The 57149-nt window shown below is 68.4% G+C and carries 54 protein-coding genes and 3 tRNA genes (2 of these 57 running past the window's edge); 48 read left to right on the top strand and 9 right to left on the bottom strand.

The features are described 5' to 3' along the window. From ACTMVF_RS33340 to ACTMVF_RS33385, 10 genes are all read left to right on the top strand, one after another. On the top strand, positions 1–279 hold the end of the coding sequence (locus ACTMVF_RS33340) for a complex I subunit 1/NuoH family protein (protein ID WP_441274813.1). Its footprint begins 690 nt before the window's first position; only the last 279 of its 969 coding nucleotides appear in the window; the start codon falls outside the window, past its left edge; its stop codon occupies positions 277–279. A gap of 2 nt (positions 280–281) precedes the next feature. After that, the gene (locus ACTMVF_RS33345; RefSeq protein WP_441274814.1) at positions 282–869 is read left to right on the top strand and encodes a NuoI/complex I 23 kDa subunit family protein; all 588 of its coding nucleotides are present in this window, start codon (positions 282–284) and stop codon (positions 867–869) included. Then, a complete protein-coding gene (locus ACTMVF_RS33350) occupies positions 866–1555 on the top strand; it encodes an NADH-quinone oxidoreductase subunit J family protein (RefSeq protein WP_441274815.1) in 690 nt (229 codons plus the stop codon). The genes ACTMVF_RS33345 and ACTMVF_RS33350 overlap by 4 nt, the downstream gene beginning before the upstream one ends. Then, positions 1555–1944 carry an NADH-quinone oxidoreductase subunit NuoK gene (gene nuoK, locus ACTMVF_RS33355; RefSeq protein WP_441274816.1) on the top strand — a complete coding sequence of 130 codons (390 nt, stop codon included), beginning with the start codon at positions 1555–1557 and terminating at the stop codon, positions 1942–1944. Before ACTMVF_RS33350 ends, nuoK begins: the two co-directional genes overlap by 1 nt. Further along, the gene (locus tag ACTMVF_RS33360; protein ID WP_441274817.1) at positions 1941–3935 is read left to right on the top strand and encodes an NADH-quinone oxidoreductase subunit 5 family protein; all 1995 of its coding nucleotides are present in this window, start codon (positions 1941–1943) and stop codon (positions 3933–3935) included. The genes nuoK and ACTMVF_RS33360 overlap by 4 nt, the downstream gene beginning before the upstream one ends. Positions 3936–3941: 6 nt before the next feature. Next, positions 3942–5516, top strand: a complete 1575-nt coding sequence (locus tag ACTMVF_RS33365; protein WP_441274818.1) for a complex I subunit 4 family protein — start codon at positions 3942–3944, stop codon at positions 5514–5516. Beyond that, positions 5513–7036, top strand: a complete 1524-nt coding sequence (locus ACTMVF_RS33370; RefSeq protein ID WP_441274819.1) for an NADH-quinone oxidoreductase subunit N — start codon at positions 5513–5515, stop codon at positions 7034–7036. The genes ACTMVF_RS33365 and ACTMVF_RS33370 overlap by 4 nt, the downstream gene beginning before the upstream one ends. Positions 7037–7273: 237 nt before the next feature. After that, positions 7274–8137 (top strand): zinc metalloprotease HtpX, encoded by an 864-nt coding sequence (gene htpX, locus ACTMVF_RS33375; RefSeq protein WP_441274820.1) that lies wholly within the window; start codon positions 7274–7276, stop codon positions 8135–8137. After that, the gene (locus ACTMVF_RS33380; RefSeq protein WP_441274821.1) at positions 8134–8529 is read left to right on the top strand and encodes a YccF domain-containing protein; all 396 of its coding nucleotides are present in this window, start codon (positions 8134–8136) and stop codon (positions 8527–8529) included. The genes htpX and ACTMVF_RS33380 overlap by 4 nt, the downstream gene beginning before the upstream one ends. A gap of 96 nt (positions 8530–8625) precedes the next feature. After that, positions 8626–9192, top strand: coding sequence for an SMI1/KNR4 family protein (locus tag ACTMVF_RS33385; RefSeq protein ID WP_441274822.1), 567 nt, complete (start codon positions 8626–8628; stop codon positions 9190–9192). A gap of 322 nt (positions 9193–9514) precedes the next feature. Here the strand turns inward: ACTMVF_RS33385 and ACTMVF_RS33390 are convergent, their stop codons facing one another. Beyond that, entirely contained in the window at positions 9515–10792 is a 1278-nt protein-coding gene (locus ACTMVF_RS33390; protein ID WP_441274823.1) for an APC family permease, read from the bottom strand. A gap of 136 nt (positions 10793–10928) precedes the next feature. On the opposite strand from ACTMVF_RS33390, the gene ACTMVF_RS33395 reads away from it, so the two are divergent. Further along, positions 10929–11195: a GlsB/YeaQ/YmgE family stress response membrane protein gene (locus ACTMVF_RS33395; protein ID WP_441274824.1), complete on the top strand. Its 267-nt coding sequence runs from the start codon at positions 10929–10931 to the stop codon at positions 11193–11195. 117 nt (positions 11196–11312) lie between these two features. Here ACTMVF_RS33395 and ACTMVF_RS33400 read toward each other — a convergent pair whose 3' ends face one another. Further along, positions 11313–11801, bottom strand: a complete 489-nt coding sequence (locus ACTMVF_RS33400) for a YajQ family cyclic di-GMP-binding protein (protein ID WP_030174428.1) — start codon at positions 11799–11801, stop codon at positions 11313–11315. 324 nt (positions 11802–12125) lie between these two features. Between ACTMVF_RS33400 and ACTMVF_RS33405 the strand changes: the two genes are divergently transcribed. Then, positions 12126–12338: a hypothetical protein gene (locus ACTMVF_RS33405; protein WP_079052337.1), complete on the top strand. Its 213-nt coding sequence runs from the start codon at positions 12126–12128 to the stop codon at positions 12336–12338. Positions 12339–12444: 106 nt separating this feature from the next. Here ACTMVF_RS33405 and ACTMVF_RS33410 read toward each other — a convergent pair whose 3' ends face one another. The 3 genes from ACTMVF_RS33410 to ACTMVF_RS33420 form a co-directional block, all read right to left on the bottom strand. Next, positions 12445–12777, bottom strand: a complete 333-nt coding sequence (locus ACTMVF_RS33410; protein WP_441274825.1) for a nuclear transport factor 2 family protein — start codon at positions 12775–12777, stop codon at positions 12445–12447. Positions 12778–12826: 49 nt separating this feature from the next. Beyond that, positions 12827–13483, bottom strand: coding sequence for an SDR family oxidoreductase (locus ACTMVF_RS33415; protein WP_441274826.1), 657 nt, complete (start codon positions 13481–13483; stop codon positions 12827–12829). 217 nt (positions 13484–13700) lie between these two features. After that, positions 13701–14966 (bottom strand): amidohydrolase family protein, encoded by a 1266-nt coding sequence (locus ACTMVF_RS33420; RefSeq protein ID WP_441274827.1) that lies wholly within the window; start codon positions 14964–14966, stop codon positions 13701–13703. A 274-nt stretch (positions 14967–15240) separates the two neighbouring features. Here ACTMVF_RS33420 and ACTMVF_RS33425 point away from each other — a divergent pair. From ACTMVF_RS33425 to ACTMVF_RS33470, 10 genes are all read left to right on the top strand, one after another. Beyond that, positions 15241–15313 (top strand) — tRNA-Thr (locus ACTMVF_RS33425). 46 nt (positions 15314–15359) lie between these two features. Then, positions 15360–15432: transfer RNA gene (locus ACTMVF_RS33430), tRNA-Met, on the top strand. A 90-nt stretch (positions 15433–15522) separates the two neighbouring features. Further along, positions 15523–15687: a 50S ribosomal protein L33 gene (rpmG, locus tag ACTMVF_RS33435; protein WP_003948671.1), complete on the top strand. Its 165-nt coding sequence runs from the start codon at positions 15523–15525 to the stop codon at positions 15685–15687. A gap of 149 nt (positions 15688–15836) precedes the next feature. Continuing rightward, positions 15837–16301 (top strand): FAS1-like dehydratase domain-containing protein, encoded by a 465-nt coding sequence (locus ACTMVF_RS33440; RefSeq protein ID WP_441274828.1) that lies wholly within the window; start codon positions 15837–15839, stop codon positions 16299–16301. A gap of 5 nt (positions 16302–16306) precedes the next feature. Further along, positions 16307–16735 carry a MaoC family dehydratase gene (locus ACTMVF_RS33445; RefSeq protein ID WP_441274829.1) on the top strand — a complete coding sequence of 143 codons (429 nt, stop codon included), beginning with the start codon at positions 16307–16309 and terminating at the stop codon, positions 16733–16735. Between the two features lie 142 nt (positions 16736–16877). Then, the gene (locus ACTMVF_RS33450; protein WP_441274830.1) at positions 16878–17441 is read left to right on the top strand and encodes a TetR/AcrR family transcriptional regulator; all 564 of its coding nucleotides are present in this window, start codon (positions 16878–16880) and stop codon (positions 17439–17441) included. A gap of 84 nt (positions 17442–17525) precedes the next feature. Further along, positions 17526–19010, top strand: coding sequence for an MFS transporter (locus ACTMVF_RS33455; RefSeq protein ID WP_441274831.1), 1485 nt, complete (start codon positions 17526–17528; stop codon positions 19008–19010). Positions 19011–19039: 29 nt separating this feature from the next. Next, positions 19040–19420: a DUF3291 domain-containing protein gene (locus ACTMVF_RS33460; protein WP_441274832.1), complete on the top strand. Its 381-nt coding sequence runs from the start codon at positions 19040–19042 to the stop codon at positions 19418–19420. An 86-nt stretch (positions 19421–19506) separates the two neighbouring features. Continuing rightward, positions 19507–20562, top strand: a complete 1056-nt coding sequence (locus ACTMVF_RS33465) for a UDP-N-acetylmuramate dehydrogenase (protein WP_441274833.1) — start codon at positions 19507–19509, stop codon at positions 20560–20562. 98 nt (positions 20563–20660) lie between these two features. After that, a complete protein-coding gene (locus ACTMVF_RS33470; protein ID WP_441274834.1) occupies positions 20661–21365 on the top strand; it encodes a DsbA family protein in 705 nt (234 codons plus the stop codon). A gap of 6 nt (positions 21366–21371) precedes the next feature. On the opposite strand, the gene ACTMVF_RS33475 is transcribed toward ACTMVF_RS33470, so the two are convergent. Further along, on the bottom strand, positions 21372–22403 hold the full coding sequence (locus tag ACTMVF_RS33475) for an adenosine deaminase (protein WP_441274835.1): 1032 nt from the start codon (positions 22401–22403) through the stop codon (positions 21372–21374). 137 nt (positions 22404–22540) lie between these two features. After that, positions 22541–23767: a pyridoxal phosphate-dependent aminotransferase gene (locus ACTMVF_RS33480; RefSeq protein ID WP_031477886.1), complete on the bottom strand. Its 1227-nt coding sequence runs from the start codon at positions 23765–23767 to the stop codon at positions 22541–22543. A gap of 285 nt (positions 23768–24052) precedes the next feature. On the opposite strand from ACTMVF_RS33480, the gene ACTMVF_RS33485 reads away from it, so the two are divergent. The 17 genes from ACTMVF_RS33485 (at position 24053) to tuf (ending at position 44244) form a co-directional block, all read left to right on the top strand. After that, a tRNA-Trp gene (locus tag ACTMVF_RS33485) sits at positions 24053–24125 on the top strand. Positions 24126–24233: 108 nt separating this feature from the next. Continuing rightward, positions 24234–24521, top strand: coding sequence for a preprotein translocase subunit SecE (secE, locus tag ACTMVF_RS33490; protein ID WP_441274836.1), 288 nt, complete (start codon positions 24234–24236; stop codon positions 24519–24521). Positions 24522–24601: 80 nt separating this feature from the next. Continuing rightward, positions 24602–25459 (top strand): transcription termination/antitermination protein NusG, encoded by an 858-nt coding sequence (nusG, locus tag ACTMVF_RS33495; protein WP_441274837.1) that lies wholly within the window; start codon positions 24602–24604, stop codon positions 25457–25459. Between the two features lie 286 nt (positions 25460–25745). Beyond that, positions 25746–26273 (top strand): hypothetical protein, encoded by a 528-nt coding sequence (locus ACTMVF_RS33500; protein ID WP_441274838.1) that lies wholly within the window; start codon positions 25746–25748, stop codon positions 26271–26273. Positions 26274–26493: 220 nt separating this feature from the next. Further along, positions 26494–26928, top strand: a complete 435-nt coding sequence (gene rplK / locus ACTMVF_RS33505) for a 50S ribosomal protein L11 (RefSeq protein WP_028805116.1) — start codon at positions 26494–26496, stop codon at positions 26926–26928. Between the two features lie 74 nt (positions 26929–27002). Beyond that, a complete protein-coding gene (gene rplA, locus ACTMVF_RS33510) occupies positions 27003–27728 on the top strand; it encodes a 50S ribosomal protein L1 (protein ID WP_048585309.1) in 726 nt (241 codons plus the stop codon). 128 nt (positions 27729–27856) lie between these two features. Further along, positions 27857–28663 (top strand): hypothetical protein, encoded by an 807-nt coding sequence (locus ACTMVF_RS33515; protein ID WP_441274839.1) that lies wholly within the window; start codon positions 27857–27859, stop codon positions 28661–28663. A gap of 101 nt (positions 28664–28764) precedes the next feature. Further along, on the top strand, positions 28765–29622 hold the full coding sequence (locus tag ACTMVF_RS33520) for a hypothetical protein (RefSeq protein ID WP_441274840.1): 858 nt from the start codon (positions 28765–28767) through the stop codon (positions 29620–29622). Between the two features lie 289 nt (positions 29623–29911). After that, on the top strand, positions 29912–30442 hold the full coding sequence (gene rplJ / locus ACTMVF_RS33525; RefSeq protein ID WP_217205691.1) for a 50S ribosomal protein L10: 531 nt from the start codon (positions 29912–29914) through the stop codon (positions 30440–30442). A 114-nt stretch (positions 30443–30556) separates the two neighbouring features. Then, positions 30557–30946 carry a 50S ribosomal protein L7/L12 gene (rplL, locus tag ACTMVF_RS33530; protein ID WP_062706819.1) on the top strand — a complete coding sequence of 130 codons (390 nt, stop codon included), beginning with the start codon at positions 30557–30559 and terminating at the stop codon, positions 30944–30946. A 591-nt stretch (positions 30947–31537) separates the two neighbouring features. Further along, positions 31538–35023: a DNA-directed RNA polymerase subunit beta gene (gene rpoB / locus ACTMVF_RS33535; RefSeq protein WP_441274841.1), complete on the top strand. Its 3486-nt coding sequence runs from the start codon at positions 31538–31540 to the stop codon at positions 35021–35023. Positions 35024–35120: 97 nt separating this feature from the next. After that, positions 35121–39020, top strand: a complete 3900-nt coding sequence (locus ACTMVF_RS33540) for a DNA-directed RNA polymerase subunit beta' (protein ID WP_301997710.1) — start codon at positions 35121–35123, stop codon at positions 39018–39020. 163 nt (positions 39021–39183) lie between these two features. After that, a complete protein-coding gene (locus ACTMVF_RS33545) occupies positions 39184–39750 on the top strand; it encodes a DUF1707 and DUF4190 domain-containing protein (protein ID WP_441274842.1) in 567 nt (188 codons plus the stop codon). Positions 39751–40079: 329 nt separating this feature from the next. Next, the gene (locus tag ACTMVF_RS33550) at positions 40080–40256 is read left to right on the top strand and encodes a hypothetical protein (RefSeq protein WP_441274843.1); all 177 of its coding nucleotides are present in this window, start codon (positions 40080–40082) and stop codon (positions 40254–40256) included. Positions 40257–40258: 2 nt separating this feature from the next. Then, a complete protein-coding gene (gene rpsG / locus ACTMVF_RS33555) occupies positions 40259–40729 on the top strand; it encodes a 30S ribosomal protein S7 (protein ID WP_003998848.1) in 471 nt (156 codons plus the stop codon). Positions 40730–40768: 39 nt separating this feature from the next. After that, positions 40769–42895 carry an elongation factor G gene (fusA, locus tag ACTMVF_RS33560; protein ID WP_441274844.1) on the top strand — a complete coding sequence of 709 codons (2127 nt, stop codon included), beginning with the start codon at positions 40769–40771 and terminating at the stop codon, positions 42893–42895. 155 nt (positions 42896–43050) lie between these two features. Beyond that, a complete protein-coding gene (tuf, locus tag ACTMVF_RS33565; protein ID WP_441274845.1) occupies positions 43051–44244 on the top strand; it encodes an elongation factor Tu in 1194 nt (397 codons plus the stop codon). 103 nt (positions 44245–44347) lie between these two features. Here tuf and ACTMVF_RS33570 read toward each other — a convergent pair whose 3' ends face one another. After that, positions 44348–44893 (bottom strand): hypothetical protein, encoded by a 546-nt coding sequence (locus ACTMVF_RS33570; protein ID WP_441274846.1) that lies wholly within the window; start codon positions 44891–44893, stop codon positions 44348–44350. A 432-nt stretch (positions 44894–45325) separates the two neighbouring features. Between ACTMVF_RS33570 and ACTMVF_RS33575 the strand changes: the two genes are divergently transcribed. Beyond that, entirely contained in the window at positions 45326–46798 is a 1473-nt protein-coding gene (locus ACTMVF_RS33575; protein WP_441274847.1) for an exopolysaccharide biosynthesis polyprenyl glycosylphosphotransferase, read from the top strand. A gap of 33 nt (positions 46799–46831) precedes the next feature. Here ACTMVF_RS33575 and ACTMVF_RS33580 read toward each other — a convergent pair whose 3' ends face one another. After that, positions 46832–48538 carry a hypothetical protein gene (locus ACTMVF_RS33580; protein WP_441274848.1) on the bottom strand — a complete coding sequence of 569 codons (1707 nt, stop codon included), beginning with the start codon at positions 48536–48538 and terminating at the stop codon, positions 46832–46834. Positions 48539–48808: 270 nt separating this feature from the next. Here ACTMVF_RS33580 and ACTMVF_RS33585 point away from each other — a divergent pair, with 270 nt between their 5' ends. The 8 genes from ACTMVF_RS33585 to ACTMVF_RS33620 form a co-directional block, all read left to right on the top strand. Continuing rightward, positions 48809–49513, top strand: coding sequence for a CDP-alcohol phosphatidyltransferase family protein (locus ACTMVF_RS33585; protein WP_441274849.1), 705 nt, complete (start codon positions 48809–48811; stop codon positions 49511–49513). Between the two features lie 37 nt (positions 49514–49550). Beyond that, positions 49551–50072 carry a putative colanic acid biosynthesis acetyltransferase gene (locus ACTMVF_RS33590; RefSeq protein WP_441274850.1) on the top strand — a complete coding sequence of 174 codons (522 nt, stop codon included), beginning with the start codon at positions 49551–49553 and terminating at the stop codon, positions 50070–50072. Further along, positions 50069–51181: a glycosyltransferase gene (locus ACTMVF_RS33595; RefSeq protein WP_441274851.1), complete on the top strand. Its 1113-nt coding sequence runs from the start codon at positions 50069–50071 to the stop codon at positions 51179–51181. The genes ACTMVF_RS33590 and ACTMVF_RS33595 overlap by 4 nt, the downstream gene beginning before the upstream one ends. Positions 51182–51349: 168 nt before the next feature. Continuing rightward, positions 51350–52330, top strand: a complete 981-nt coding sequence (locus ACTMVF_RS33600) for an NAD-dependent epimerase/dehydratase family protein (RefSeq protein ID WP_441274852.1) — start codon at positions 51350–51352, stop codon at positions 52328–52330. A 28-nt stretch (positions 52331–52358) separates the two neighbouring features. Further along, positions 52359–53621: a glycosyltransferase family 4 protein gene (locus ACTMVF_RS33605; RefSeq protein ID WP_441274853.1), complete on the top strand. Its 1263-nt coding sequence runs from the start codon at positions 52359–52361 to the stop codon at positions 53619–53621. Then, a complete protein-coding gene (locus ACTMVF_RS33610; RefSeq protein ID WP_441274854.1) occupies positions 53588–54271 on the top strand; it encodes a class I SAM-dependent methyltransferase in 684 nt (227 codons plus the stop codon). The genes ACTMVF_RS33605 and ACTMVF_RS33610 overlap by 34 nt, the downstream gene beginning before the upstream one ends. A 151-nt stretch (positions 54272–54422) precedes the next feature. Beyond that, entirely contained in the window at positions 54423–55874 is a 1452-nt protein-coding gene (locus tag ACTMVF_RS33615; protein ID WP_441274855.1) for a hypothetical protein, read from the top strand. After that, positions 55849–57149: the 5' portion of a hypothetical protein gene (locus tag ACTMVF_RS33620; RefSeq protein WP_441274856.1), read on the top strand. 367 nt of this gene lie beyond the right edge of the window; only the first 1301 of its 1668 coding nucleotides appear in the window; the start codon lies at positions 55849–55851; its stop codon lies off the right edge, out of view. The genes ACTMVF_RS33615 and ACTMVF_RS33620 overlap by 26 nt, the downstream gene beginning before the upstream one ends.

Below are 57149 nucleotides of genomic sequence, written 5' to 3' on the forward strand. Positions count from 1 at the left end.
CTCTTTCTCCTCGCCGAGTACGCCGGAATCGTGGTCCTGTGCGGCCTGACCACCGTCCTCTTCCTGGGCGGCTGGCACGGCCCTTGGGGCGCCGACGGCCTCGGCTGGGTCTGGACCCTGCTCAAGACGGCCGTCCTGGCCTTCATCGTGATCTGGCTCCGCGTCACCTATCCCCGGCTGCGCGAGGACCAGCTCCAGAAGCTCTCCTGGACCCTCCTCGTCCCCCTCTCCCTCGCCCAGATCGCCCTCACCGGCATCGTCAAGGTGGTGATCCAGTAACCATGGCCCCCATCCCCGGCTCGGGCCTGGCCAAGGGCCTGGCCGTCACCCTCCGCACGATGACGAAGAAGTCCGTCACCGCGCAGTACCCGGACACCCAGCCCGACCTCGCGCCCCGCACCCGCGGTGTGATCGGCCTGTTCGAGGAGAACTGCACGGTCTGCATGCTCTGCGCCCGCGAGTGCCCGGACTGGTGCATCTACATCGACTCCCACAAGGAGACGGTCCCGGCGGCGACCCCCGGCGGTCGCGAGCGCAGCCGCAACGTCCTCGACCGCTTCGCCATCGACTTCTCCCTGTGCATGTACTGCGGTATCTGCATCGAGGTCTGTCCTTTCGACGCCCTGTTCTGGTCCCCGGAGTTCGAGTACGCCGAGACCGACATCCGCGACCTCACTCACGAGCGCGACAAGCTCCGCGAGTGGATGTGGACCGTCCCGGCCCCGCCTGCCCTGGACCCCGGTGCTGAGGAGCCCAAGGAGATCGCCGCCGCCCGCAAGACCGCCGAGAAGCTGGCGGCCGCGCAGGCCGAACAGGCTGAACAGGCCGAACCGAAGGAGCCGAACGAGCCGCAGGAGGGCGAGTCATGAGCCCCACCTACGCCACGTTGACCACGGCCGCCGACCCGCACGGCTTTCTCTCCCCGACCGGCGTCGAGATCGCCTTCCTCCTCGTCGGCCTGGTCACCTTCGGCGCCGCGCTGGTCACCGTCACCACCCGGCAGCTGGTGCACGCCGCCCTGTGGCTGGTGGTCACGCTCGGTGGCCTCGCCGTGGAGTACCTCCTGCTCACCGCCGAGTTCATCGCCTGGGTGCAGGTCCTCATCTACGTCGGTTCCGTCGTCGTCCTCCTCCTGTTCGGTCTGATGCTCACCAAGGCCCCCATCGGCCGCTCCCCGGACGCCGACTCCGGCAACCGCTGGGCCGCCCTCACCGTGGCCGTCGCCTCCGCGGCCACCCTGATCTGGGTGGTCGTCGACGCCTTCCGCACGACCTGGATCGACCTCGACGGTCCCGCCGCCGGCTCCACCAGGGCCACCGGAGAAAGCCTCTTCCAGAACTGGGTCCTCCCCTTCGAAGGCCTCTCCGTCCTCCTCCTCGCCGCCCTGGTCGGCGCGATCGTCCTGTCCCGCCAGGCGAAGGAGACCGCCGTGGACGGGCCCGCCACCGGCGCCCGGGCGGGCAACCGCACCGTGGCGGGCGCGCCCTCGGCAACCGGCGCCCCCGCTCCCGCCGTCACCGAGCCCGGCGCCCCGAGCGAGAAGGAGCCGCGCTGATGCACCTCGCCTATCCCGCCGTACTCTCCGCCCTCCTCTTCTGCACCGGCCTGTACGGAGTCCTCGCCCGCCGCAACGCGATCCTGGTCCTGATGTCCGTCGAGCTGATGCTCAACGCCGTCAACCTCAACCTGGTCGCCTTCGACGTCTGGCTCAGCAAGACCGCCGAGGAGACCCTGCACTCCGGCCAGGCCCTGACCCTGTTCACCATCACCATCGCCGCCGCCGAGATCGGCATCGGCCTGGCGATCGTCCTCGCCGTCTACCGCAACCGCGGCACCTCGGACATCGACAAGCTCCGCGACAGCGCCGAGAGCCACGACACCGACGGCCCGGACCGCGACGCCTCCACGACCCAGCAGGCCGAGAAGGCTGAGGCCACCGCGTGACCACGACCAGCCTCGCCGTCCTCGTCCCCCTCCTTCCGTTCCTCGGCGCCGCAGTCGGCCTGCTGCTGGGCCGCACGGCACCCGGCTTCGTCCGCCCGCTCGCCGTCCTGCCGACGCTCGCGTCCCTCGCGCTCGCCGCGGTGGTCGCCGTGCGCCAGGGCGGCGACCAGGCGATCAACGCCGCCACCGAGCTCACGCCCACCGGCTCGGTGCCGATCGAACTCGCCCTGCACATCGACGGCTTCGCCGCACTCGTCGCCGTCCTGGTCGGCGTCGTCGCCACCTGCGTGCAGATCTACTCCACGGGCTACCTGCGCGAGGACCCGCGCTACCCCTCATACGCCGCACTCGTCTCCCTGTTCACCTCCGCGATGCTGCTCGTCGTCTACTCCGGCGACCTGATGGTGCTGCTGGTCGGCTGGGAGATCATGGGCATCTGCTCGTACTTCCTGGTCGGCCACTACTGGGAGACCCCGGAGGCCCGCGCCGCCTCCATCAAGGCCTTCCTGGTGACCAAGCTCGGTGACGTCCCCTTCCTCATCGGCCTGTTCGCACTGGCCACCGACGCCGGGTCGTTCCGCATCACGAAGGTCCTCGGCACCGTCGCGAGCGGCGGGCTCGACCACCCGACCCTGATCGCCCTGCTGCTCCTCGCGGGCGTGGCCGGCAAGTCGGCGCAGTTCCCGCTGCACACCTGGCTCCCCGACGCGATGGCGGGCCCGACGCCCGTCTCCGCGCTGATCCACGCCGCGACGATGGTCGCCGCCGGTGTCTACTTCATCGCCCGTCTTCTGCCGGTCTTCGAGGCCTCCCAGGCCGCGATGATCGTCCTCGCCGTGGTGGCCGCCGTCACGATGATCGGCTCGGGCCTCGCCGCGTTCGCCCAAGACGACATCAAGCGCGTCCTCGCCTACTCGACGATCGGCCAGCTCGGCTACATGACCGGCGCCCTCGCCGTCGCCGACCGCGGCGCCGCCGTCTTCCACCTCCTCTCGCACGGCGCCTTCAAGGCGCTGCTGTTCCTCGCGGCCGGCGTGATCATCCACGCCGCCAGCACCAACTCGCTGGCCGCCATGTCCCGCATGACCCACCTGCGCGACCGCATCCCCGACGCCTACTGGACGATGACCGTGGCGCTCCTCGCGCTCGCCGCGATCCCGCCGTTCAGCGGCTTCTTCTCCAAGGAGTCCGTCCTCGGCGCCGCCGAGCACGTCGCCACCGGCCACACCGAACATGCCCCCGGCTCCGCAGGCTGGATCGTCCTCGTCGCCGGCCTGCTCACGGCCCTGCTCACCGCCGCCTACGCGATGCGCCTGTGGCTGCTGGCCTTCCGCGGCCGGGGCGCCGAGGCCCCCGATCACGGCAGGCAGCCGCTGACGATGACCGTGGTGCTGTGGGTGCTCGCCGCCCCGTCCCTCGCCGTCGGCGCACTGGCCTACCGCGTGCTCCCCGACTGGTTCGACGGCCGCGACCTCGCCCCGACCCTCACCACCTCCGTCCTCGGCACGGGTGTGGCCCTCGTCGGCGGCATCGTCACCTACGCGGCCTGGCGGCACACCACCGCCGTGGCGGCGCGCGTCCCGCTGGGCGCGGTCGCGGCCCACCCCGAGGGCGACGCCGCCCAGGTCGAGGCCGAGGCCATCGCCAGCCACGCCCCCGTGTACGGGGGAGTGGCCTATGCGCCCGACCCCGCCGACCCCGGGCGGCTGCTGCTCGGCCCGCTGCACCGCCACGCGGCCGTCGGCTTCCACCTCGATGCCGTGTACCGGGCGTTGTTCGTCCGCCCGGTCCAGGCCGGCGCGAGTCTCGTCCGGTTCCTCGACCGCGAGGTCGTCGACACCTACGTCCGTGGGGCGGGTGCTCTACCCCGCTGGCTCGGCATCGCCGTACGGCGCGCCCAGACCGGCAATGTGCAGACCTATGTGAGCGCGCTGCTCGCCGGCACCGTCGTCCTCGCGGTCGCCGCCGTCCTCGTCGCCACGGGAGCGTGAGCAGGCGTGATCGATATCAGCGAGTCCGTGATGCAGTTCCTTCTGGCGTTCATCGTCGTCGGCCCACTCCTCGGCGCGGCCGCCGCTCTCCTGCCGGCCCCGCCCGGGCTGAAGGGGAAGTCGCCCGAGCAGGCCGTGCTCCGGCATGGCGTGACCGTCACCGGCGCAGTTCTCATCGCCGCGATCGTCCTCGCGCTCGGCTTCGACCACGACCACCCGTCGAAGATGCAGGCCAGCACCGACATCAGCTGGATCCCCGCACTCGACGTGCGCATCCACCTCGGCATCGACGGCATTTCCCTCCCCCTTCTGGTCCTGACCGCGCTGCTGACCTTCCTCTGCGCGCTCTACTCGTACTTCAAGATGCCTTCGGGCCCGACCCCCAAGGCCTTCGTCGCACTGCTGCTCGTCCTGGAGTCCGGCACCCTCGCCACCTTCGCCGTCCTCGACCTGCTGCTCTTCTTCCTCGCCTTCGAGATGGTCCTGATCCCGATGTACTTCCTCATCGCCCGCTGGGGCGGCGAGGGCCGGACCGAGGCCGCCTGGAAGTTCATCCTCTACACGCTGCTCGGCTCCGTGGTCATGCTGCTCGGCCTGCTCCTGATCGGAATCAAGGCGGGCACATTCGACATGGTGGCACTCGCCACTGACAACGGCCGGTCGCTGACCACATCCGTGCAGGTCATCGCCGTTTTGGCGATCGGGATCGGGCTCGCGGTCAAGACGCCGATGTGGCCGCTGCACAGCTGGCTGCCCGACGCCCACACCGCCGCGCCGACCGTCGGCTCGGTCCTGCTGGCCGGCGTCCTGCTGAAGATGGGTACGTACGGGTTCGTCCGGATCCTCCTGCCGATCACGCCCGACGGCTTCGCCGACTTCGCGCCGTACCTCGCCGCGTTCGCCGTCGTCGGAATCATCTACGGATCCCTGGCCTGCCTGGCCCTCGCCAAGCAGGGCGCGAAGGGCGACCTCAAGCGCCTCATCGCCTACTCCTCCGTCGGCCACATGGGCTTCGTCCTGCTCGGCATCGCCACGATGACCCCGACCGGCGTGAACGGCGCCCTGTTCGCCAACATCGCCCACGGCCTCATCACCGGCCTGCTCTTCTTCCTGGTCGGCGCGCTGAAGGACCGTACGGGCACGACCGATCTCGACGCCCTCGCCGAGCAGACCGGCGCCGCGCTCTACGGCAAGGCACCACGCCTCGGTGGCCTGCTCGCCTTCGCCGCGGTCGCCTCGCTCGGACTGCCGGGCCTCGCCGGGTTCTGGGGCGAGATGCTCGCGCTGTTCGGCGCGTTCGACCCCGCCGCCGGTCTCAGCCGCCCGGCCTTCCTCACCTTCATGGCGATCGGCGCCTTCGGCACGCTGCTCACGGCCGCGTACCTGCTCGTCGTGGTCCGCCGCGTCTGCATGGGCGCCGCACCGCAGGAAGGCCCGAAGCTCGCCGACGTCCAGAGTTACGAGTTCGCGGCCTGGACCCCGCTCGTCGCCCTCACCGTCGTCGCCGGCTTGTGGCCCAAGGCCCTCCTCGGCCTGACCGACCCGGCCGTGCAGCAGCTCCTCGCAGGAGGCACCCGATGAGCTCCCTGGCCCAGCCCCTGGCCGCATCGCTGGTCCAGTCCGTCGACTGGCTCGCCATCGCGCCGCCCACCATCGCGGCCGTCGTCGGACTCGTAGTCCTCGTCGCCGACCTGTTCATCGGGGAGCACAAGAAGGCCCTGCTCGGCTGGACGTCCGTGGTCGGCCTCGCGGCCTCCGCGCTCCTGCTGCTGCCCCTCCTCGACGGTGACCGCGCCACCTTCTGCCTCACCGGCGACCCCGCCGTCTGCAGCTATACGGCCGACCGCTTCACTCTCGTCATCCAGTTCCTGGTCCTCGGCGGCGCCCTCCTCGCGGCCCTCCTGTCGGTCACCGCCCTCAAGGACGCCGACAAGGGACTCCCCGAAGGGGAGTTCTGGTTCCTGCTGCTCTCCTCCGCAGCCGGAGCCGCCCTGCTCCCCGCCTCCCGAGACCTGGCGACCCTCATCGTCGCCCTTGAAGTCGCCTCTCTCCCCGCCTTCGCGCTGGTCGGCCTCCGCCACGGCGACCGCAAGTCCTCCGAAGCGGCCCTGAAGTTCTTCCTGTCCTCGGTCACCGCGACCGCGGTCAGCCTCATGGGCATCAGCTTCGTGTACGCCTCCACGGGCACCCTCTACCTCACCCAGATCGCCGACCGCATCCAGAATGTCGACGGACAGCTCCAGACCCTCACCCAGACCGGAGTCGTCCTCACCCTGGTCGGCTTCGCCTTCAAGACGGCCGCCGTGCCCTTCCACTTCTGGGTGCCGGACACCTATGTGGGCGCGCCCCTGCCGGTCGCCGCCTACCTGTCGGTCGTCGGCAAGGCGGTCGGCTTCACCGGCCTGATCCTCGTCACGGTCGTCGCCCTCCCGTCGTACGCCGATGTCTGGGGCCCGGCCCTCGCGGCGCTCGCCGCCCTCACCATGACCGTCGGCAACGTCGGTGCCCTGCGTCAGCAGGCCACGCGCGCGTACAGCGCGGTACGCCTGCTCGCCTGGTCCTCCGTGGGCCAGGCCGGCTACCTCCTGGTGCCGATCGCGGCCGCCGCGTACTCCGACGACGGCGAGCGATCCATCGGCTCCACCGTCGCCTACGCCCTCATGTACGCCGCCGTGAACCTCGGCGCCTTCGCGGTGGCCGCACTAGTCGGCCGTGCAAAGCCCCTCAACCGCCTCAGCGACTACCGCGGCCTGTACGCGTGCAACCCCCTGTCCGCCCTGGTCCTGGCCTTCTTCCTGCTCTGCCTCGCCGGACTGCCGCCGGGCATCATCGGCCTCTTCGCCAAGGTCACCGTCTTCTCCGCCGCCGTCGACGCGGGCCTCGGCTGGCTGGCCGTCGTCATGGCCGTCAACGTCGTGATCGCGCTGTTCTATTACCTCCAGTGGACGGCCCTGCTGTTCCGCGCCCCCGAGGGCGAACCCGTCAAGCACCTCGTCCCCGCGCCCGTGACGGCCACGTTGGCCCTCACCGGAGTCGTAGGCATCGCCCTGTCCGGAGCCCCCCAGCTGATCCTTCGCTTCGCCGACACCGGGCTCTTCTGAGCCTCTGGCGCATTCCGTACGCGCGCGTGGGGCACTCGCCTTCCACGCGCGCGTGGCGTGTGCCGGCGCCTTCACCCGGACGGCCCACGCCCGCCGCCCGACAGGCCAGGGAACCCGTGGCCCTCGCCTGGCGTTGACCAGTACGGAAGGGTCCACTGGACGTGACACCACGGCACCAGTGGCATCGGAGATCGACCAGCAAAGGGTTCCCCTGCCGCACCACTTGGAGGGCGTACCGTGCACCGCCGGCACAACGGGCTCAGGACCGCAGTACTCCTCGGGGGACTGTCCGCACTCATCATCGTCATCGGCAGTTTCTTCGGCCGCATGGGGCTCGTCGTCGCGGTCCTGATCGCCCTGGGCACGAACGCGTACGCGTACTGGAACAGCGACAAGCTGGCGCTACGCGCGATGCGTGCCCGCCCCGTCAGCGAGTTCGAGGCCCCGGGGCTGTACCGCATGGTCCGCGAGCTCTCCACCCAGGCCCGCCAGCCCATGCCCCGCCTCTACATCTCCCCGACGGAGGCGCCGAACGCGTTCGCGACGGGCCGCAACCCGCGCAACGCCGCCGTGTGCTGCACCGACGGCATCCTGCGCCTCCTCAACGAGCGCGAACTGCGCGGCGTCATCGGCCACGAGCTCAGCCACGTCTACAACCGCGACATCCTGATCTCCTCGGTCGCCGGCGCGCTCGCCTCGGTGATCATGTTCCTGGTCAACTTCGCCTGGCTGATCCCGATCGGCCGTTCCGATGACGACGACGGACCAGGTCTCCTCGGCATGCTGTTGATCATGATCCTGGGGCCGCTCGCCGCCTCGCTCATCCAACTGGCCATCAGCCGCTCAAGGGAGTACGAGGCCGACGCGTCCGGCGCCCAGCTCACCGGCGACCCACTCGCCCTGGCCAGCGCCCTGCGCAAGCTCGAGCACGGCACGAAACAGCTTCCGCTGCCACCCGAGCCCCGCATCGAGACCGCCAGTCACATGATGATCGCGAACCCCTTCCGTCCGGGTCAGGGGTTCTCCAAGATGTTCTCCACCCACCCGCCGATGGCGGACCGTATCGCCCGGCTCGAAAAGATGGCAGGCCCCCCACAGTGAAGACCATCCTCAACGTCATCTGGCTCGTCCTGAGCGGCTTCTGGCTGTTCCTCGGCTACATGCTCGCGGGTCTCCTGCTTTGCATCACCATCATCGGCATCCCGTTCGGCATCGCGGCCTTCCGTATCGGCATCTACGCCCTATGGCCCTTCGGGTACACCACGGTCGAGCGCCGAGACGCCGGAGCCCCGTCCTGCATAGGCAACGTCCTGTGGCTGGTCCTCGCGGGCTGGTGGCTGGCCATCAGCCACATCGTCACCGGCATCGCCCTGTGCGTCACGATCATCGGTATCCCCTTCGGCGTCGCCAACTTCAAGCTGATCCCGGTGTCGCTGTTCCCGCTGGGCCGCGAAATCGTGTCGACCGACCAGCCGTTCGCCTCACGCTGGTAGAGCAGTGAGCGGGTGTGGTGACCGCCGATTTATCCACAACCCGGCGGTTGTCCACAGGCCCGACCGATTGTCAGTGGCAGCTTGCATCATGAACGCATGACCGAGATCGAGCAGTTGCTGACGAGGGTCGCGGACAAGGCCCGCAACACCCGCCCATGGGGCTGGCCTTCGCTCCCCGACCCCGTGGACTCGACGACCCTGGCCCGAGCCGAGGCCGCCCTCGGCTTCCGCCTGCCCCCGCTGCTCGCCGACCTCTACCTGGGTATAGGAGACGGCGGATTCGGCCCCGAGTACGGCCTGCTGCCTCTGCTCGACAACCCTCCGGCCGGCGAGCCCGCCGCCGTCACGCAGTACCTCGCCAACCGCGAGAGCGCCCGCAAGGACCCCGACTGGCCCTGGCCCGAAGGCGTCCTGCCGATATCCCACTGGGGGTGCGCGATGTACGCGTGTGTGGACTGCCGCAGCCCTCAGGCCGCCGTCCTGCTCTTCGAACCGAACGCCGACGACGCCGACCAGGCGTGGTACGTGGACGCCCCGAGCCTCACGGACTGGCTGCGCGCCTGGGTCGACGGCACCGGCTGGTACGTGGAGATGAACGAGGGGCTGGAAATGGCCCCTTGGGCAGACTTCCGCATACGGACGGCGGCGGCACAGGCGTCCTGAGGGTGCACGGACCGGCGGTCGGCGAGTGGACAGACGTCCGGTCGAGTAGATCGACGGCCGTGAGTGAACTGAGGGACTGAGAGCGGCGAGGGCATCGAGTGCGCTGAGGGACCGAGTGCGTCGAGTGCGTCGACTGGCCTGATCGACGCCCCGTGGACCGACGGCTGTTCGTGGACCGCGACGCCCACCGAGCGGACCGATGACGCCGCGAGGTTCGGCAGCCGCCCCCGGTCGCGCAAGCCCAACAGCACCAGCTGGACCGACCTGCCCCTCACCCAAGCGCAACGGATGCGCGTACGTCGGCACACACGCGTACGTCGGCCTACCTTCCCCGGGCACCCGAGCGCTGCCCCGCCACCCACCGCCGTACGCCGTACGCAACCACCCCGACCGCCAGCACACCCGCACCGACAACAACCGAGGCCCCCGGCAGCGAGAAGGCCAGCACCGCACACCCGAGAAGCCCCACCACCGGCACGACCCTTGCGGTCATCGCCGAGTCGAGAGTCCAGGCCGAGACGTTGGCCACCGCGTAATACGCCAGCACACCGAAGGAGGAGAACCCGATCGCGCCCCGTACATCCACTGTGGCGGCCAGGACCGCGACCACCGCCCCCACGGCCAGTTCGGCCCGATGCGGCACCTGGAAGCGCGGATGCACGGCCGCCAGGGCGCCGGGCAGATGCCGGTCGCGGGCCATGGCCAGCGTCGTCCGCGAGACGCCCAGGATCAGGGCGAGCAGCGAGCCCAACGCGGCGACGGCCGCGCCCACCCGTACCACGGGCACGAGCCCCGGTACCCCGGCTGCCCGCACCGCGTCGGCCAGTGGCGCGCCCGCCTGACCCAGACCATCCGACCCCAGTACGGAAAGGACAGCCACCGCCACACACGCGTACACCGCCAGCGCGATGCCCAAGGCCAGCGGAATCGCCCGGGGGATGGTGCGCGCGGGGTCCCGCACCTCTTCACCGAGGGTCGCGATCCGTGCGTACCCGGCGAACGCGAAGAACAACAGCCCCGCCGCCTGCAGCACCCCGCCCACACCGTCCGAAGCCCCGACGTCCAGGCGGCCGGCATCGGACTCCCCGGACCCCAGACACACGACGACCACACAAGCGAGGACAGCCAGCACCACCGCCACGATCGCCCGGGTCAGCCAGGCGGACTTCTGGACGCCGCCGTAGTTCACCGCGGTCAGCGCCACCACGGCCGCGACCGCCACCGCATGCGCCTGCCCAGGCCAGACGTACGTGCCCACAGTGAGCGCCATCGCCGCACAGGAGGCCGTCTTACCGACCACGAACGACCAGCCCGCGAGGTATCCCCAGAACTCCCCGAGCCGCTCGCGCCCGTAGACATATGTGCCGCCCGAGGCCGGATACAGGGCGGCCAGTCGTGCCGAGGACGTGGCGTTGCAGTAGGCCACCACGGCCGCGATCGCGAGTCCGAGCAGCAGCCCGGACCCGGCCGCGCCTGCCGCGGGCGCGAGCGCGGCGAAGATGCCGGCCCCCACCATCGAGCCGAGCCCGATGACCACGGCGTCCCTGACCCCCAGGGTGCGCCGCAGTTCGGAGGAGGAGTCGGAGGTGGACCGTGTCATGGCCGGAACCCTACTGATCACTGCAACCGAGAGAGGCAACGGTGACGTCTTCTCCACCAACAACGCAAGAACAAGCGCGCCCGAAATCACAGTGCCGGGTAAGTGCAGGCACAGCGCGGAAGGGCAGGTTCACGGCATGACGATCATCAGCTGGATCATTCTGGGGCTGTTGGCCGGGGCCATCGCCAAGTTCCTGCTGCCGGGCCGCGACCCCGGCGGCTTCATCGGCACCACCGTCATCGGCGTCGCGGGCGCGTTCATCGGTGGCTGGATATCGGCCCGCTGGCTGGACCACCCGATCACCAAGGACTTCTACGACGGCACGACCTGGGCCGCCGCGATCGGCGGCTCCCTCGTGCTCCTGGTCGCCTACCGCATCCTGTTCGGCCATTCGCGCAACTGAGCGAGGCGAGCGCATCCCGGACCGCAGCCGGCAGGCGAGAAGGGTGGGCACCGTGGGGTGCCCACCCTTCCTCGTAAGACATCGCAGCCAGGGCCGTAGCCGGCTCGGATCAGCAGCTCACCGGTAGTTCACGAACTGCAGCGCGAAGTCGAAGTCCTTGCCCTTCAGAAGGGCGATCACGGCCTGCAGGTCGTCACGGCTCTTGGAGCTGACGCGCAGCTCGTCACCCTGCACCTGGGCCTTGACTCCCTTCGGGCCCTCGTCGCGAATGATCTTCGCCACCTTCTTCGCGTTCTCCTGGGAGATGCCCTCCTCGATCGACGCGAAGATCTTGTACTCCTTGCCCGAGAGCTGGGGCTCGCCCGCGTCCAGGGCCTTCAGCGAGATCCCGCGCTTGATCAGCTTGGACTGGAAGACGTCGAGGACAGCCTTTACCCGGTCCTCGGAGTTCGCCTCCATCAGGATCTTTTCACCGGACCACGAGATCGAGGCACCCACGCCCTTGAAGTCGTAGCGCTGCGAGATCTCCTTGGCGGCCTGGTTGAGGGCGTTGTCGACCTCCTGCCGCTCGACCTTCGAGACGATGTCGAAACTGGAGTCGGCCATGTCCTGTGGCTCCTTGTATCGGGGTGCGTATGGGATGCGTATCGGCGGGTGGGGTGGCCGCCGAGCCCGAGGCAGGCCCCGGACCGCATCCGGACAAGCCTAGCCACCCCTCGTCCCCCTGGCGGCGATCAATCAGGTGGCGAAGCACCCCTCCCCATCGGGTATTGTTTACGTCGTTGCCAGGGAGCACCGCCGAAAAGCGGTTCGAACGGCAGCAAACCCGGCGGTGTGGGCGCCGCCACGCTGAGAAACCCCTCCGATCTGCGGAAACGTAGAGCGGAGGGGTTTTCGCGTTCCAGAACACGCTCGGGGCACACTGACTGCATGGCCATGCGTCGCAGAAGCTGCCCCGAGTGCCGTCGTGAGATCGCCGTCGTCGCCGGTCGGTTCGCACGGCACGATCCGCCCGGCGCACGGGAGAGCGGGGAACTCGTGTCGTGTCCCGGCTCGCGCCGGCAGGCGCAACTCGGTGCCGCCCAGCCCGCATTGGACGGGTACGTCGTACCTGAGTTCCCCGGGCAGCTGCCGCTGTTCTGAGAGCCCCCGGCCCTCAGCCCCCGGTCCCGGTCCCGGTCCCGGTCCCCCCCCCCCGAGCCACGCTGAGCCTTACCCCGAGCCTCATCCCGAGGCCCGCCCCTGCCCCCTAGGCGCCCGCCCGCACATCCATCCGGGCCACCAGCCCGTCCGCGTCGAACCGGTACACGTGCTCGACCGTCTCCTGCGCCCACCGATCGCCCGACGCGTCGCGCATCCCGAGCCGTACGGTCGCCACTACGGCCGCACCGTCCTCGGCAGGGCGCAGACACTCCAGCCGTACGAGGGGATGCCCGGCGGCGAACTGCCGGGCCCAGGACGCGCGTACCGCCTCGCGGCCGTGCAGACGGACTCCGTTCAGGACGTTCGGCCAGTCCACGTCGGGCGCGAGGCACCGTTGCATGAAGGCCTCTCGCTCGTCCGTCGAGAAGACCTCGTACATGCGCGCAACAGCGCTTCCCGCGCGGCCGGAATCCCCTCCGAGCCCAACTTCAGTTTCCCGCCACCGACTTCACCGCGACCGACACGGGAGCCGACCCGCTGATCAGTTCCAGCGTCAGGCCGGCCGTCGCCGGGGTGTCGAGCAACTCCGCGAGCGCGGCGGCCACGTCGTCGCGCGGGATCGGGCCGCGTCCGGTATGGGCCTCCAGGCGGACCAGGCCGGTTCCGGCGTCGTTCGTCAGCATGCCGGGGCGCAGGATCGTCCAGTCCAGGGCGTCCAGGCCGCGGACGTACTCGTCGGCCTCACCCTTGGCGCGCAGGTAGACGTCGAAGACCTCGTCGCCCTCGTGCTTCGGGTCGGCGCCCATCGACGACACCATCACGAAGCGCCGTACGCCCGCCCGGACCGCCGCGTCCGCGAACAGGACCGCCGCGCCCTTGTCCACCGTGTCCTTGCGGGCCGCCCCGCTGCCCGAGCCCGCGCCGGCCGCGAAGACCGCCGCGTCCGCGCCTCGCAGATGTTCCGCGACCTCCTCGACCGAGGCCGACTCCAGGTCCAGCAGGATGGGTTCGGCGCCGGCCTCCCGCAGGTCGTCGCTCTGTTCGGCCTTGCGGATGATCCCCGCGACCTCGTCCCCACGCGCGGCGAGCAGCTGCTCCAGCCGCAGCGCGATCTGACCATGACCACCAGCGATGACAATGCGCATGTTTCCGACCGTACGCCCGGACGGCCGCATCCGCCGCACGACTTCAGCCACGCCTCACGCCCCCACAGGCGCACGCTTTACGCACAGACGCGGGGCGCACGAGCCCCCGACGCACCCCTGCGCGCGCCCACTCGCTCCCTGGCCCTACCGCCTCGCTCCCTGGCCCTACCGCCTCGCTCCCTGGCCCTACCGCTCAGGCGCACGCACCCACATGCCCTCAAGACACTTCCCCCCGCCCCTGCCGCGGCAGCCCCAACTCCGCCGCCACGGCCGAGTTGCAGTACTCCCGCACCGCGCTCGTGCGCGCCACCACGCGCCCCCGGTGCACCACGATGCGGCTGTACGCCAGCGACAGAGCCCCCGCCAGCCGGTCCCCGCGCACCGCCAGCAACTCGGCCGGGAAGCCCGCCTCCACCCGCACCTCGGGCAGGCCCAGCACCGCACGCGCCGACGCGCTCACGGCGTCGTACGCGTCCTCGGGGCGCAGTCCGTGGCGCGAGGACAGCAGGTAGGCGGCCTCCAGCGGATCACCGCGGCCCACCGGGTTCGACACGTCCCGCAGGGCGCCGCTCCCGGCGGCGAGCCGTACGCCGGCCGCGCGCAGCAGTCGTACGGGCGCCGTGGCCCGCCGTTCCACGCCCCCGCAGCCGCCCTGTGGCAGGCAGACCACCGTCACCCCGGCCGCCGCGAGCTGGTCCGCGGTGCGGGAGGCCACCTGGGCCGGCAGGCGCCCCAGGCCGCCGCACGGGCCGAGCGTCACACCGGGGCGCAGTCCGCCGGCCATCGCGGCCAGGCGGGCCAGACGGGCCGGGTCGGTGGCGTCGGTGTGCAGGTCGACGGGGCAGCCGTGCTCGGAGGCGACCTCCAGGACCGCCTCCACGTAACCGGTTGGATCCGGGTCCAGGTCGGGGCAGCCGCCGACCACGTTCGCGCCCATCTTCAGCGCGTCCCGCAGCATCGCGAGCCCCTCGGCGCCGGCCGCCCCCGTCAGCAGCCGTGGCATCGCCACCGTCGTCAACTCGGTGAGCCCGCGCAGCGAACGCCGTGCCTGCAGTACGGCGGCCAGGGCCCCCAGCCCCTGAACGTCACCCACGCGCACGTGTGCCCGCAGCGCGGTCGCCCCGTGCCCGAGCTGGAGCAGGGCGGCCTCGGTGGCGCGGCGCTGGACGTCCTGGGGGTCGTAGGAGACCGGTCCGCCCTCGGCGGCGGAGAGCGCGGTGTCGCCGTGGGCGTGCGGTTCGGCCGGGGCCGGCATGAGCAGATAGCCGCCGAGGTCCACACGAGCGCCGCACGCGCGCGTGTCGCCCGCCGCCAGGCTCCCGGCCGTGCCGACCGCCTCGATGCGCCCGCCGCCCAGCCGTACGTCCACCTTCCGGCCGTCGGTGAGGCGCGCCCCGCACAGCAACAGAGCACCCAGGTCGGTCGGGCCGGACGAACCCGACGAGGACGACGAGTGGGGCGGCTGGGGCTGACTGTCGGGCATCGCGTTCCAGAGGCTCGGGGCTGTGCATCGGGGGCTGTGGTGAACGGTGCTGGGCACGCAAGATCACGCAGAGTGAGTCGAGCCTAGGGCGGCGATCCGGCCCTGGCGCGCAGGAGCGCAATAGTCGTACCGGTGTGGTCCGCCGAACGGAGCCGCGCCCGCGGTACCGCAGTGGCCTGCGAGGCGTCTGTGCGCACCGCCGATCGGGCGCGGACGGGGGCCGGGAAACGGATTTGGGTGAACGGCCGCCGAGCGTGTAATGTCTTCATCGCTCGCCCCAATAGCTCAGTCGGTAGAGCGTCTCCATGGTAAGGAGAAGGTCTACGGTTCGATTCCGTATTGGGGCTCTGGTGTGAGAGGTTCCCGCCGCAAGGCGGGTTCCGATCGCATCACAGCGGTGTAGCTCAGTCGGTAGAGCAAGCGGCTCATAATCGCTGTGTCACCGGTTCAAGTCCGGTCACCGCTACTGACAGTAGCCGATTGTGGGGTCGGTCCTTCGATCGGCTACTCTTTTATGCGTTAATCCAGTCCCATCCGTTCGTCAAGGAGCACTCACGTGGCTGCCACCGACGTCCGCCCGAAGATCACGCTGGCCTGCGTGGAGTGCAAGGAGCGGAACTACATCACCAAGAAGAACCGGCGTAACAACCCGGATCGTCTTGAGATGAAGAAGCACTGCCCGCGTTGCAACGCGCACACCGCGCACCGCGAAACGCGATAAATCAGGCTCGTACGCGAGGCCGCCCCCACAGTCGGGGGGCGGCCTCGCGTCGTTTTCGCCCCGGTTACCGGTCGGTTCTGGCCGACCCGGGCGAATCGGCTGGGCGAACCAGCAGGTCAACCGCAGCAGACAGCAGGAGGTGCCGAGCCATGGCGCTCGACCAGTCCTTCGTGGGGCGGAGCTACCCGCCCACCGAGCCCTATGAGGTGGGACGGGAGAAGATCCGTGAGTTCGCGGAGGCGGTGGGGGACACCAACCCGGTGTACCTGGACCCGGAAGCCGCCAAGGCGCTCGGCCACTCCGATGTGATCGCCCCGCCGACCTTCGTCTTCGCGATCAGCTTCAAGGCCGCGGGACAGGTCATCGCCGACCCTCAGTTGGGCCTGGACTACAGCCGGGTGGTGCACGGCGACCAGAAGTTCGCCTACACCCGGCCGGTGCGCGCCGGCGACCGGCTGACCGTCACCTCGACCATCGAGGCCGTCAAGTCCATGGCGGGCAACGAGATCGTGGACATCCGCGGTGAGGTCCACGACGAGGCGGGGGAGCATGTCGTGACCGCCTGGACGAAGCTCGTTGCCCGTGGGGCGGACGCCGAAGAAGGGGAGGGCTGAGTCGGATGACGGCGAAGATTGCGTACGGTGACGTCGAGGTCGGCACCGAACTGCCCGCCCAGACCTTCCCTGTGACCCGCGCCACGCTCGTCCAGTACGCGGGTGCCTCCGGTGACTTCAACCCGATCCACTGGAACGAGAAGTTCGCCAAGGAGGTCGGGCTGCCCGACGTCATCGCACACGGCATGTTCACCATGGCCGAGGCGATCCGCGTGGTCACCGACTGGACCGGGGATCCGGCCGCGGTCGTCGAGTACGGAGTCCGCTTCACCAAGCCCGTGGTCGTGCCGAACGACGGCCAGGGCGCCACGATCGAGGTCAGCGGCAAGGTCGCGGCCAAGCTCGACGACAACAAGGTCCGCGTGGACCTGACCGTGCGGAGCGCCGGGCAGAAGGTGCTCGGGATGTCGCGGGCAGTCGTGCGGCTGGCCTGAGAACGTCGACGTGAACGGCACGCGCGTGCCGTGAGGTAAGGGGCGCTCCCTAGGGTGGGGCGCGCCCCTTACCTGCTGCGCCACCTGTTGCGCCGGCCTCGCCCCTTGACCTAGTTAGTGATTGAGTACTAACTTTCTTCTCATGGTCAGGATGAGCGCAGAAGAGAGGCGCGAGAGTGTCATCCGCGCGGCGACGACCGAGTTCGCCCGCGGTGGCTACTACGGCACGTCGACCGAGGCGATCGCCAAGCGGGTCGGTGTCTCGCAGCCGTATCTCTTCCGGCTCTTCCCGGGAAAGAGAGCGATCTTCCTCGCAGCGGCCGAGCGTTGCGTCGAGGACACCATCCGGACGTTCGCGGAAGCCTCCGAAGGGCTGGAGGGTGAAGAGGCCCTGCATGCCATGGCGGACGCGTACCGGAAGGTCATCTCGGAGCGGCCCGAGCGGCTGATGATGCAGATGCAGCTGTACCTCGCCGTGGCGGCCGCCGAGCAGGAGGGCGACCACGAGTTCGGCGAGGTCGTGCGCACCGGCTGGATGCGGCTGTGGGACACCATCCATCTGCCGTTGGGCGCGGACGTCAATGAGACGACGACCTTCATGGCGTACGGCATGCTCATCAACTGCCTGGTGGCCATGGGCTTCCCTCCCGAGCATCGCGTCTGGGCGGGGATGGCCCAGCCGGGGCCGGGCGGGGGGCCGTCGTAGGGGGAGGGGTGACAGGACTCACCCCGCCTCTTTCACGGGGTCAAAAGTTAGTGATCAATAACTATCTCAAGCGTTGGGGGAGCGATGCCACAACAGACCGAACAGAACGCCCGTACAGCACGCCGGGGCGGAGCCGCCTGGGCCCTTGTCATCACGAGCGTCGCCGGGTTCATGGCGGCACTCGACAACCTCGTCGTCACCACCGCACTGCCCTCCATCCGCGAGGACCTGGGCGGAGCCCTGCCCGACCTGGAGTGGACGGTGAGCGCCTACACGCTCACCTTCGCCGTACTGCTGATGTTCGGCGCGGCGCTCGGCGACCGCTTCGGTCGGCGCCGGCTCTTCCTCGTGGGCATCACGATCTTCACCGGCGCATCCGCCGCCGCGGCCGTCGCGCCCGGTGTCGACTCCCTGATCGCCGCCCGCGCGGTCCAGGGCGCCGGCGCGGCGATCATGATGCCGCTGACGTTGACCCTGCTGACGGCGGCCGTCCCCGCGGCCAAGCGCGGGATGGCGTACGGCATCTGGGGGGCCGTCAACGGACTCGCGATCGCGTCCGGGCCGCTCGTCGGCGGCAGCCTCACCGAGCACATCTCCTGGCAGTGGATCTTCTGGCTGAACGTTCCGCTCGGCCTCGCCCTGCTGCCGCTCGCCCGCCTGCGCCTCGCCGAGTCGTACGGCACCGGCGCCGCGCTCGACCTCCCCGGCACGCTGCTCGCCAGCGGCGGCGTGTTCGGGATCGTCTACGGCCTGGTCCGCGGCCCCGCCGACGGCTGGACCGGCCCACTGGTCCTGACCGGCCTGTTCGCCGGAGGTGTGCTGCTCGTCGGGTTCGTCCTCTACAGCACCCGCGCCAAGAACCCGATGCTGCCGATGCGGCTGTTCCGCTCCCGGGCCTTCTCCGGGATCAACGCCGCGAGCACGCTGATGTTCCTCGGCATGTTCGGGTCGATCTTCCTGCTCAGCCAGTACATGCAGGGCGTGCTCGGCTACTCGCCCACCGAGGCGGGGCTGCGGATGCTGCCGTGGACCGGTATGCCGATGCTCGTCGCGCCGATCGCCGGCATCCTGTCCGACCGCATCGGAGGCCGCCCCGTCGTCGCCACCGGCCTGCTCTTCCAGGCCGCCGGACTTGCCTACCTGGCCTCCGTGGTCACCGTCGACGCCTCCTACGCCGCCCAGCTGCCCGGCCTGATCATCAGCGGCATCGGCATGGCCCTGTTCTTCGCGCCGGCCGCCAACCTGGTCATGTCCAGCGTCCGCGCTTCGGAACAGGGCATCGCCTCCGGCGCCAACAACGCCCTGCGCGAGGTCGGCGGTGCGCTCGGCATCGCCGTCATGGCGTCGATCTTCGCCGCGCAGGGCGGCTACGAGACCGGCCAGACCTTCGTCGACGGCCTGCGGCCCGCCCTGGTCACCGGCGCCGCGGTGGTGGCCCTCGCCGGGGTCGCGGCCCTGCTGATACCGGCCCGGCGGCGCGATGGCCAGGGCCGGGCCGGGAAGGCGGCCGAGCAGGTGCCGGAGTCGGAGCCGGTGCCGGAGCAGGTGCCGGAGACGGCCACCCGCTGACCCGACACCCCGGACCCTGAGGAGCAGTCATGCCCACCCTTCCCTGGACCGTGCCGAACCCCGCCCCGCGCCACACCGAGGTACACGTCTTCGCCTCCCGCTTCGAGACCCGCAGCCTCTGGGGAGCGCTCCGCTTCCTCGCCCGTACGCCGGGCGTGTGGCGGCAGGTGAGCCGGGCGCCCGGAGCCTACGGGGCCTCCCTCAAGGCGGAGCCGTTCAAGCGGACCTTCTGGACGCTGTCCGCCTGGGAGTCGCCCGCGGCGCTCAAGGCCTTCGCCCGCTCGGGCGCCCATGCCCCGACGTCGCGGGGTCTGTCCGCACAGATGCGGGACGCGAAGTTCGCCACCTGGCAGGCGTCGAGCGACGAACTCCCGCTCGGCTGGACAGAGGCGTTCCGGCGGCTGACCTGAACGGCACGCGCGCGTGGCGTGTGCCTGCGCCCCGGCACCGAGGACGGGTGCCGGGGCTGTCAGTGCCGTCTCGTAGTCTTGGGCCCGTGCAGGAACTCCACGACGCCCCCCTCGCCCCCCTCACCACCTTCCGGCTGGGCGGTCCCGCCACCCGCCTGGTCACCGCCACGACCGACGCCGAGGTGATCGACGTCGTGCGCGAGGCCGACGCCAGTGGCACCCCGCTGCTGCTCATCGGCGGCGGATCGAACCTGGTCATCGGGGACAAGGGCTTCGCCGGCACCGCGCTGGTCATCGCCACCAAGGGCGTCGAGCTGGACGGCACCACGCTCGAACTGGCCGCCGGCGAGGTGTGGACCGACGCCGTCGCCCGCACCGTCGAGGCCGGGCTCGCCGGGATCGAGTGCCTCGCCGGAATCCCCGGATCCGCGGGCGCCACGCCGATCCAGAACGTCGGCGCGTACGGCCAGGAGGTCTCCTCGACGATCACCGAGGTGATCGCGTACGACCGCCGCGCGGGCGAGACCGTCGTCATTCCGAACGCCGAGTGCGCCTTCTCCTACCGCCACAGCCGCTTCAAGGCCCACCCCGAGCGCTACGTCGTCCTGCGCGTCCGCTTCCGGCTGGAGGACGCCGACGGGCTCTCCGCCCCCATCAAGTACGCCGAGACGGCCCGCGCCCTCGGCGTCGAAGCCGGCGACCGCGTGCCGCTGGCCGCCGCGCGCGAGACGGTGCTGAAGCTGCGTAGCGGCAAGGGCATGGTCCTGGACCCCGAGGACCACGACACCTGGTCGGCCGGATCCTTCTTCACCAACCCGATCCTCACCGACGAGCAGTTCGCCGCGTTCCACGCACGCGTGCGCGAACGCCTCGGCGACGGCGTGGAGCCGCCCGCGTACCCGGCGGGGGAGGGGCACGCCAAGACCTCCGCGGCCTGGCTCATCGACAAGGCGGGGTTCACCAAGGGGTACGGCACCGGCCCGGCCCGCATCTCGACCAAGCACACCCTCGCCCTGACCAACCGGGGCGGAGCGACCACCGAGGACCTCCTCGCACTCGCCCGCGAGGTCGTGGCCGGCGTCCGCGAGGCCTTCGGCATCACGCTGGTCAACGAGCCGGTGACGGTGGGCGTCAGCCTGTAGCCGCAGGCCGTCAGGGGATACCCGCGAGCGGCAGCCCACAGGAGCGGCATAGAGTCGGCCTCCGCCGCGCCAAGGGGTGCGTCGGGGAGGGGACAGCCATGCGGGGCGCAGGACGACGTCGTAGAGCCGTGATCGTGGTGGTCGTGGTCATGGCGGCCGTACTCGCCACCGGGTGCGGCCGGCGCGCGGCGGACACGGGCGGCGGAGACCTCGACGCCGAGGAGTACACGACGGTCTCGGAGATCGGCGAGTCGGTCGCCGCGGACGGCACCACAATCCGCGTCGGCTCCGCGCGCGCGAGAACCACCGTGCACCTCTACGAGGACATGCGCTGCCCGGTGTGCGAGGAGTTCGAGACCCAGGGAAGCGGCCAGGCCCTGCTCGACCTGGTGATGGCCGGCAAGATCAGAGTGGAGTACACGCTCGCCTCGTTCCTCGACGACAGGGTCGGCGGCCACGGCTCCAAGAAGGCCGCCAACGCCCTGCGGGCCGCCCTGGACCAGGGGCGGTTCGTCGAGTACCACCAAGTGCTCTACGCCCACCAGCCCGAAGAGATCGTCGACGGCTACACCGACGCGTTCCTGCTGGAAATGGCCTCGAAGGTGGACGGCTTGCGCGGCCCGGAGTTCGACGCCGCGGTCAAGGGCATGAAGCACCGCGACTTCGTCTCCGAGTCCCAGGAGGCGTTCGACGAGTCCGGGGCACCGGGCACCCCCACCATCGAGGTGGACGGCCAGCAGCTGCCGCTGTACGAAGAGCTGTTCGACGGCGAGAGACTGACCCTGCTGCTCGGCGGTCTCTGACTCCGTTCAGCCGGCCAGCCAGTCGTCCACCCCCGCCAGCAGCTTCGCCTTCACCTCCTCCGGCGCCGCGGAAGCCCGTACCGACTGCCGGGCCAGTTCCGCCAGCTCCTCGTCCGTGAAGGCATGGTGGTGGCGGGCGATGTCGTACTGGGCGGCGAGGCGGGCACCGAAGAGCAGCGGGTCGTCGGCGCCGAGGGCCATCGGGACGCCGGCCTCGTACAGCGTCCGCAGCGGAACGTCCTCCGGCTTCTCGTAGACGCCCAGGGCGACGTTCGACGCGGGGCACACCTCGCAGGTCACGCCCCGGTCGGCGAGGCGCTTCAACAGCCGCGGGTCCTCGGCTGCCCGCACCCCGTGGCCGATCCGGCTCGCGCCCAGGTCGTCCAGGCAGTCATGGACCGAAGCCGGGCCCGTCAGCTCGCCCCCGTGCGGGGCGGAGAGCAGGCCGCCCTCGCGGGCGATGTGGAAGGCGCGGTCGAAGTCCCGCGCCATACCCCGGCGCTCGTCGTTCGACAGCCCGAATCCCACCACGCCCCGGTCGGCGTACCGCACCGCGAGCCGCGCCAGCGTGCGGGCGTCCAGGGGGTGCTTCATACGGTTCGCGGCGACCAGGACGCGCATCCCGACACCCGTGTCCCGCGACGCCGTCTCCACCGCGTCCAGGATGATCTCCAGCGCCGAGATCAGACCGCCCAGCCGGGGCGCGTACGACGTGGGGTCCACCTGGATCTCCAGCCAGCCGGAGCCGTCCTTCAGATCCTCCTCGGCGGCTTCCCTGACCAGGCGCTGGATGTCCTCCGGCTGCCGCAGGCACGAGCGCGCCGCGTCGTACAGGCGTTGGAAGCGGAACCAGCCCCGCTCGTCCGTCGCCCGCAGCTTCGGCGGCTCCCCGCTGGTCAGCGCGTCGGTGAGCGCCTCGGGCAGGCGCACGCCGTACTTGTCGGCCAGTTCCAGCAGGGTCGCCGGCCGCATCGAGCCGGTGAAGTGCAGGTGCAGATGGGCTTTCGGCAGCTCAGAGACATCACGTACACGCTCCATCCCAGGATCCTGCCGCACGTGTCCGCCGTCCCGGTAGCGCTTTCCCCGAACGTGGTCTTGCTCGCACGCGCAGACGACAAAGCGGGCCGCTCCCCGAGGGGAACGGCCCGCCACCACCTCCTCATGTGAGGAGGTGGTCAGTCCCTGGCCTCCGCGAGCAGCTTCTGGATCCGGCTCACGCCCTCGACGAGGTCCTCGTCACCGAGCGCGTACGACAGCCGCAGATAGCCGGGCGTGCCGAAGGCCTCGCCCGGGACCACCGCGACCTCGGCCTCCTCCAGGATGAGCGCGGCCAGCTCGACCGAGTCCTGCGGGCGCTTGCCGCGGATCTCCTTGCCGATGAGGGCCTTCACCGAGGGGTACGCGTAGAAGGCGCCCTCGGGCTCCGGGCAGACGACGCCGTCGATCTCGTTGAGCATCCGCACGATCGTCTTGCGGCGGCGGTCGAAGGCCTCGCGCATCTTCGCGACCGCGTCCAGGTCGCCCGAGACGGCGGCGAGAGCGGCCACCTGGGCCACGTTCGAGACGTTCGACGTGGCGTGCGACTGGAGGTTGGTCGCGGCCTTCACCACATCCTTCGGGCCGATGATCCAGCCGACCCGCCAGCCGGTCATGGCGTACGTCTTGGCGACGCCGTTGACCACGATGCACTTGTCGCGCAGCTCCGGCAGGACCGCGGGCAGCGACACGGACACCGCGTCGCCGTAGACCAGGTGCTCGTAGATCTCGTCCGTCATCACCCACAGGCCGTGCTCGACGGCCCAGCGGCCGATCGCCTCGGTCTCGGCCTCGCTGTAGACCGCGCCGGTCGGGTTCGACGGGGAGACGAAGAGGACGACCTTCGTCTTCTCCGTACGGGCCGCCTCCAGCTGCTCGACCGAGACGCGGTAGCCGGTCGTCTCGTCGGCGACGACCTCGACCGGGACACCGCCGGCGAGACGGATCGACTCCGGGTACGTCGTCCAGTACGGGGCCGGCACGATGACCTCGTCGCCCGGGTCGAGGATCGCGGCGAAGGCCTCGTAGATGGCCTGCTTACCGCCGTTGGTGACCAGGATCTGGGAGACGTCGGGCTCGTAGCCGGAGTCGCGCAGCGTCTTCGCGGCGATCGCGGCCTTCAGCTCGGGCAGACCGCCGGCCGGGGTGTAGCGGTGGTACTTCGGGTTCTTGCACGCCTCGATGGCGGCCTCGACGATGTAGTCCGGGGTCGGGAAGTCGGGCTCACCGGCGCCGAAGCCGATCACCGGACGCCCGGCGGCCTTGAGGGCCTTGGCCTTGGCGTCCACGGCGAGGGTGGCGGACTCGGAGATCGCGCCGACTCGGGCGGAGACCCGGCGCTCGGTGGGAGGGGTTGCAGCGCTCATGGGGCCCATCGTTTCAGACAGGAAACGTGCCCGGCACGGGGGTTTCACGGACTGAACATCAGCTGAACAACCGTCCGGATCCTGCGCGCGGCCAGGGCGATCTTGCACTGTCGCACGGCCGAACTCCAGGCGATCTTCCGCCGCCCAAGCCCCCATCGGCCACTTTCTGTTCGACGAGGCGCCCGGGACCACGTACACTCTCACCTCGTTGGCCTTCAGCGGCCCGCGGTCGCAAGGTGCACACCGAGCACCCGGTCGGATGCGGTACGTTGGGGGACACCACAAAGGGTCGTAGCTCAATTGGTAGAGCACCGGTCTCCAAAACCGGCGGTTGGGGGTTCAAGTCCCTCCGGCCCTGCTACACACTCCTTCGCCAGGATGTGTGCGCATGTACGTACAGCAATGCACCGCCGTGCGGCTCAGACCGGGCGCGGCACGGCCACGACCCGGAATCAGGTGAGGACGAGTGACGGACGCCGTGGGCTCCATCGACATGCCTGATGCCCAGGACGAGGCGCCGGAGTCCAAGAAGAAGACCCGAAAGGGTGGCAAGCGCGCCAAGAAGGGCCCGCTGAAGCGACTCGCGCTCTTCTATCGCCAGATCGTCGCGGAACTCCGCAAGGTCGTCTGGCCGACGCGTAATCAGCTGACGACGTACACCACTGTGGTGATCCTTTTCGTCGTCATCATGATCGGTCTGGTGACCGTGATTGACTATGGGCTCGACCAAGCCGCCAAGTACGTCTTCGGCTGAGCCAAGAGCGAAGGGCGCCGCGGTTACCGGCGCCCCTTTCGCATGTTCCACCCCTATGTATCCAGGAAGAAGCAGCCACCGTGTCTGACCAGAACCTGAACGACGCCATCGAGCCGCACGGGCAGGACGTCGAGTCCGTGGAAGACGAGCTCGACATCGTCGAGGGCGCTGACGAGGACCTGGACGAGGTCGAGGCTGCCGACGCCGAGGCGGGCGAGCCCGCCGAGGAAGCCGCGCTGCGCGTCGAGGACGAGTCCGGCGGTGACGTCGAGGCTGTCGAGGACGGGGAAGAGGGCGCCGAAGAGGAGCCCGCCGAGCCCGTCGACCCCGTCGCCGCCCTCCGCGAGGAGCTCCGCACCCTGCCCGGCGAGTGGTACGTCATCCACACCTACGCCGGTTACGAGAACCGCGTGAAGACCAACCTGGAGCAGCGCGCCGTCTCGCTGAACGTCGAGGACTACATCTTCCAGGCCGAGGTGCCGCAGGAAGAGGTCGTCCAGATCAAGAACGGCGACCGCAAGACGATCAAGCAGAACAAGCTGCCGGGTTACGTCCTGGTCCGCATGGACCTGACCAACGAGTCCTGGGGCGTCGTCCGCAACACCCCCGGCGTCACCGGCTTCGTGGGCAACGCCTACGACCCGTACCCGCTGACCCTGGACGAGATCGTCAAGATGCTCGCCCCGGAGGCCGAGGAGAAGGCCGCCCGCGAGGCCGCCGAGGCCGAGGGCAAGCCGGCTCCGCAGCGCAAGGTCGAGGTCCAGGTGCTGGACTTCGAGGTCGGCGACTCGGTCACCGTCACCGACGGCCCGTTCGCCACGCTGCAGGCCACGATCAACGAGATCAACGCCGACTCGAAGAAGGTCAAGGGCCTGGTGGAGATCTTCGGCCGCGAGACGCCGGTCGAGCTGTCCTTCGACCAGATCCAGAAGAACTAGCAGTACAGCAGCCTTCGCAAAGGGCCTCCGGTCAGCGTTTTCGCTGGTCGGAGGCCCTTTCGTCGTACGCGTCGGCCCCCGTGCGGGCCACGCCCCCAAACAAATGTGCGCTAGGCCACAACCATCCGGTGAGCCCGCCGGTCTGACCTGATGACCGAAACGCGCGGACAGCGTTCTTCATGGCGATCTATGGCTCTTAGTGGCGGTTTGCCCAGGGCTGGTCGCTGTCCGCGCCGGCATTCGGCACCTGTCGAGTCAGTCACCATGAAGTAGGGGGAACTTCCTCATGCGTGCTCGAACCATCCTGGTCGTGGCGGCGGCGTCCGCCTGCGTCCTGCTGCCGACGACCTCCGCGGTCGCCGGCACGGGCCCGGCCCCGTCACCGAACAAGCAGAACCCGACCGCGCGCTCGACCGCCCCGTCCGAGGCGGGCAACCCGCTGAGCGTCAAGGCGCGGGCGGCCGGCGTCTGCTCGGACGCCTACCAGATCGGCGCCACCGCCTACATCAACCGGGGCGGCGCGCACGTGGCCTCGGTGAAGCAGTTCTACTCGCCCAAGTGCCAAGCGAACTACGGCTATGTCTGGGTCTGGCAGAGCTTCCGCGACAAGGTCAAGGACTACGACGTCAGCACCGGCGTCTACAGCTACGCCCGGGACGAGGTCGTGGGCCAGGACTGGTGGAACGCCACCAACAGCCAGGAGTTCTGGTCCCTGCCCGCCGACACGGTGAAGGAGTGCACCGCGGCCATCGGCACGCTGCGCGCTCCCGGTGACCCGGTGCCGGGCCAGGCGACCACGGCCAAGCGCTGCTGACCACCCCTCCCTGACCCCGGCCGACGCGCGGCGGCCGGGGTCGGCCCCTGTGCGGGGCTGTGCACGGCCGGGCGCCTGAGCTGCCGGTTTTGGCCCTGACGCGTTACCCGTTATCGTTGTGCGGTATGCCTCCATCCGGATGATCCGCACGTTCACCGTTCCAGGTGTCCAGCGGCACGGATGGCGGCGGAACACCTCTCACTAAGGACCCGGAGAGAGCATGCCTCCCAAGAAGAAGAAGGTCACGGGGCTCATCAAGCTCCAGATCCAGGCCGGTGCGGCCAACCCGGCTCCGCCGGTCGGCCCGGCCCTGGGTCAGCACGGCGTCAACATCATGGAGTTCTGCAAGGCCTACAACGCCGCGACCGAGTCGCAGCGCGGTTGGGTCATCCCGGTGGAGATCACGGTCTACGAGGACCGTTCCTTCACCTTCATCACCAAGACGCCGCCGGCCGCCAAGATGATCCTCAAGGCCGCGGGCGTGGAGAAGGGCTCCGGCGAGCCGCACAAGACCAAGGTCGCCAAGATCACCGAGGCGCAGGTCCGCGAGATCGCCACCACCAAGATGCCCGACCTCAACGCCAACGACCTGGACGCCGCCGCGAAGATCATCGCCGGCACCGCCCGTTCCATGGGCATCACGGTCGAGGGCTGACCCCAACCCCCAAGCAGAAGTGGCAGGGCCTGCTCGGCCCGGACCACAACTCCTAAGAAGCAACAGGAGCAGTAGTGAGCAAGCGCAGCAAGACTCTCCGCGCTGCGGACGCCAAGATCGACCGGGAGAAGCTCTACGCCCCGCTCGAGGCCGTCCGTCTCGCCAAGGAGACGTCCACGACCAAGTTCGACGGCACCGTCGAGGTCGCCTTCCGTCTGGGTGTCGACCCGCGTAAGGCCGACCAGATGGTCCGTGGCACCGTGAACCTTCCGCACGGCACCGGTAAGACCGCCCGGGTCCTGGTCTTCGCGACCGGCGACCGTGCCGAGGCCGCGCGTGCCGCGGGCGCCGACATCGTCGGTGCCGACGAGCTGATCGACGAGGTCTCGAAGGGCCGCCTGGACTTCGACGCCGTCGTCGCCACCCCGGACCTCATGGGCAAGGTCGGCCGCCTCGGCCGCGTGCTCGGTCCGCGTGGTCTGATGCCGAACCCGAAGACCGGCACCGTCACCCCCGACGTGGCCAAGGCCGTCACCGACATCAAGGGCGGCAAGATCGAGTTCCGCGTCGACAAGCACTCGAACCTGCACTTCATCATCGGCAAGGTGTCGTTCGACGACAGCAAGCTGGTGGAGAACTACGGCGCCGCGCTGGAGGAGATCCTCCGTCTGAAGCCGTCCGCCGCCAAGGGTCGCTACATCAAGAAGGCCGCGATCAGCACCACGATCGGCCCCGGCATCCCGGTCGACCCGAACCGCACCCGCAACCTCCTCGTCGAGGAGGACCCGGCCGCGGTCTGAGCCCTCGGCTCACCAGGCTCAGACGGGCCCCGCACCCTTCCCGGGTGCGGGGCCCGTCCCCGTTCTCCGGCCCGTTTGTCAGTGCCCTGGGTTAACGTGCATTCACGGGATGGGCACAGGGGGGACGAATGACGAGCACAAGGGCGGGCCGGTCGGTCTTCTGGATCGCGCTGCTGACCGCGCTGACGGCCCTGGTTGCCTGCACGTCCTCCGACCGTCGCGAGGCGGAGGACCGCGCCACCCCTGACCCGGCCGTGACGGCCGCCCTGCGCACCGTCGAACGGTCCACCGACGCCGCCGAGTCCGCCCGAGTCGACTCCACGACCACCATGGGATCGACGCTGTCCATCAGGGCTGACGGCATCCTCGCCTGGGGCGACGGTCTCACCGGCACCCTGACGATCACGTACACCGGCGGCACGACGGCCGAGACCATGCGCCGACTGGGCACCACGTCGATGGAGGCCCGCTATCTCCCGGACGCCTACTACGCGCGCATGGGCGACACATTCGCCGAGAAGACCGACGGCAAGCACTGGATCAAGTACGGCTACGACGACCTGAAGCGCTACGCCGGCAGTTCCGGAGCGGATCTCGCGGACCAGATGCGCGGCACTGCGCCGCATACGTCGGTGAAACTGCTGCTGTCCTCCGCGGACGTACGGAAAGTCGGCGAGGAGAAGGTGAGAGGCGAGCACACCACGCACTACTCCGGCACGGTGCAGGGCGAGGGCGCCACCGCGCAGACCTTCGACATATGGGTCGACCACCGGAACCTCCTGGTCAAGAAGGTCGAGAAGGGCCGGACGGCCACGGGACGGCTGACCCAGACCGCCTACTACAGCGACTACGGCGTGAAGGCAGCGGTCGAGAAGCCTGCGGCTGGGGACACCGCGGACTTCAAGGAGTTGCTGAAGGACCCTGAGCGCCGCTGAAAGGCGCGGAATTCGCAAGACTGTTCAGGGCTCCTGGGTTACGCTCCCGATCTTGCTGTGCGCCGACCACGCACCAGCCATGCGTTCCTTGGGGGGAATCAATGAGCTTTGCCGTACGTGCCTTCGTGCCGCCTCGGGTGCTGGGCGCGGGCCTCGCGGCGCTGCTGCTCGCCGGCTGCGGGACAGGGCCCGACGGGGAGCAGTCCGCGGCCTCACCGGCCGCCGACGCCGTCGCACGGGCCGTGGAGAAGTCCGAGGACGTCACTTCCCTGCACTATCGGGTGACCGGCCGGTTTCCGCAGCGGGGGCGGATAGCGGACGAGGCGAGTGTCGGTACGAAACCGGTGGTGGCGCGGCTGAGGACAGCCAATCTCAGCGGCGATGAGGAGGGCGAGTCCGAGCTGCTTCTCGTCGGCGGGGTGCTGTACGGCAGCGCGAGCGACGACATGGTCGAGGAGATGGGTGGCCGGCACTGGATCAGCTACGGCCCGAAGGCCGAGTTCACCACGCATGGCGGCCTGCGCATGGACGTCGGCGGCCTGCGCGACCAGGTGAGCCGCAACCCGGCGCGGGAAGCGGCCTTCCTGGCCACCGCCGAGGACGTGAAGCGGATCGGCCCCGAGAAGGCCGACGGCGCCGACACCACCCACTACACGGGCACGGCCACCGTCGACGAGCTCCGCGCCTCTCTCGGGAAGATCGACGACAAGGCCACCCGGCAGGGCCGCGAGAACAGCCTTGACCAGTACGAGAAGCTGGGCGTGGACGAGCTCACCCTGGACGTGTGGGTCGACGACACCGACCGCGTCAGGCAGCTCCGCACCCAGGGCTTCGGTCGCCACGGCGAACTCGACCTGACCTACACCTTCCTCGACTACGGCAAGCCGGTGACGGTCCGGGCGCCCCGCGCCGACGACACGGCGGACCTGCGCAAGCCGTTGAAGAAGAACGGGAGCTGAGGGCCGTAGGGGCCGATTTGCTTGACGGCGACCGAGTCCCGTACTCTCCTACAGAAGCCAAAGACCGCTGGTCGTTGCCGTGCGCTCGCAAGAGGGTGCGGTGGCCGAAGGATCCGCTGAACTGCGGACGACCCGCGCAGGTGACAGTGGAAGAACTCCCGGAGTGCGTACGTTCCCGTTCGTGCGACCGGTCGAGTCCGCCCCGTGCGCCTGCGCCGGGGCGTTTCGTTTTCCCCAGTCCTCCTTCGGGTCCGCGCGGTCAGAATCACCCGGAAGGAGGCCGAGGCTCATGGCGAGGCCCGACAAGGCTGCCGCAGTGGCCGAGTTGACGGAGCAGTTCCGCAACTCCAACGCTGCTGTGCTGACCGAGTACCGCGGTCTCACCGTGGCGCAGCTCAAGACGCTGCGTCGTTCGCTCGGTGAGAACGCTCACTACGCCGTGGTGAAGAACACGCTGACCAAGATTGCGGCCAACGAGGCCGGGATCAACACGCTGGACGACCTGTTCAACGGTCCGACGGCTGTCGCCTTCGTCACCGGTGACCCGGTGGAGTCGGCGAAGGGTCTCCGTGACTTCGCCAAGGACAACCCGAATCTCGTCATCAAGGGCGGTGTCCTTGAGGGCAAGGCGCTCAGCGCCGACGAGATCAAGAAGCTTGCGGACCTCGAGTCCCGCGAGGTTCTGCTCAGCAAGCTGGCCGGTGCCTTCAAGGCGAAGCAGTCCCAGGCTGCCTCCGTCTTCCAGGCGCTGCCGTCGAAGCTCGTCCGCACGGTGGACGCGCTCCGCGCCAAGCAGGCCGAGCAGGGCGGTGCCGAGTAATTCGGCTCGCACACTGGCCCCCGCAGCCTGACCGCGGAGGCCACAGCGGGCCGACGTACGCCCGCCTCACCCAGTACACCCGGCACCTGCCGATTTAGTGGAAGGACCGCCATCATGGCGAAGCTCAGCCAGGAAGACCTGCTCGCGCAGTTCGAGGAGATGACCCTCATCGAGCTCTCCGAGTTCGTGAAGGCGTTCGAGGAGAAGTTCGACGTCACCGCCGCCGCTGCCGCGCCGGTCGTCGTCGCCGGTGGTGCCGCTGGTGGCGCCGCCGCCGAGGCCGTCGAGGAGAAGGACGAGTTCGACGTCATCCTCACCGGCGCCGGCGACAAGAAGATCCAGGTCATCAAGGTCGTGCGTGAGCTGACCTCCCTGGGTCTGAAGGAGGCCAAGGACCTCGTGGACGGCGCCCCGAAGCCCGTCCTCGAGAAGGTCGCCAAGGACGCCGCCGAGAAGGCCGCCGAGTCCCTCAAGGGCGCCGGCGCCTCCGTCGAGGTCAAGTAAGACCTTCCCGGTCTTGCGGGTCGAGTACGACCTTCGCGCTTGCTGAAACCGGCCTCCTGAGGCTGTAACGCAGTCGCACCGAAGAGCGATCATCCATTCGGGTGGTCGCTCTTCGGCGTTCCTGGGGGCGCGGCCACGGTTACCTTGCGCCCGCTTCGGCGGGGGGTATGGTGATCTTCGTCGTGTCTCCGGGAGCCCCTGGGTTCGGGCGTGGGGGCCTTGACGAACCGCACGCAGCGCGCAATTCTCAGGACGCGTCGTCACAAGGATCCGAATCCGAGGCATGGATCGGCGACGAAGAGGGCAGTATCAACGTGCATTGAGGGCAAGCATGCCGAGGGCGTTGAGGACAACGAGGGTCGCGAAATACCCGCACTGGACATCAGTGTGCCAAGTGGCTACACTGACCCTTTGCGCTGCCTGTTAGCTGTCCCCTGCCCGTCACCAGGGGCATGCCCTCGCTTGAGCACCGATGACCGGACCATCCTTGACCTGGCCATTCTTTGGTCGGAGATGGAAACGCCTGTCTCTGTGCCCCGGTGAGGGGCCGGTACGCGCGTAGTGAGTCCGAGCCCTCGGAAGGACCCCCTCTTGGCCGCCTCGCGCACTGCCTCGACCGCGAATACGAACAACGGCGCCAGCACCGCCCCGCTGCGCATCTCTTTTGCAAAGATCAAGGAGCCCCTCGAGGTTCCGAACCTGCTCGCGCTGCAGACCGAGAGCTTCGACTGGCTGCTCGGCAACACCGCCTGGCAGAGTCGGGTCGAGGCGGCTCTGGAGTCCGGTCAGGACGTCCCCACCAAGTCCGGCCTCGAGGAGATCTTCGAGGAGATCTCCCCGATCGAGGACTTCTCCGGGTCGATGTCGCTGACGTTCCGCGACCACCGCTTCGAGCCCCCGAAGAACAGCATCGACGAGTGCAAGGAGCGCGACTTCACGTACGCCGCTCCGCTCTTCGTCACGGCCGAGTTCACGAACAACGAGACCGGCGAGATCAAGTCCCAGACGGTCTTCATGGGCGACTTCCCGCTCATGACGAACAAGGGCACGTTCGTCATCAACGGCACCGAGCGTGTCGTGGTGTCGCAGCTGGTCCGTTCGCCCGGTGTCTACTTCGACTCCTCCATCGACAAGACGTCCGACAAGGACATCTTCTCCGCCAAGATCATCCCGTCCCGGGGTGCCTGGCTGGAGATGGAGATCGACAAGCGCGACATGGTCGGTGTCCGTATCGACCGCAAGCGCAAGCAGTCCGTCACCGTTCTGCTCAAGGCGCTCGGCTGGACGACCGAGCAGATCCTCGAGGAGTTCGGCGAGTACGAGTCGATGCGCGCCACCCTGGAGAAGGACCACACCCAGGGCCAGGACGACGCGCTGCTCGACATCTACCGCAAGCTGCGTCCGGGCGAGCCCCCCACGCGTGAGGCCGCGCAGACGCTCCTGGAGAACCTGTACTTCAACCCGAAGCGCTACGACCTCGCCAAGGTCGGCCGCTACAAGGTCAACAAGAAGCTGGGTGCGGACGCTCCGCTGGACGCGGGCATCCTGACCGTCGAGGACATCATCTCGACGATCAAGTACCTGGTGAAGCTGCACGCGGGCGAGACCGAGACGGTCGGCGACAGCGGTCAGAGCATCGTCGTCGAGACCGACGACATCGACCACTTCGGCAACCGTCGTCTGCGCAGCGTCGGCGAGCTCATCCAGAACCAGGTCCGCACCGGTCTGGCTCGTATGGAGCGCGTCGTCCGTGAGCGCATGACGACCCAGGACGTCGAGGCGATCACGCCGCAGACCCTGATCAACATCCGGCCGGTCGTCGCCTCCATCAAGGAGTTCTTCGGCACCAGCCAGCTGTCGCAGTTCATGGACCAGAACAACCCGCTGTCCGGGCTGACGCACAAGCGTCGTCTGTCCGCGCTCGGCCCGGGTGGTCTGTCCCGTGAGCGGGCCGGCTTCGAGGTCCGTGACGTTCACCCGTCTCACTACGGCCGTATGTGCCCGATCGAGACGCCTGAAGGCCCGAACATCGGTCTGATCGGTTCGCTCGCCTCCTACGGCCGCGTCAACGCGTTCGGCTTCGTGGAGACGCCGTACCGCAAGGTCACCGGCGGTGTCGTCACCGACGAGGTCGACTACCTGACGGCCGACGAAGAGGACCGCTTCGTCATCGCGCAGGCCAACGCCACGCTCAACGACGACATGCGGTTCGCCGAGAACCGCGTCCTCGTCCGTCGCCGTGGTGGCGAGGTCGACTACGTCGCCGGTGACGACGTGGACTACATGGACGTCTCGCCGCGCCAGATGGTGTCGGTCGCGACCGCCATGATCCCGTTCCTCGAGCACGACGACGCCAACCGTGCCCTCATGGGCGCGAACATGATGCGTCAGGCCGTGCCGCTGATTAAGTCCGAGGCCCCGCTCGTCGGCACCGGCATGGAGTACCGCTCCGCCGTCGACGCCGGTGACGTGGTCAAGGCCGAGAAGGCGGGTGTGGTCCAGGAGGTCTCCGCGGACTACATCACCACCGCCAACGACGACGGCACGTACATCACGTACCGCCTGGCCAAGTTCGCCCGTTCCAACCAGGGCACCTCGGTCAACCAGAAGGTCATCGTCCACGAGGGCGACCGCATCATCGAGGGCCAGGTCCTCGCCGACGGTCCGGCCACCCAGCAGGGCGAGATGGCGCTGGGCAAGAACCTGCTCGTGGCGTTCATGCCGTGGGAGGGTCACAACTACGAGGACGCGATCATCCTGTCGCAGCGCCTCGTACAGGACGACGTCCTCTCCTCGATCCACATCGAGGAGCACGAGGTCGACGCCCGTGACACCAAGCTCGGCCCCGAGGAGATCACCCGGGACATCCCGAACGTCTCCGAGGAGGTCCTCGCCGACCTCGACGAGCGCGGCATCATCCGTATCGGTGCCGAGGTCATCGCCGGCGACATCCTCGTCGGCAAGGTGACCCCCAAGGGTGAGACCGAGCTGACGCCGGAGGAGCGCCTGCTCCGCGCGATCTTCGGTGAGAAGGCCCGTGAGGTCCGTGACACCTCGCTGAAGGTGCCGCACGGCGAGACCGGCAAGGTCATCGGCGTCCGCGTCTTCGACCGCGAGGAGGGCGACGAGCTTCCCCCCGGTGTGAACCAGCTGGTGCGCGTGTACGTCGCGCAGAAGCGCAAGATCACCGACGGTGACAAGCTCGCCGGCCGCCACGGCAACAAGGGTGTTATTTCGAAGATCCTTCCCATCGAGGACATGCCGTTCCTCGAGGACGGAACTCCGGTCGACATCATCCTCAACCCGCTGGGTGTGCCGTCCCGAATGAACCCGGGACAGGTCCTGGAGATCCACCTCGGCTGGCTCGCCAGCCGCGGCTGGGACGTCTCCGGCCTCGCGGACGAGTGGGCGCAGCGCCTCCAGGCGATCGGCGCCGACCAGGTCGACCCGGGCACGAACGTCGCGACCCCCGTCTTCGACGGTGCGCGCGAGGACGAGCTCGCGGGTCTGCTGCAGCACACCATCCCGAACCGCGACGGCGAGCGCATGGTGCTCCCGACCGGTAAGGCGCGGCTGTTCGACGGCCGTAGCGGTGAGCCGTTCCCGGACCCGATCTCGGTCGGCTACATGTACATCCTGAAGCTGCACCACCTGGTCGACGACAAGCTGCACGCCCGCTCGACCGGCCCGTACAGCATGATCACCCAGCAGCCGCTGGGTGGTAAGGCCCAGTTCGGTGGCCAGCGCTTCGGTGAGATGGAGGTGTGGGCGCTGGAGGCTTACGGCGCCGCGTACGCCCTCCAGGAGCTGCTGACCATCAAGTCCGACGACGTCACCGGCCGCGTGAAGGTCTACGAGGCCATCGTCAAGGGCGAGAACATCCCCGAGCCCGGCATCCCCGAGTCCTTCAAGGTGCTCATCAAGGAGATGCAGTCGCTCTGCCTGAACGTGGAGGTGCTGTCCAGCGACGGTATGTCCATCGAGATGCGTGACACCGACGAGGACGTCTTCCGCGCTGCGGAGGAGCTCGGCATCGACCTGTCCCGGCGCGAGCCGAGCAGCGTCGAAGAGGTCTGACGGGAGTCCGGCGGGGCCCTCACCCACAGGGCCCCGCCGACCCCCAGGCCCCCGTTTCAGACCACAGACTCACGACCCTGAGAGGGATTGACGCATAGTGCTCGACGTCAACTTCTTCGACGAGCTCCGGATCGGCCTGGCCACCGCTGACGACATCCGTCAGTGGAGCCACGGCGAGGTCAAGAAGCCCGAGACCATCAACTACCGCACGCTCAAGCCCGAAAAGGACGGACTCTTCTGCGAGAAGATCTTCGGTCCGACCCGGGACTGGGAGTGCTACTGCGGCAAGTACAAGCGCGTCCGCTTCAAGGGCATCATCTGCGAGCGCTGTGGCGTCGAGGTCACGCGCGCCAAGGTGCGCCGTGAGCGGATGGGCCACATCGAGCTCGCCGCCCCCGTCACGCACATCTGGTACTTCAAGGGTGTCCCGAGCCGGCTGGGCTACCTGCTCGACCTGGCTCCCAAGGACCTCGAGAAGGTCATCTACTTCGCGGCGTACATGATCACGTACGTCGACGAGGAGCGCCGTACGCGTGACCTGCCCTCCCTGGAGGCGCACGTCTCCGTCGAGCGGCAGCAGATCGAGAACCGCCGGGACGCCGACCTGGAGGCCCGCGCCAAGAAGCTCGAGACCGACCTGGCCGAGCTGGAGGCCGAGGGCGCCAAGGCCGACGTGCGCCGCAAGGTGCGCGAGGGTGCCGAGCGTGAGATGAAGCAGCTGCGTGACCGTGCGCAGCGCGAGATCGACCGTCTCGACGAGGTATGGACCCGGTTCAAGAACCTCAAGGTCCAGGACCTCGAGGGCGACGAGCTGCTCTACCGCGAGCTGCGGGACCGCTTCGGCACGTACTTCGACGGTTCGATGGGTGCCGCGGCGCTGCAGAAGCGCCTGGAGTCCTTCGACCTGGACGAGGAGGCCGAGCGCCTCCGCGAGATCATCCGCACCGGCAAGGGCCAGAAGAAGACCCGTGCGCTGAAGCGTCTGAAGGTCGTCTCCGCGTTCCTGCAGACCAGCAACAGCCCCAAGGGCATGGTGCTGGACTGCGTGCCGGTCATCCCGCCGGACCTTCGCCCGATGGTGCAGCTGGACGGTGGCCGCTTCGCGACCTCCGACCTGAACGACCTGTACCGCCGTGTGATCAACCGCAACAACCGTCTGAAGAGGCTCCTCGACCTCGGCGCGCCCGAGATCATCGTCAACAACGAGAAGCGCATGCTTCAGGAGGCTGTTGACGCCCTCTTCGACAACGGTCGTCGTGGTCGCCCGGTGACCGGTCCGGGTAACCGCCCGCTGAAGTCCCTCAGCGACATGCTGAAGGGTAAGCAGGGTCGATTCCGTCAGAACCTGCTCGGTAAGCGTGTCGACTACTCGGCGCGTTCCGTGATCGTCGTCGGTCCGCAGCTGAAGCTGCACCAGTGCGGTCTGCCCAAGGCGATGGCGCTGGAGCTCTTCAAGCCGTTCGTGATGAAGCGCCTGGTCGACCTGAACCACGCGCAGAACATCAAGAGCGCCAAGCGCATGGTGGAGCGCGGCCGCACGGTCGTGTACGACGTCCTCGAAGAGGTCATCGCCGAGCACCCGGTTCTGCTGAACCGTGCGCCCACCCTGCACCGCCTCGGCATCCAGGCCTTCGAGCCGCAGCTGGTCGAGGGCAAGGCCATCCAGATCCACCCGCTCGTCTGCACCGCGTTCAACGCGGACTTCGACGGTGACCAGATGGCCGTGCACCTGCCGCTGTCCGCGGAGGCGCAGGCCGAGGCCCGCATCCTGATGCTGTCCTCGAACAACATCCTCAAGCCCGCCGACGGCCGTCCGGTGACGATGCCGACCCAGGACATGGTCCTCGGTCTGTTCTTCCTCACCACCGACAGCGAGATGCGGGACGTGAAGGGCACGGACCGTTCCTTCTCGTCAGTCGCCGAGGCGATCATGGCGTTCGACGCGGGTGAGCTCTCGCTCCAGTCGAAGATCGACATCCGCTTCCCGGTCGGCACCATCCCGCCGCGTGGCTGGACCCCGCCGGCGCAGGAGGAGGGCGAGCCGGAGTGGCAGCAGGGTGACAGCTTCCGTCTGAAGACCACGCTCGGCCGTGCGCTCTTCAACGAGCTGCTGCCCGAGGACTACCCGTTCGTCGACTACGAGGTCGGCAAGAAGCAGCTCTCCGAGATCGTCAACGACCTCGCCGAGCGCTACCCGAAGGTCATCGTGGCGGCGACGCTCGACAACCTGAAGGCGTCCGGCTTCTACTGGGCCACCCGTTCCGGCGTCACCGTCGCCATCTCCGACGTCGTCGTTCCCGAGGCGAAGAAGGAGATCGTCAAGGGCTACGAGGCGCAGGACGAGAAGGTCCAGAAGCAGTACGAGCGCGGTCTGATCACCAAGGACGAGCGCACGCAGGAGCTCATCGCGATCTGGACCAAGGCGACCAACGAGGTCGCCGAGGCGATGAACGACAACTTCCCGAAGACCAACCCGATCTTCATGATGGTGAACTCGGGTGCACGAGGCAACATGATGCAGATGCGTCAGATCGCCGGTATGCGTGGTCTGGTGTCGAACGCGAAGAATGAGACGATCCCGCGTCCGATCAAGGCGTCGTTCCGTGAGGGTCTGTCCGTGCTGGAGTACTTCATCTCCACGCACGGTGCCCGTAAGGGTCTGGCGGACACCGCTCTGCGTACCGCCGACTCGGGTTACCTCACCCGTCGTCTGGTCGACGTCTCCCAGGACGTCATCATTCGCGAGGAGGACTGCGGCACCGAGCGCGGCCTCAAGCTGGCCATCGCCGAGCGCGGCGCCGACGGCGTCCTGCGCAAGGCGGACAACGCCGAGACCAGCGTGTACGCGCGCTGCCTCGCCGAGGACATCGTCGTCGACGGCAAGGTGCTCGCCCCGGCGGGCGTCGACCTCGGTGACGTCCTCATCGACCAGCTGGTCAAGGCCGGCGTCGAGGAGGTCAAGACCCGCTCGGTCCTGACCTGCGAGTCCGCCGTCGGCACCTGCGCCATGTGCTACGGCCGTTCGCTGGCCACCGGCAAGCTGGTCGACATCGGTGAGGCGGTCGGCATCATCGCCGCCCAGTCCATCGGTGAGCCCGGTACCCAGCTGACGATGCGTACCTTCCACACCGGTGGTGTGGCCGGTGACGACATCACCCAGGGTCTGCCGCGTGTCGTCGAGCTCTTCGAGGCCCGTACCCCGAAGGGTGTCGCCCCGATCTCCGAGGCCTCCGGCCGTATCCGGATCGAGGAGACCGAGAAGACCAAGAAGATCGTCGTCACCCCGGACGACGGCAGCGACGAGACGGCGTACCCGATCTCGAAGCGTGCCCGACTCCTGGTCAGCGAGGGCGAGCACGTCGAGGTGGGCCAGAAGCTCACCGTGGGTGCCACCAACCCGCACGACGTGCTGCGCATCCTGGGCCAGCGTGCCGTCCAGGTCCACCTGGTCGGCGAGGTCCAGAAGGTCTACAACTCGCAGGGTGTGTCGATCCACGACAAGCACATCGAGATCATCATCCGGCAGATGCTGCGCCGCGTGACGATCATCGAGTCCGGCGACGCCGAGCTGCTGCCCGGCGAGCTGGTCGAGCGCTCGAAGTTCGAGACCGAGAACCGTCGTGTGGTCCAGGAGGGCGGTCACCCGGCCTCCGGTCGTCCGCAGCTGATGGGTATCACCAAGGCCTCGCTGGCGACGGAATCCTGGCTGTCGGCCGCCTCCTTCCAGGAGACGACCCGAGTCCTGACGGACGCGGCGATCAACGCCAAGTCCGACAGCCTCATCGGCCTCAAGGAGAACGTCATCATCGGTAAGCTCATCCCGGCCGGTACGGGTCTGTCCCGCTACCGCAACATCCGGGTCGAGCCGACCGAGGAGGCCAAGGCCGCGATGTACTCGGCCGTCGGCTACGACGACATCGACTACTCGCCGTTCGGCACCGGCTCCGGCCAGGCCGTTCCGCTGGAGGACTACGACTACGGTCCGTACAACCAGTAAGGCGTACGTCCACTGAAGGGCGGTCACCTCTCGGGGTGGCCGCCCTTCGGCGTTCCCTGGGGTCGGGAAACGTCTCCGGGTTTTCTCCGGGGGCACCCCGATGCCTGGGATGCTGGACGGGCGCATCATTGAGAGAGTCCGACCATTGCGGGGGAGGTGCTCCATGACACATCCGTCGTGGCAGCCGTGGCAGGGGAGCGGTGTTCCACAGCCGTGGCAGGGGAGCGGGGTTCCCCAGCCGTGGGCCGGCGCCGGTGCCCCCGCGATGCTCGCCTCGCACGCCGACCGTGAGCGTGCCGTGGACGTGCTCAAGGCGGGGTACGGGGAGGGGCGGCTGGAGCACCCCGAGTTCGAGAGGCGGGTCGCGCGGGCCTACGCGGCCCGTACGGTGGGCGAGCTGGCCTTGTTGGTCGCCGACCTGCCCCAGGGCCCCATGGCGCAGCCGGCGGCCCTCATGCCCGTACCGGGGGCCTTCCTGCCGGTGCCCCGGCCGCGGACGAACGGGAAGGCGGTCGGTTCCGCCGTGTGCGGCGTGCTGTGTCTGGCGTCCTTCGGACTCACCGGGGTCCCGGCGGTGGTCCTGGGACACGCGGCACGCGCCGAGATTCGCCGCACCGGGGAGAGCGGCGACGGACTCGCGCTGACCGGGCTCGTGCTCGGCTGGCTGTCGACCGGGTGTTGGGCCGTGCTGCTGACGCTCATGGTCGTGGCCGCCGCCGTGTCCGGATGAGGTCCGGGAGAGGCGGGCTGACGTGGCCGTATCGGAGATTCGAAGATCAAACACGCCGCGTGGTCTTGACATCGGCCGTATGGCGATGCGGGCGAGGCCCGTTTGTTTTGACCGCAGCGTATGAGGTAGGTACGCTCAGACCTTGTGCCTGGGGTGTGCCCTGGCTCTCGTGCGTGCCTTCAACCGCATAGCGAGCTGTGAGCGGCCACCGTAATCTGTGCTCTTTTCGCCTCGCGGCGGGAATCCGCCGGATTCGACACACCCGACCGCGTGGGTCGGCGACGTTCCAGGTTAGCTTCACCATTCGGCACACAGAAACCGGAGAAGTAGTGCCTACGATCCAGCAGCTGGTCCGTAAGGGCCGGCAGGACAAGGTCGAGAAGAACAAGACGCCCGCACTCGAGGGTTCCCCTCAGCGTAAGATCATCCGTGGCTCCCTCGACACCCAGGGTGTCAAGAACCGCAAGCAGGCCCGTTCCCGCTACGGCGCCAAGAAGGAGAAGTAAGAATGCCTCGTAAGGGCCCCGCCCCGAAGCGCCCGGTCATCATCGACCCGGTCTACGGTTCTCCTCTGGTCACGTCGCTCATCAACAAGGTGCTGCTGAACGGCAAGCGCTCCACCGCCGAGCGCATCGTCTACGGCGCCATGGAGGGCCTGCGCGAGAAGACCGGCAACGACCCGGTCATCACGCTGAAGCGCGCTCTCGAGAACATCAAGCCGACCCTCGAGGTCAAGTCCCGCCGTGTCGGTGGCGCGACCTACCAGGTGCCGGTCGAGGTCAAGCCCGGCCGCGCCAACACCCTGGCGCTGCGCTGGCTGGTCGGTTACTCCCGCGCCCGTCGCGAGAAGACCATGACCGAGCGTCTGCTCAACGAGCTCCTCGACGCCAGCAACGGCCTCGGTGCCGCTGTGAAGAAGCGCGAGGACACGCACAAGATGGCCGAGTCCAACAAGGCCTTCGCGCACTACCGCTGGTAGTCGCTACCCACATCGAGACCGAGAGAAGACTGAAGCCTTATGGCTACCACTTCACTTGACCTGGCCAAGGTCCGCAATATCGGGATCATGGCCCACATCGACGCGGGCAAGACGACCACCACCGAGCGGATCCTGTTCTACACCGGTGTGTCTTACAAGATCGGTGAGGTCCACGACGGCGCTGCCACCATGGACTGGATGGAGCAGGAGCAGGAGCGTGGCATCACGATCACGTCTGCTGCGACCACGTGTCACTGGCCGCTCGAGGACAACGACTACACCATCAACATCATCGACACCCCGGGGCACGTCGACTTCACCGTTGAGGTGGAGCGCTCCCTGCGTGTGCTCGACGGTGCCGTGACGGTGTTCGACGGTGTCGCCGGTGTCGAGCCGCAGTCCGAGACGGTGTGGCGTCAGGCCGACCGTTACGGCGTGCCGCGTATCTGCTTCGTCAACAAGCTCGACCGGACCGGCGCGGAGTTCCACCGCTGCGTCGACATGATCTCGGACCGCCTTGGTGCGCAGCCGCTGGTCATGCAGCTTCCGATCGGTGCCGAGGCCGACTTCAAGGGCGTCGTGGACCTGGTCCGCATGAAGGCGCTCGTGTGGTCCGCCGAGGCCGCCAAGGGCGAGATGTACGACGTCGTCGACATCCCGGCCACGCACGTCGAGGCTGCCGAGGAGTACCGCGGCAAGCTGATCGAGGGCGTCGCCGAGAACGACGAAGAGATCATGGAGCTGTACCTGGAGGGCCAGGAGCCCACCGAGGAGCAGCTGTACGCCGCGATCCGTCGCATCACCATCGCGTCCGGCAAGTCCAGCGACACCACGGTCACCCCGGTGTTCTGTGGCACCGCGTTCAAGAACAAGGGCGTCCAGCCCCTGCTCGACGCGGTCGTGCGCTACCTCCCCACCCCGCTTGACGTCGAGGCCATCGAGGGCCACGCCGTCAACGACCCGGAGGAGGTCGTCAAGCGCAAGCCGTCCGACGACGAGCCGCTGTCCGCGCTGGCGTTCAAGATCATGAGCGACCCGCACCTCGGCAAGCTCACCTTCGTCCGGGTCTACTCGGGCCGCCTGGAGTCCGGCACCGCCGTGCTGAACTCCGTCAAGGGCAAGAAGGAGCGCATCGGCAAGATCTACCGCATGCACGCGAACAAGCGTGAGGAGATCGACGCGGTGGGCGCCGGCGACATCATCGCCGTCATGGGTCTGAAGCAGACCACGACCGGTGAGACGCTGTGCGACGACAAGGCCCCGGTGATCCTGGAGTCCATGGACTTCCCGGCGCCGGTCATCCAGGTCGCCATCGAGCCCAAGTCGAAGGGCGACCAGGAGAAGCTGGGCGTCGCGATCCAGCGCCTGGCCGAGGAGGACCCGTCCTTCCAGGTCCACTCGGACGAGGAGACCGGCCAGACCATCATCGGTGGTATGGGCGAGCTGCACCTCGAGGTGCTGGTCGACCGTATGCGCCGTGAGTTCAAGGTCGAGGCCAACGTCGGCAAGCCGCAGGTCGCCTACCGCGAGACGATCCGCAAGGCCGTCGAGCGCGTCGACTACACGCACAAGAAGCAGACTGGTGGTACCGGCCAGTTCGCCAAGGTGCAGATCGCGATCGAGCCGATCGAGGGCGGCGACGCCTCGTACGAGTTCGTGAACAAGGTGACCGGTGGTCGTATCCCGAAGGAGTACATCCCTTCGGTCGACGCCGGTGCGCAGGAGGCCATGCAGTTCGGCATCCTCGCCGGTTACGAGATGACCGGCGTGCGCGTCACCCTGATCGACGGTGGCTACCACGAGGTCGACTCCTCCGAGCTCGCGTTCAAGATCGCCGGTTCGCAGGCCTTCAAGGAGGCCGCGCGCAAGGCCAGCCCCGTTCTTCTCGAGCCGATGATGGCCGTCGAGGTCACCACGCCCGAGGACTACATGGGTGAGGTCATCGGCGACATCAACTCCCGCCGTGGCCAGATCCAGGCCATGGAGGAGCGGGCGGGTGCTCGCGTCGTGAAGGGCCTCGTGCCCCTCTCGGAGATGTTCGGTTACGTCGGCGACCTGCGCAGCAAGACGTCCGGCCGTGCCAGCTACTCCATGCAGTTCGACTCCTACGCCGAGGTTCCGCGGAACGTCGCCGAGGAGATCATCGCGAAGGCCAAGGGCGAGTAACGCACCGCGTTCACACGCTTTAGGCTTGACTCCGGAGCCTCGTGGGGCATTCCACCGCAATAGCGGTCGGAATGCCCCGGGGCCCGGGCTTTCCAGCAAAGATCACCTGGCGCCGATGAAGCAAGGCGTTCAGAACCACTCCACAGGAGGACCCCGTGGCGAAGGCGAAGTTCGAGCGGACTAAGCCCCACGTCAACATCGGCACCATCGGTCACATCGACCACGGTAAGACGACCCTCACGGCCGCCATTACCAAGGTGCTGCACGACGCGTACCCGGACCTGAACGAGGCCTCGGCCTTCGACCAGATCGACAAGGCTCCCGAGGAGCGCCAGCGCGGTATCACCATCTCCATCGCGCACGTCGAGTACCAGACTGAGACGCGTCACTACGCCCACGTCGACTGCCCCGGTCACGCGGACTACATCAAGAACATGATCACCGGTGCTGCCCAGATGGACGGCGCCATCCTCGTGGTCGCCGCCACCGACGGCCCGATGCCGCAGACCAAGGAGCACGTGCTCCTGGCCCGCCAGGTCGGCGTTCCGTACATCGTCGTCGCCCTGAACAAGGCCGACATGGTGGACGACGAGGAGATCCTGGAGCTCGTCGAGCTCGAGGTTCGTGAGCTGCTCTCCGAGTACGAGTTCCCGGGCGACGACCTGCCGGTCGTCAAGGTCTCGGCGCTCAAGGCCCTTGAGGGCGACAAGGAGTGGGGCAACACCGTCCTCGAGCTCATGAAGGCCGTGGACGAGAACATCCCGCAGCCCGAGCGTGACGTCGACAAGCCGTTCCTGATGCCGATCGAGGACGTCTTCACGATCACCGGTCGCGGTACGGTCGTCACCGGCCGTATCGAGCGTGGTGTCCTCAAGGTCAACGAGACCGTTGACATCGTGGGCATCAAGCAGGAGAAGACCACCACCACGGTCACCGGCATCGAGATGTTCCGCAAGCTGCTCGACGAGGGCCAGGCCGGTGAGAACGTCGGTCTGCTCCTCCGTGGCATCAAGCGCGAGGATGTCGAGCGCGGCCAGGTCATCATCAAGCCGGGCTCGGTCACCCCGCACACCGAGTTCGAGGCGCAGGCCTACATCCTGTCCAAGGACGAGGGTGGCCGCCACACGCCGTTCTTCAACAACTACCGTCCGCAGTTCTACTTCCGTACGACGGACGTGACCGGCGTGGTGACCCTCCCCGAGGGCACCGAGATGGTCATGCCGGGTGACAACACCGAGATGAAGGTGGAGCTCATCCAGCCCGTCGCCATGGAAGAGGGCCTGAAGTTCGCCATCCGTGAGGGTGGCCGGACCGTGGGCGCCGGCCAGGTCACCAAGATCACCAAGTGAGCTTGTTGATCTGACCTGGTAGCTCCGACGCGAGCTCCTGAAGGGGCCCGTACGACTTCGGTCGTACGGGCCCCTTTGCTTTCCGGCCTGGGGGATGGATGCGTCAGGTGTTGGAGCCGTCCGGGACGATGCAGAACGCCACGTGGCTGATGTCGGCGAGGGCGTTGCCGGTGGGGTTGAGCTGGGCGTGGAGCGTTTCGTCGGCCTCGATCTGGCCGGCCGGCGTGTCCGTGTAGTCGTAGAGGTTGGCTCCCCCCTCGTTTGCCGGACCGCCCTTGATGATGACTGCCGAAGCGGCGAAGGGGCCCTCGATGCTGAAACTCAGCAGCTGCCCGTCTGGCTCCTCCGTCCTTTCCGTGATGCCGATGGTGATCGTTCCCTGCCCGTTGATGTTGATCACCTGCCCGTCCGTCGGGGCCGTGTTCGTGTCGAATTCCGTGGAGCCGCTCTGCCCCGGGATGTCGGCGCAGTCGGGGTTATCGGCGACTTCTTCGGGCGCTACCTCGGCCTCGAGCTGAGGCCCCGGGGCGGCCGCCGCGGGGCCCGCCGCGAAGGTGACCGCCAGTGCTGTGGCCAGGCCGAGGCCGACACAGCGCGCGCCCCATCTCGCTCGTGTGGACCGGGTGGTTGCTCGAGTGGTTGCTCGCACGACGAGTGCTCCTTTGTTCTGGGTGTACCGGATCTCGCCCGGGCGGACACTCGCACCCTTTCCTTCGGCTGCCTTCGGCGATTCGGGTGCTGATCCGCATCCGCTCGGGGGCATCTGATCATTTGCACAATCCGATGAACGCCACTCCCGGGGATTCCTCTGCGTAGGCCGTCCGAGTTGCAGAGCACCGGAAAGGCCGAGTGCCGAAGTGTCGTCGCGGGCGTTCGACGAGGCCGTCGCGCCCCTGTGCGGGGCCGGTTTCCGCCGCCTGTGAGCACGTCGTCCGGCGGCAAGAAACGCCCGGCGCCCAGTCAGGCAAGTAGGACATACATTCAAAAAATGTTGATATAACCCTCACATAGGGCGTGAGCTGCTCCTCCGATGCAGCCGCGCCCCACGTGTTCGCCGAGGGCCGGGGTCATAGGGAGAACCATGCGGCAGTCCACCAGCGCGGTGTCGGGGCAGACGATTTCCCTCACACCGCACCGGTCCACCACGCCCAGACGCCCTGCGAACCGGTGGTACGTACCGGTCGCGGTCGGCGCCGACTCCTTGGGGATGGCACTGCCGACAGTGGTGATCCTCTCCCTGATCGGTACGGCCCACCCCGTGCGCCAGGCGGTGGCGATCACGGTCGTCTGGGTGCTCGTGGGCCTCGCCGCCAAGCGCTACGCACCCTGGACATGGGACGAAGGCGCCCCGGTCGGACCGGTGCTGCGCGACTGGCTGGTGCTGCTCGGCGCCCTGGCCGTGCTGCGGACGGTATTCGGACTCGGAGAGCCCCCCGCAGCGGCTCTTGCCGCACTGTGCCCGTCCCTGGTGGTCACCGTGGTCTGCCGCAAGGCGATCCACCGCCACATCCTGGCCGTACGCCGACGCGCCCGAGGGCTTCGACGCGTCCTCGTCGTCGGTGAGGACGGGGCGGTGGACTCCGTGGTCGGACAGCTCGCCGAGCGCACGGACCACGGGTATGTGGTGGTCGGGGCCTGTGTGCTGGGCGAGGGAGACCTGCTGTCCGGTGTGCCCGTGTCCGCCCGGCTGCGGGTGGGCGCGCCGGCCACTCCGGACGAGGATGCCGCGCCCGTGGCGGAAGCGGCTGAGGCGCTCGGCGCCGACCTGGTCTTCGTCACCACGGGCAGGCACATGTGCGGGGACCGACTTCGCCGGCTGTCCTGGGCCCTGCACGACCGGGGCCGTCGGCTGATGGTGCTGCCCGGCATCGTCGAAGTGGCCCGGCGCAGGGTCCGTATCGCCTCGGCGGCCGGGCTCACCCTGCTGGACGTCTCGCCGCCGACGCGCCGTGGCCTGCCGACGCTGCTGAAGGCCGCCACGGACCGGGCAGGCTCGCTCGTCCTGCTCATGGTGCTGGCTCCCCTGTTCGCGCTGCTGGCGCTCGCCGTGCGCATGAGTTCGCCGGGGCCGGTCATCTACCGCCAGGTCCGCGTCGGCCGGGACGGGGTGCCTTTCCCCATGTGGAAGTTCCGGACCATGGTCGTGGACGCGGACCGGATGAAGGGTGACCTGGCGGCGGCGAACGAACACGACGGCCATATGTTCAAGCTGCGCCGGGATCCCCGGGTCACGTCTGCCGGGCGCTTTCTGCGCCGCTACTCGCTGGACGAGCTGCCCCAGTTGGCCAATGTCCTGCTCGGTCACATGTCGTTGGTGGGGCCCCGTCCGCCGCTGCCGGAGGAAGTCGCCCGCTACGACGAGGTGGAGATGCGCCGGCTGAGTGTCAAACCCGGCCTCACGGGGCTGTGGCAGGTGAGTGGCAGGTCCGACCTGTCCTGGCACGAGACCGTCTCGCTCGATCTGCGGTACGTCGACAACTGGTCGTGGACCTGGGACATGACGGTCATGGCCCGCACGGTTCGTGCTGTGTTGGACGGGCGCGGGGCCTACTGAGAACGTTTGGTCCGGTCTCCCGGATCCAACCGGTCAGGAAAGCCGGCATACCGAATCGAGATTCAGGGAGCGCACATACCGCTCGTCGACCTCGGCACCACGGTAGCGAAGCGAGCGTGTTTCCTCAGGGGTGATCGGTGTGCACCGTGATGCGAGCTCCCGGCGGAGATCGTTTCGCAGGTACATCCACATGTTGTGGACGACGATGGGCGTGTAGTTGTGCCGGAAATAGGTGATGTCGTACAGCTTGGAGGCCTCCGACCACATGCCGTGTGTCTCCACCAGTTCGGGTTTGTTGGCCTCCAGGTATGAGGGCATCGCAGCGTATCCGTCGCGGGCGAGCGCGGAGTTGGCCAGCAGGGCCAGGTCGAGGATCTTCAAGTTGGCGCAGCACAGACTCGAGCCGCCGACATCCGGGGTCAATACGGTCAGTTCCGGCTGTCCCAGCGTCATCCGCACCGCGTCCATCGCCTCGCCGGTCATTCGATATGCCGCCGGGGTGACAGCCACCTCGCTCTCGGGATGGAGCCGTGCGGCGATGAACTGCTTTTCGATGCCGCAGGCCGTGAGCAGAAGCAGCGCGGCGGTCACGGCGAAGAGGCGGGGCGTGGATTTCAGGAATCGCATGACACCGGGCTTGGACAGCGCAAGCACTACTACGCCCAGGGCGATCGCGGACTGCTCCATCCGTCCGATGTAGCCCCAATTCCGGCCGATCGCCACGTTGAAGATCGCGACAGCCCCGATGTACCCGAGGCCGAAGCTCGCGACGGGGTGCACGCTCCGTGAGCGAATTCGCCTGAACGCCTCGGCGCCCACTGGCCGCAACCCGCTGCGCATGCCTGCCCACGCTGTGACGGCGATGACCGCTGCCGGCAGCAGGACGTACAGAATCTCCACCGCGGCCACGCACACCTGCAGGACATGCCTGATCGTCGAGTCCGCGCTGTACGGGCTGGACTGCTTCGCGATCATCGTGTTCGGCAGCAGCGAGCCGAAAATCGCCAGGCGAACTGCTGTGAGTACCGTGAAGGAGAGCACGACACCCGCGACCAGGGCCCATGCCCGGCGATACTCCCTCGAACACAGCCCCAGCATCACAGCGCCGGCGATGACGTAGCCGACGGCTTCCGCCCGGATCCACGGGGCTGTGGCAGCCAGCAGCATCAGCCCGATCCACGCATATCGGTGGCCGCTCCGAAACAGCCACACGATCGCGAGCGCGGCCGTGGACAGCGACGTCATCTCCATTCCGTTGATGGTCTCGTTGAGAAACGGCCCGTACCCGAAGAGCACCAGGCTGACCACCCAGGCCTGGACGCGGCCGTACTGTCGCAGCATGGTGTGAAGCAGGACGGCACCGAGGGCCGCGAAGAGTCCGGACCACAGCTGGCTGGCCAGGATCATGCCGCCGAAGTCCAAGGGCAGCACCCGGTAGGTGCCCGCCATCAGCAAGAACCAAAAGGGACTCGAAAATCCCTCGACCGTCTCCGACGGCGGTGTCAGCGCGATCTGACCGGAATCGGCAAAGGTGCGCGCGAACGCCAGCGTGATGGATCCGTCGTCCCAGCCGTTCGTCCCGATGAACACAGCGAGGGCCGAGTGGAGGAAAAGGACCGCGCCGAACAGTCCGTGGGAAAGGGGTCGGTCTGTCTTTTCGGCTGCCCGTCGGGGCGCTGTTGTGGGGTCGTCCGTCGTGCGGATGACGCCGAGATCGCCTGCCGTCTGCCCAACGTACATGCCGTCCGCCCTTGTGTCGGAATCCCGATCTTTTTACTACAGGAATTCATTTCGACTTGGGTGACGGTCGCGGGCACGCTCACAGCCGAGGCCAATCGGGTGGATCACACGATAAGTCCGCTTGTCCCATCGGGTGCGGCGGTCCCGAGCACTTACGTTCTCCACATGGCGATCATGGCGAGACAGTCATCCGTGGGCGAGTTGCGACGTTTCCGTACCGCATCACATCCGCGGTGATCGTTGCGCCTGCTCAGGCATGAGGTTGAGAGAGTGGACTTCTCCAGCACACTGAGGCAGCTCTCGAAGGCGCAGAAGCCCGCCCGCGGTGTCCCCGGTTACTCACGATTCGTCAATCGGCCGGCCGGAAGGCTGCTCGCGGCCGCGGCTCACCGCATCGGGCTCTCGCCCAACCACGTGACCGCCGCAAGCGGCCTGGTCACCTTTGCCGCCATTGCCGCGATCGCCCTCAACCCCCCTTCACACGCGCTCGGACGATGGGTCGCGCTCGCCCTGCTCGTCGGCTTCGCGCTGGATTCCGCGGACGGTCAACTGGCCCGGCTGCACGGGTCGGCCGGCCCTGCCGGGGCGTTGATGGACCATGTGGTGGACTGCGCGAAACTCCTGAGCGTCCATGCGGCGGTTCTGATTTCTTTCTACCGGTTCTTCGAACTGCCGCGTCCCATCCTGCTGCTCACCCCGATCACCTTCCAGTTGGCTGCTGTCCTGCTGTTCTTCGGAGGCATGTTGACGGAACAGCTGAGACGGCGGGGGACCGACGTACACGTCGGCCCGATGCGACCGCACTCCACTGTCCGTGGCATGGCGTTGTTGCCCGTGGATTACGGCCTGCTGTGCCTGATCTTCTTGTTCCTGGGAAATCAGAAGCTTTTCTTCGCGCTGTATGTCGCCCTGCTCGTGGCTCATCTGATGCTCGTGCCCGCATTCTTCGCCAAGTGGTTCCGGGAACTGTCCTGACTCGATTCATTACCCGCACAAAGAAGGGTCGACTGCCGTGGAACGCTCCCTGCGAGGCTTCACCGGAGCCGGTTACGACAAGGGGCGCCCCCTGCTCGTTCAGGCGGCCTGGTTCGCTGTTCTCAACCTCGTCTTCGTCAAGTGGTGGTTCCCGGCCCGCTGGCGGCCCGCTCTGCTGCGGGCCTTCGGCGCGCGCATCGGGCGGCGGGTGCTGATCCGTCAGCGGGTGCGCGTGCACTGGCCGTGGCGGCTGGACGTCGGTGACGACGTATGGATCGGCGAGGACGCCTGGTTGCTGAACCTCGAGCGGATCAGCATCGGCAGCAACGCCTGTGTCTCCCAGGGGGCGTTGCTGTGCACCGGAAGCCATCAACGCCACAGTCCCACCTTCGAGTTCGACAACGGGCCCATCCGCCTGGAGCCCGGAGCCTGGGTCGCGGCGCGGGCCGTCGTGCTGCGCGGGGTCACCGTCGGTCGTGGCGCCGTGGTGGGCGCCGCGGCGATCGCCCACCGCGATGTCGCCCCGGCCGAGGTCGTCATGGCGAGGGGTGTGGGATGAGGCTCGTTCATGTGGTGACGCTCGTCAGTGAGGACGGAGCGTACGGCGGTCCCACGAGCGTGGCGACGGGCCAGCTGGAGGAGTGCGCCGCGCGCGGCCATGAGGTCACGCTGCTGTCCTTGTGGCGAGGCGGATCCCGGGCCCCGGCACGCATCGGCTCGGTTCCGCTGCGCACCCGCCCCGCGCGCGCCCTGCTTCCGGGTCGTTTCACCGGGCTCATGAACCCGCTGCTCGTCCGGGACATGTGGCGTTCCATGGGCAGGGCCGATGTGGTGCACATCCACGCGGGGCGCGACCTCGTCTCCCTCACCGCGCTGGCCGTGGCGACGTTGCGGGGAAAGAGGTTCTTCACGCAGACGCACGGGATGGTGGAGCCACGCCACAGGCTGGTCGCCAAGCTCTTCGACGGCCTGTACGTGCCGCTGCTGCGCCGGGCGCGCGGCTGTCTGGTGCTCACCGAGAGGGAGCGGCGGGCCGTGTCCGAGGTCATCGGACCGGAGGGGCCGCCGCTGCTGACGTTGCCCAACGGGGTGCGGCCGGAGCGCAACGCGGTGGTGGAGCCTCGGCGGCACGCCCCGGAGGTGCTCTTCATGGCGAGGCTGCACCCGCGCAAGCGCCCGGAGGCGTTCGTCGAGATGGCCGCCCTGGTGCACCGGAAGCTGCCCGAGGTGCGGTTCACCCTGCACGGGGCCGACGAGGGGTTGCTGCCGACGGTGCGTCAGCTCATCGCCGGCCACCGGCTCACGGACGTCGTCTCCTACGGCGGGGCGCTGTCGTATGCCGAGGCCTTGCATGCCTATGCGAAGGCGGCCGTATATGTGCTGCCGAGCGTGGACGAGCCGTTCCCCATGACCGTGATCGAGGCCCTGTCCGCCGGAACGCCGGTGGTGTGCACCGACACCTGCGGCATGGCGGACGAACTCGCGCGCCGTGGAGCGGCGATCGTCACGGACGGCAGCCCGCGCGCGATGGCCGAGGCGGTCTGCGAGCTGCTCACCGACGAGAACAGGCGCCGTGGGCTGGTGGAAGCGGGAAAGCGCGCGGTGGAGGAAGCCTTCTCCATCCATGCGGTGGCGGACCGACTGGAAGAGCTCTACCGAAATCTCTGAAGGCTCATCGATCGCCTCGCGTGGCCGGAGACGACAGGCCCAGACGGAGGCATCAGGCCGCTCGGGGCACGGAAGCGCGTGGCATATCAGTCTAATTCGGATAATTAGTGCATAACCTACCTGGCAGGTCTCAGTGACCACCGATCCCGGGTTTCTGGAGGAGCTGCCATGGCCAAGCAGGTGGACGTCGTTGTTGCCGGAGGCGGGGGATTCATCGGCGGGCACCTCGCTGCCGACCTCCTGGCACAGGGGCTTTCGGTTCGCTGCGTCGACATCAAGCCGCAGCGCGACTGGCACCAACTGCACCGCGACGCCGAGAACGTCGTCGCCGATCTGTCGCTCCTCGAGAACGCCCGCGACGCCGTCCGGGGCGCGCGGCAGGTCTACATGCTGGCCGCCGACATGGGCGGCATGGGCTTCATCGAGAACCACAAGGCCGCCTGCATGATGTCGGTGCTGATCAGCACCCATATGCTCAAGGCCGCGCACGAGGCCGACGTGGAGCGCTACTTCTACTCCTCGTCGGCCTGCGTGTACGCCGCCGCCAAGCAGACCGCCTCGAACGTCACCGCGCTGAAGGAGGAGGACGCGTACCCGGCACAGCCCGAGGACGGCTACGGCTGGGAGAAGCTCTTCTCCGAGCGCATGTGCCGCCACTTCGAGGAGGACTACGGGTTCACCTGTCGCGTCGCGCGCTACCACAACGTGTACGGCCCTGCGGGCACCTGGACCGGTGGTCGTGAGAAGGCTCCGGCGGCCGTGTGCCGCAAGATCGCCGAGGCGGCCATCTCCGGGGCGCACCGGATCGACATCTGGGGCGACGGCCGGCAGACCCGTTCCTTCATGTACATCGACGACTGTGTCCACGGCACGCAGATGCTCATGAACGGGGCCAGCAGCATCCCCGTCAATGTCGGCTCCTCCGAGCTGGTCACCATCAACCAACTGGTCGACATCGTCGAGGAGATCGCGGGCATCCGCTGCGAGCGCAAGTACCAGCTGGACGCGCCGCAGGGCGTACGCGGCCGCAACTCCGACAACACCCTGATCCGCGAACTCCACGGCTGGGAGCCCTCGATCCCCCTCGCCGAGGGCCTCGAGAAGACCTACGCCTGGGTCTACGACCAGGTCAAGCTCGCGCGCTCCTGATCGCTCGGAGCGGCAGGGAGAACAGCCGATGAGGATCCTCGTCCACGACTACAGCGGGCACCCGTTCCAGGCGCAGCTCAGCCGTGAGCTGGCGCACCGCGGCCATGACGTCGTGCACTCGACCTGCCCGGCCTACGTCTCCGGAAAGGGCAACCTCGCCGAGGACACGGTCGCCGGCCTGCGGTTCGTCACCATTGGCGACCACGTCGTGCTGGACAAGGGCGCCTACGTCCGGCGCCTCTTCCAGGAGACCCGTCTCGGCCTGGAACTCGCCCGGCAGGTACGGCGCGAGAAGCCGGACGTGGCGATGCTGGGGAATCTGCCGATCCCGACCCTGGTGGTGGCCGCGGCGGCGCTGAAGACGCTGCGCATCCCCTGGGTGCTGTGGCACCAGGACATCACCGCCATCGCCCTTCGCAGCTTCGCCGCCGCCGGTGTGTCGAGGCTGATGGGCGTCGCCGCCCGGGTGTTCGAGCAGGGCGAGAGGTGGTCGGCGCGACGCGCCTCGGCGATCGTGGTGATCGCCGACTCCTTCGTGCGGGTGCACCGGGAGTGGGGCACCGCCGACAAGGTCACTGTCATTCCCAACTGGGCGCCGCTGGACGAGATCCTCCCCGTGCCCCGTGCCAACGCGTGGTCGCGGGAGCACGGCCTCACCGGCGTCAGGACGGTGCTGTACTCGGGCACGATCGGCCTCAAGCACAACCCCGCGCTGCTGGTGCGGCTGGTCGAGACGCTGCGCGAGCAGGGTGAACGGGTCCGCCTCGTCGTCGTCAACGACGGCCCGGCCGTCCCGGTCATCAAGGAGGCGGCGGCCGCCCGGGGCGTCGATCTGACCCTGTTGCCCTTCCAGCCCTACGAGCGGTTGCCCGAGGTGCTGGGCACGGGCGATGTGCTGGTCGTGCTGCTCGCGGCGGACGCCGGGGAGTTCTCGGTCCCCTCCAAGACGCTGTCCTATCTGTGCGCCGGACGCCCGGTGCTGGGTCTGATGCCGGCGGACAATCTGGCGGCACAGCTGCTCCGCAAGGCCGGCTCGGCGGTGTTCGCGCCGGAAGAGTCCTCGCTGGCCGGCGCGGCCACGTGGGTCCGCGAGGTCCTGAACGACCCGGCGCGCGCGGAGGCGCTGGGCAAGGAGAGCCGGGCGCTGGCCGAGCGGGAGTTCGCCCTGGAGCGCTGCGCCTCGCGATTCGAAGAAATCCTCAGGCTGGCCTCGTCGGCTCGGGACCCATTGCACAAGTCCAATGTCAGGAGCTCTCGATGCGCGAAATCTCGTACGAGGAACAAACGGTAAAATCGGGTAACCCGCTGGCTCGTTTTGCGCATCGCACCCGTACGACGATGGCGGTCGATCTCGTCGCCGGAGTGTGCGCGAAGCACGGCACCGTCATCGATTTCGGTGCAGGACCCGGACTTTTTCTGCACGCGCTTGGCGAGGCGCGACCCGACGTCACGCTCGTCGGATACGACCCGTACATGGAACCGTCGTATCCCGAAGTGAAGTACGTGGAATCGATGGAAAGCGTCGCGGCGCAAAGCGTGGATGTGTTGACGGCGTTCGAGGTCTGCGAGCATCTTTACGCCAACGAACTCGATGCCCTGCTCGTAGACGCGTTGCGCATGCTCAAGCCGAGCGGCGCGCTCGTGATCTCTGTGCCGATCATGTGCGGCCTGGCCATCGTGCCGAAGGTGACGAACTGGATGATTCGCAGCCGCTCGCTCAAGACGGAGTACACGCTCACGGACGTGATGAAAGCGATGGCCGGAATGCGTGTGAGCCGACCGGATAATCCGCGCACGACCCACAAGGGCTTTGATTTTCGCGAACTGCGCGAAGTCGTGCGGGAGCGCTTCTCCATCGATTCCGTGCAGATGAGCCCGGTGCCGAACATGCCCTGGTGGTTGAGTTCGCAGTACTTCATGGTCTCCCGGCCGGTAAAATAATACGATCTGACGGTCGAAAACCCTAAGACGAAACGCTCCTGAATTCACCCCATATGTATCGCAGGTGAGGTAAAAATAGGCTGACGCGAATTCAGCCTATTTGCTCGCTTCCGTGAGAGGGGTGCAGGTGCAGGGCAGTCAGGAACGTTGCATGGCGGCGGTATGCGCCTGGGCCGCTGTACTCGTCGGACTGCTGCCGGGGCTGGTCCTGCAGAGCTCCGACGAAACCATCGGCGCCGCACTCGTGGTGCAGTGCGTCGTCGTGGCGCATACCGGTGGGGCGCTCACCTGGGTGCTCACCGGTACGTCGGTACGGCTCGTCGCGTTCGGTTTCTGGCTCTTCTCCTATGTCTGGCTCGGGCTGGCGCCACTCGCCATGCTCGCCACCGACGCCTACCCCCTTGGATACCGGACCGACGACGCCACCTCCTTCTCCGTCACCGTCCTGATCGAAGTCGGGCTGCTCGCCTACAGCGCCGGAGCATTCCTGGCCGCCAGGCGCGCCGCGAAGCGCTCGGTCGTGCTCGCACCGCTGCTCTCCCGCAGGTTGGCACCGTTGCGTGTGCTCGTCGTCAGTGCCCTGTCGCTCGTTCTCGCGGTCGTACTCGTCCCCCAGCTGGGCGGGTGGGCCGCCTTTTTCACCAGCAGGCAGGCCCTGTGGCAGTCGGAGGCCGCGACGGACTCGGAGCGGACGCTGCGCACCTGGACTCTCTGCGTCCCCGCTTTCTGGGCCTTGGTGGGCCTGATCCACCTGCCCCGCCGCGCGACGGGCGACCGATGGTTGCGCCGCGTCCGCTGGCTGCTGCTCCCGCTGCTGCTCGGACTCAACGTGGTCGTCAACAACCCGATCAGCAGGCCGCGCTTCTGGGCCGGCACCGTGCTTCTGGTCCTGCTGTTCACATGGAGCCGGTTCAACCGCCCGCGGGCCTTCCGTATCACCGCCGCCGCGCTCACCGCGGTGGTGCTGCTCGTCTTCCCGTACAGCGACTACTTCCGTTACAGCGAACGTGAAGCCGTCCAGGTGGTGAGCCTGACGGAACAGCTCACCTCGAACATGGACTACGACTCCTTCCAGCAGATGCAGACCGGGGTCGACCATGTGAAGGAGAACGGCTTCTCGCCGTCGGACGCGCTCGGACCCCTCGTGTTCATGGTGCCGCGCTCCGTATGGCCGGAAAAGCCGCAGGCCGTCGGTATCACGCTCGCCCAGCACGCGGGCTACGAGTTCTGGAATCTCTCGGCACCGCTGTGGATCGAGAGCTACATGTGGGCCGGTTTTCCCTCTGTGATGGCCGTTTTCTGTCTGCTGGGTGCGGCCGGACGCCGTATGGACGACATCCGTGAACGGCTACGGGACAGGCAGGCCACGCTGGCGTTCGTGCTGGTCCCGGCCTTTGCCTTCTACCAGATGATCTTCCTGCGCGGCAGCCTCCTGGCCATCGTCGGTCCGATGCTGCTGCTCCTGACCGTCCCGCTGTTCATCACCCGCCGCGCCGCCCGGCCACTGCGGCTCCCTTCACCGGCGCTGCCGCCCGCGACCGTCAGCCACGCATCCATCCCCGGAACAGGAGGCATCCGTGACCAGCTCCGCCAGCTTCGATGACGGGTACAGCGAACCGGACCAGCTCCGCGACCAGCTGCGCCAGCTGCTGAGGTACCGCGTGACCATCGCGCTGGGTATCGTCCTCGGGCTGCTCGGGGGACTGCTGCTGGTGCTGCTGCGCGCGGGCAGCTACACCTCCACCGGCGAGGTGCTGGTCCGTTCGACGGTGGACCCGTTCAGCACCTACGGCGTGGCCGTCGACAACCAGGTGAGCATGGGCACCGAGCAGCAGATCGCGCTCAGCGCCACCGTCGCGGCCCGTGCGGCGAAGGCGTTGCGCCAACCGTCCCGTGCCGACGCGCTGCTGGAGGAGCTGAGGGTCAGCAATCCGCCGCACACCCATATTCTCCGGTTCGAGTACACGGCCGGCACTCCGAAGCGGGCGGCCCGGGTCACCAACGCGTTCCTCGACGCCTATCTCGCCGACCGCAAGGAGCGGACCGACGCCACGGTGCGGCGGATGGCGACCGCGCTGAAGCGGCAGCTCGTCCCACTGATCAAAAAGAGCACCGCGGAAGCCGGCAAGCCCACAAGCGTGGCGCTGCGAGACCAGATCAACGGACTGCAGAAGCGGATCTCCGACTTCGAGTCCCGCGACACCACCGGAGGCGACGTCGTACGCAGGGCCGAGCCGCCGAAGCACCCCGCGGGGCCGGGGCCGGTGGCGCTCATCGGCCTCGGCCTGATGGGCGGACTCGTACTGGCCATCCTGCTCGCCTGGCTGCGGTCCGCCTTCGAACCCCGGGTCCGCTCGGTCGGCGAGGCCCAGGGCGCGCTGGGCGCCCCGGTGCTGGCCATCCTCCCGGACGCCGCGACGGACAGCGCGCTGCTGGAGGTCGGCCGGGTAGCCAGCGATCGCGCGGAGGCGTACCGCACTCTCGCCTTCCACCTGCGGCACGGCGATGCCCGTACGGCCGGCGGCACGCTGCTGGTCGTGGCCCCGAAGCAGGACCGCGAGGCCGAGGCGGCCGCCGTCAACCTCGCCGCCGTGTTCGCCGAGTCCGGTGAGGACGTCCTGCTGGTGGACGCCACCGCGAGCACACCGGGCCTCGCGGCACGACTGCCCCTGCTGACCGAGGACGCGGATGACGACGCCGAATCGCCGCGCCCCTTGGACGGCCGGGTCGTCGTCGACGCGGGCACGGCCGGGCGCATCATGCTCTGCCCCGACCGACGGGGCGCCTCCACCGGCGACATCCCGATGTCCCCCATGGTGGCGCGGGCCCTGTCGTGTGCCGCTTCCGGAAGGTCCTCGGTGGTCGTCACGCGGCCGCT

It is taken from the genome of Streptomyces sp. SD31, from assembly GCF_052068475.1.
GTDB lineage: Bacteria > Actinomycetota > Actinomycetes > Streptomycetales > Streptomycetaceae > Streptomyces.

Coding starts and splice junctions, on each gene's coding strand:
- ACTMVF_RS33405 (WP_079052337.1), top strand. CDS start 12,126: ATGGCCATGCGTCGCAGAAGCTGCCCCGAGTGCCGTCGTGAGATCGCC.
- ACTMVF_RS33440 (WP_441274828.1), top strand. CDS start 15,837: ATGGCGCTCGACCAGTCCTTCGTGGGGCGGAGCTACCCGCCCACCGAG.
- ACTMVF_RS33395 (WP_441274824.1), top strand. CDS start 10,929: ATGACGATCATCAGCTGGATCATTCTGGGGCTGTTGGCCGGGGCCATC.
- ACTMVF_RS33470 (WP_441274834.1), top strand. CDS start 20,661: ATGCGGGGCGCAGGACGACGTCGTAGAGCCGTGATCGTGGTGGTCGTG.
- ACTMVF_RS33595 (WP_441274851.1), top strand. CDS start 50,069: ATGAGGCTCGTTCATGTGGTGACGCTCGTCAGTGAGGACGGAGCGTAC.
- ACTMVF_RS33390 (WP_441274823.1), bottom strand. CDS start 10,792: ATGACACGGTCCACCTCCGACTCCTCCTCCGAACTGCGGCGCACCCTG.
- ACTMVF_RS33610 (WP_441274854.1), top strand. CDS start 53,588: ATGCGCGAAATCTCGTACGAGGAACAAACGGTAAAATCGGGTAACCCG.
- ACTMVF_RS33400 (WP_030174428.1), bottom strand. CDS start 11,801: ATGGCCGACTCCAGTTTCGACATCGTCTCGAAGGTCGAGCGGCAGGAG.
- ACTMVF_RS33580 (WP_441274848.1), bottom strand. CDS start 48,538: ATGTACGTTGGGCAGACGGCAGGCGATCTCGGCGTCATCCGCACGACG.
- ACTMVF_RS33345 (WP_441274814.1), top strand. CDS start 282: ATGGCCCCCATCCCCGGCTCGGGCCTGGCCAAGGGCCTGGCCGTCACC.
- fusA (WP_441274844.1), top strand. CDS start 40,769: ATGGCTACCACTTCACTTGACCTGGCCAAGGTCCGCAATATCGGGATC.
- ACTMVF_RS33475 (WP_441274835.1), bottom strand. CDS start 22,403: ATGGAGCGTGTACGTGATGTCTCTGAGCTGCCGAAAGCCCATCTGCAC.
- ACTMVF_RS33520 (WP_441274840.1), top strand. CDS start 28,765: ATGAGCTTTGCCGTACGTGCCTTCGTGCCGCCTCGGGTGCTGGGCGCG.
- ACTMVF_RS33545 (WP_441274842.1), top strand. CDS start 39,184: ATGACACATCCGTCGTGGCAGCCGTGGCAGGGGAGCGGTGTTCCACAG.
- ACTMVF_RS33460 (WP_441274832.1), top strand. CDS start 19,040: ATGCCCACCCTTCCCTGGACCGTGCCGAACCCCGCCCCGCGCCACACC.
- ACTMVF_RS33515 (WP_441274839.1), top strand. CDS start 27,857: ATGACGAGCACAAGGGCGGGCCGGTCGGTCTTCTGGATCGCGCTGCTG.
- ACTMVF_RS33480 (WP_031477886.1), bottom strand. CDS start 23,767: ATGAGCGCTGCAACCCCTCCCACCGAGCGCCGGGTCTCCGCCCGAGTC.
- ACTMVF_RS33410 (WP_441274825.1), bottom strand. CDS start 12,777: ATGTACGAGGTCTTCTCGACGGACGAGCGAGAGGCCTTCATGCAACGG.
- rplL (WP_062706819.1), top strand. CDS start 30,557: ATGGCGAAGCTCAGCCAGGAAGACCTGCTCGCGCAGTTCGAGGAGATG.
- nuoK (WP_441274816.1), top strand. CDS start 1,555: ATGCACCTCGCCTATCCCGCCGTACTCTCCGCCCTCCTCTTCTGCACC.
- ACTMVF_RS33420 (WP_441274827.1), bottom strand. CDS start 14,966: ATGCCCGACAGTCAGCCCCAGCCGCCCCACTCGTCGTCCTCGTCGGGT.
- rpsG (WP_003998848.1), top strand. CDS start 40,259: ATGCCTCGTAAGGGCCCCGCCCCGAAGCGCCCGGTCATCATCGACCCG.
- ACTMVF_RS33600 (WP_441274852.1), top strand. CDS start 51,350: ATGGCCAAGCAGGTGGACGTCGTTGTTGCCGGAGGCGGGGGATTCATC.
- rplK (WP_028805116.1), top strand. CDS start 26,494: ATGCCTCCCAAGAAGAAGAAGGTCACGGGGCTCATCAAGCTCCAGATC.
- ACTMVF_RS33350 (WP_441274815.1), top strand. CDS start 866: ATGAGCCCCACCTACGCCACGTTGACCACGGCCGCCGACCCGCACGGC.
- ACTMVF_RS33615 (WP_441274855.1), top strand. CDS start 54,423: ATGGCGGCGGTATGCGCCTGGGCCGCTGTACTCGTCGGACTGCTGCCG.
- ACTMVF_RS33605 (WP_441274853.1), top strand. CDS start 52,359: ATGAGGATCCTCGTCCACGACTACAGCGGGCACCCGTTCCAGGCGCAG.
- ACTMVF_RS33385 (WP_441274822.1), top strand. CDS start 8,626: ATGACCGAGATCGAGCAGTTGCTGACGAGGGTCGCGGACAAGGCCCGC.
- ACTMVF_RS33575 (WP_441274847.1), top strand. CDS start 45,326: ATGCGGCAGTCCACCAGCGCGGTGTCGGGGCAGACGATTTCCCTCACA.
- rplJ (WP_217205691.1), top strand. CDS start 29,912: ATGGCGAGGCCCGACAAGGCTGCCGCAGTGGCCGAGTTGACGGAGCAG.
- ACTMVF_RS33455 (WP_441274831.1), top strand. CDS start 17,526: ATGCCACAACAGACCGAACAGAACGCCCGTACAGCACGCCGGGGCGGA.
- ACTMVF_RS33415 (WP_441274826.1), bottom strand. CDS start 13,483: ATGCGCATTGTCATCGCTGGTGGTCATGGTCAGATCGCGCTGCGGCTG.
- ACTMVF_RS33450 (WP_441274830.1), top strand. CDS start 16,878: ATGGTCAGGATGAGCGCAGAAGAGAGGCGCGAGAGTGTCATCCGCGCG.
- ACTMVF_RS33445 (WP_441274829.1), top strand. CDS start 16,307: ATGACGGCGAAGATTGCGTACGGTGACGTCGAGGTCGGCACCGAACTG.
- ACTMVF_RS33370 (WP_441274819.1), top strand. CDS start 5,513: ATGAGCTCCCTGGCCCAGCCCCTGGCCGCATCGCTGGTCCAGTCCGTC.
- ACTMVF_RS33500 (WP_441274838.1), top strand. CDS start 25,746: ATGCGTGCTCGAACCATCCTGGTCGTGGCGGCGGCGTCCGCCTGCGTC.